At 51.6% G+C, this 57,671-nt stretch carries 53 protein-coding genes (2 of these 53 only partly in view); 2 read left to right on the top strand and 51 right to left on the bottom strand.

Translation table 11 applies throughout. From position 1 onward, the window contains the following. From DW896_RS09585 to DW896_RS09480, 23 genes are all read right to left on the bottom strand, one after another. Positions 1 to 933, bottom strand: partial view of a hypothetical protein gene (locus DW896_RS09585; RefSeq protein WP_004293525.1) — the 5' portion only. 309 nt of this gene lie to the left of the window's left edge; 933 of the gene's 1,242 nt are visible here — the first part of the coding sequence; its start codon is at positions 931 to 933; the stop codon falls past the left edge of the window. Further along, positions 917 to 2,173 carry an oligosaccharide flippase family protein gene (locus DW896_RS09580; RefSeq protein ID WP_004303994.1) on the bottom strand — a complete coding sequence of 419 codons (1,257 nt, stop codon included), beginning with the start codon at positions 2,171 to 2,173 and terminating at the stop codon, positions 917 to 919. Before DW896_RS09580 ends, DW896_RS09585 begins: the two co-directional genes overlap by 17 nt. 96 nt (positions 2,174 to 2,269) lie before the next feature. After that, positions 2,270 to 3,475 carry a UDP-N-acetyl-D-mannosamine dehydrogenase gene (wecC, locus tag DW896_RS09575; RefSeq protein WP_119993155.1) on the bottom strand — a complete coding sequence of 402 codons (1,206 nt, stop codon included), beginning with the start codon at positions 3,473 to 3,475 and terminating at the stop codon, positions 2,270 to 2,272. Next, the gene (locus DW896_RS21470) at positions 3,472 to 3,633 is read right to left on the bottom strand and encodes a hypothetical protein (RefSeq protein WP_004293528.1); all 162 of its coding nucleotides are present in this window, start codon (positions 3,631 to 3,633) and stop codon (positions 3,472 to 3,474) included. Before DW896_RS21470 ends, wecC begins: the two co-directional genes overlap by 4 nt. A 63-nt stretch (positions 3,634 to 3,696) precedes the next feature. Beyond that, complete coding sequence (locus tag DW896_RS09570) at positions 3,697 to 4,392, bottom strand: tyrosine-protein phosphatase (RefSeq protein ID WP_004293529.1); 696 nt, start codon at positions 4,390 to 4,392, stop codon at positions 3,697 to 3,699. Positions 4,393 to 4,481: 89 nt separating this feature from the next. Continuing rightward, a complete protein-coding gene (locus DW896_RS09565; protein ID WP_004293530.1) occupies positions 4,482 to 4,715 on the bottom strand; it encodes a hypothetical protein in 234 nt (77 codons plus the stop codon). Positions 4,716 to 4,794: 79 nt separating this feature from the next. Beyond that, on the bottom strand, positions 4,795 to 7,212 hold the full coding sequence (locus DW896_RS09560) for a polysaccharide biosynthesis tyrosine autokinase (protein ID WP_004293531.1): 2,418 nt from the start codon (positions 7,210 to 7,212) through the stop codon (positions 4,795 to 4,797). 14 nt (positions 7,213 to 7,226) lie between these two features. Beyond that, positions 7,227 to 8,018 (bottom strand): polysaccharide biosynthesis/export family protein, encoded by a 792-nt coding sequence (locus tag DW896_RS09555; RefSeq protein WP_004293532.1) that lies wholly within the window; start codon positions 8,016 to 8,018, stop codon positions 7,227 to 7,229. Positions 8,019 to 8,031: 13 nt separating this feature from the next. Then, a complete protein-coding gene (locus DW896_RS09550; protein ID WP_004293533.1) occupies positions 8,032 to 9,153 on the bottom strand; it encodes an MraY family glycosyltransferase in 1,122 nt (373 codons plus the stop codon). Between the two features lie 34 nt (positions 9,154 to 9,187). Next, positions 9,188 to 9,583, bottom strand: coding sequence for a hypothetical protein (locus DW896_RS09545; protein WP_004293534.1), 396 nt, complete (start codon positions 9,581 to 9,583; stop codon positions 9,188 to 9,190). A gap of 272 nt (positions 9,584 to 9,855) precedes the next feature. Beyond that, positions 9,856 to 10,404 (bottom strand): UpxY family transcription antiterminator, encoded by a 549-nt coding sequence (locus tag DW896_RS09540; RefSeq protein ID WP_004293535.1) that lies wholly within the window; start codon positions 10,402 to 10,404, stop codon positions 9,856 to 9,858. An 864-nt stretch (positions 10,405 to 11,268) separates the two neighbouring features. After that, positions 11,269 to 12,369, bottom strand: a complete 1,101-nt coding sequence (locus DW896_RS09535) for an IS4 family transposase (protein WP_278966791.1) — start codon at positions 12,367 to 12,369, stop codon at positions 11,269 to 11,271. Positions 12,370 to 12,869: 500 nt separating this feature from the next. Beyond that, positions 12,870 to 13,622: a hypothetical protein gene (locus DW896_RS09530; RefSeq protein WP_004303991.1), complete on the bottom strand. Its 753-nt coding sequence runs from the start codon at positions 13,620 to 13,622 to the stop codon at positions 12,870 to 12,872. Between the two features lie 128 nt (positions 13,623 to 13,750). Beyond that, positions 13,751 to 14,152 carry a hypothetical protein gene (locus DW896_RS09525; protein WP_004293537.1) on the bottom strand — a complete coding sequence of 134 codons (402 nt, stop codon included), beginning with the start codon at positions 14,150 to 14,152 and terminating at the stop codon, positions 13,751 to 13,753. 20 nt (positions 14,153 to 14,172) lie between these two features. Then, a complete protein-coding gene (locus tag DW896_RS09520; RefSeq protein ID WP_117589671.1) occupies positions 14,173 to 15,063 on the bottom strand; it encodes a DUF5106 domain-containing protein in 891 nt (296 codons plus the stop codon). Between the two features lie 71 nt (positions 15,064 to 15,134). Continuing rightward, positions 15,135 to 18,323: a hypothetical protein gene (locus tag DW896_RS09515; protein ID WP_004293539.1), complete on the bottom strand. Its 3,189-nt coding sequence runs from the start codon at positions 18,321 to 18,323 to the stop codon at positions 15,135 to 15,137. A gap of 30 nt (positions 18,324 to 18,353) precedes the next feature. Beyond that, complete coding sequence (locus DW896_RS09510) at positions 18,354 to 20,636, bottom strand: fimbrial protein (protein WP_004303990.1); 2,283 nt, start codon at positions 20,634 to 20,636, stop codon at positions 18,354 to 18,356. A 6-nt stretch (positions 20,637 to 20,642) separates the two neighbouring features. Next, positions 20,643 to 22,196, bottom strand: coding sequence for a fimbrial protein (locus tag DW896_RS09505; RefSeq protein ID WP_004303989.1), 1,554 nt, complete (start codon positions 22,194 to 22,196; stop codon positions 20,643 to 20,645). A gap of 17 nt (positions 22,197 to 22,213) precedes the next feature. Next, positions 22,214 to 23,119, bottom strand: coding sequence for a FimB/Mfa2 family fimbrial subunit (locus tag DW896_RS09500; protein ID WP_004293542.1), 906 nt, complete (start codon positions 23,117 to 23,119; stop codon positions 22,214 to 22,216). A 67-nt stretch (positions 23,120 to 23,186) separates the two neighbouring features. Next, a complete protein-coding gene (locus tag DW896_RS09495) occupies positions 23,187 to 24,314 on the bottom strand; it encodes a hypothetical protein (protein ID WP_004293543.1) in 1,128 nt (375 codons plus the stop codon). A 60-nt stretch (positions 24,315 to 24,374) separates the two neighbouring features. Beyond that, a complete protein-coding gene (locus DW896_RS09490; protein WP_004293544.1) occupies positions 24,375 to 25,856 on the bottom strand; it encodes a DUF3868 domain-containing protein in 1,482 nt (493 codons plus the stop codon). A gap of 13 nt (positions 25,857 to 25,869) precedes the next feature. Beyond that, entirely contained in the window at positions 25,870 to 26,445 is a 576-nt protein-coding gene (locus DW896_RS09485; RefSeq protein ID WP_004293545.1) for a DUF3575 domain-containing protein, read from the bottom strand. 743 nt (positions 26,446 to 27,188) lie between these two features. Next, positions 27,189 to 28,397: a site-specific integrase gene (locus tag DW896_RS09480; RefSeq protein ID WP_087393857.1), complete on the bottom strand. Its 1,209-nt coding sequence runs from the start codon at positions 28,395 to 28,397 to the stop codon at positions 27,189 to 27,191. A gap of 171 nt (positions 28,398 to 28,568) precedes the next feature. Here DW896_RS09480 and DW896_RS09475 point away from each other — a divergent pair, with 171 nt between their 5' ends. Then, complete coding sequence (locus DW896_RS09475; protein ID WP_008672759.1) at positions 28,569 to 28,895, top strand: hypothetical protein; 327 nt, start codon at positions 28,569 to 28,571, stop codon at positions 28,893 to 28,895. A gap of 132 nt (positions 28,896 to 29,027) precedes the next feature. Here the strand turns inward: DW896_RS09475 and DW896_RS09470 are convergent, their stop codons facing one another. The 19 genes from DW896_RS09470 to DW896_RS09380 all read right to left on the bottom strand — a co-directional run bounded on the left by DW896_RS09470 (position 29,028) and on the right by DW896_RS09380 (position 46,649). Beyond that, a complete protein-coding gene (locus DW896_RS09470) occupies positions 29,028 to 29,627 on the bottom strand; it encodes a DUF6549 family protein (RefSeq protein WP_004293548.1) in 600 nt (199 codons plus the stop codon). After that, positions 29,620 to 29,826, bottom strand: coding sequence for a hypothetical protein (locus DW896_RS09465; protein ID WP_004293549.1), 207 nt, complete (start codon positions 29,824 to 29,826; stop codon positions 29,620 to 29,622). Before DW896_RS09465 ends, DW896_RS09470 begins: the two co-directional genes overlap by 8 nt. 22 nt (positions 29,827 to 29,848) lie before the next feature. After that, the gene (locus tag DW896_RS09460) at positions 29,849 to 30,148 is read right to left on the bottom strand and encodes a hypothetical protein (protein WP_117589673.1); all 300 of its coding nucleotides are present in this window, start codon (positions 30,146 to 30,148) and stop codon (positions 29,849 to 29,851) included. 3 nt (positions 30,149 to 30,151) lie between these two features. Continuing rightward, positions 30,152 to 30,310, bottom strand: a complete 159-nt coding sequence (locus DW896_RS21465; protein ID WP_008860769.1) for a hypothetical protein — start codon at positions 30,308 to 30,310, stop codon at positions 30,152 to 30,154. After that, complete coding sequence (locus tag DW896_RS09455; RefSeq protein WP_009316566.1) at positions 30,291 to 30,812, bottom strand: hypothetical protein; 522 nt, start codon at positions 30,810 to 30,812, stop codon at positions 30,291 to 30,293. The genes DW896_RS21465 and DW896_RS09455 overlap by 20 nt, the downstream gene beginning before the upstream one ends. Further along, positions 30,781 to 31,140, bottom strand: coding sequence for a hypothetical protein (locus tag DW896_RS09450; RefSeq protein WP_009316565.1), 360 nt, complete (start codon positions 31,138 to 31,140; stop codon positions 30,781 to 30,783). Before DW896_RS09450 ends, DW896_RS09455 begins: the two co-directional genes overlap by 32 nt. Next, the gene (locus tag DW896_RS09445) at positions 31,137 to 31,904 is read right to left on the bottom strand and encodes a PolC-type DNA polymerase III (protein ID WP_008860772.1); all 768 of its coding nucleotides are present in this window, start codon (positions 31,902 to 31,904) and stop codon (positions 31,137 to 31,139) included. Before DW896_RS09445 ends, DW896_RS09450 begins: the two co-directional genes overlap by 4 nt. 6 nt (positions 31,905 to 31,910) lie before the next feature. Continuing rightward, entirely contained in the window at positions 31,911 to 34,088 is a 2,178-nt protein-coding gene (locus tag DW896_RS09440) for a DNA polymerase III subunit alpha (RefSeq protein WP_117965151.1), read from the bottom strand. Then, a complete protein-coding gene (locus tag DW896_RS09435; RefSeq protein ID WP_004322855.1) occupies positions 34,085 to 34,627 on the bottom strand; it encodes an HNH endonuclease in 543 nt (180 codons plus the stop codon). Before DW896_RS09435 ends, DW896_RS09440 begins: the two co-directional genes overlap by 4 nt. After that, positions 34,620 to 35,387, bottom strand: a complete 768-nt coding sequence (locus DW896_RS09430; protein ID WP_009316563.1) for a site-specific DNA-methyltransferase — start codon at positions 35,385 to 35,387, stop codon at positions 34,620 to 34,622. Before DW896_RS09430 ends, DW896_RS09435 begins: the two co-directional genes overlap by 8 nt. Further along, positions 35,353 to 37,110 carry a PHP domain-containing protein gene (locus DW896_RS09425; protein WP_004293558.1) on the bottom strand — a complete coding sequence of 586 codons (1,758 nt, stop codon included), beginning with the start codon at positions 37,108 to 37,110 and terminating at the stop codon, positions 35,353 to 35,355. Before DW896_RS09425 ends, DW896_RS09430 begins: the two co-directional genes overlap by 35 nt. Further along, a complete protein-coding gene (locus tag DW896_RS09420) occupies positions 37,107 to 38,147 on the bottom strand; it encodes a toprim domain-containing protein (protein WP_004293559.1) in 1,041 nt (346 codons plus the stop codon). Before DW896_RS09420 ends, DW896_RS09425 begins: the two co-directional genes overlap by 4 nt. 634 nt (positions 38,148 to 38,781) lie before the next feature. Beyond that, entirely contained in the window at positions 38,782 to 40,137 is a 1,356-nt protein-coding gene (locus tag DW896_RS09410; RefSeq protein WP_117589674.1) for a DnaB-like helicase C-terminal domain-containing protein, read from the bottom strand. Beyond that, positions 40,134 to 40,751: a hypothetical protein gene (locus tag DW896_RS09405; RefSeq protein WP_008672745.1), complete on the bottom strand. Its 618-nt coding sequence runs from the start codon at positions 40,749 to 40,751 to the stop codon at positions 40,134 to 40,136. The genes DW896_RS09410 and DW896_RS09405 overlap by 4 nt, the downstream gene beginning before the upstream one ends. Further along, positions 40,729 to 41,346, bottom strand: a complete 618-nt coding sequence (locus DW896_RS09400) for an RNA polymerase sigma factor (RefSeq protein ID WP_008672743.1) — start codon at positions 41,344 to 41,346, stop codon at positions 40,729 to 40,731. The genes DW896_RS09405 and DW896_RS09400 overlap by 23 nt, the downstream gene beginning before the upstream one ends. Before the next feature lie 129 nt (positions 41,347 to 41,475). After that, positions 41,476 to 41,961 carry a crossover junction endodeoxyribonuclease RuvC gene (locus DW896_RS09395; protein ID WP_004293563.1) on the bottom strand — a complete coding sequence of 162 codons (486 nt, stop codon included), beginning with the start codon at positions 41,959 to 41,961 and terminating at the stop codon, positions 41,476 to 41,478. Beyond that, entirely contained in the window at positions 41,936 to 44,260 is a 2,325-nt protein-coding gene (locus DW896_RS09390; RefSeq protein WP_004293564.1) for a hypothetical protein, read from the bottom strand. The genes DW896_RS09395 and DW896_RS09390 overlap by 26 nt, the downstream gene beginning before the upstream one ends. After that, complete coding sequence (locus DW896_RS09385) at positions 44,248 to 45,315, bottom strand: phosphoesterase (RefSeq protein WP_004293565.1); 1,068 nt, start codon at positions 45,313 to 45,315, stop codon at positions 44,248 to 44,250. Before DW896_RS09385 ends, DW896_RS09390 begins: the two co-directional genes overlap by 13 nt. A gap of 74 nt (positions 45,316 to 45,389) precedes the next feature. After that, complete coding sequence (locus tag DW896_RS09380) at positions 45,390 to 46,649, bottom strand: hypothetical protein (RefSeq protein ID WP_004293566.1); 1,260 nt, start codon at positions 46,647 to 46,649, stop codon at positions 45,390 to 45,392. Between the two features lie 14 nt (positions 46,650 to 46,663). On the opposite strand from DW896_RS09380, the gene DW896_RS21460 reads away from it, so the two are divergent. Further along, a complete protein-coding gene (locus tag DW896_RS21460) occupies positions 46,664 to 46,822 on the top strand; it encodes a hypothetical protein (RefSeq protein ID WP_008672739.1) in 159 nt (52 codons plus the stop codon). A gap of 108 nt (positions 46,823 to 46,930) precedes the next feature. Here DW896_RS21460 and DW896_RS09375 read toward each other — a convergent pair whose 3' ends face one another. From DW896_RS09375 to DW896_RS09335, 9 genes are all read right to left on the bottom strand, one after another. Continuing rightward, complete coding sequence (locus DW896_RS09375) at positions 46,931 to 47,425, bottom strand: hypothetical protein (RefSeq protein ID WP_017140885.1); 495 nt, start codon at positions 47,423 to 47,425, stop codon at positions 46,931 to 46,933. Between the two features lie 114 nt (positions 47,426 to 47,539). Next, a complete protein-coding gene (locus DW896_RS09370) occupies positions 47,540 to 50,122 on the bottom strand; it encodes a hypothetical protein (protein WP_004293569.1) in 2,583 nt (860 codons plus the stop codon). Further along, the gene (locus DW896_RS09365) at positions 50,119 to 50,685 is read right to left on the bottom strand and encodes a hypothetical protein (RefSeq protein ID WP_004293571.1); all 567 of its coding nucleotides are present in this window, start codon (positions 50,683 to 50,685) and stop codon (positions 50,119 to 50,121) included. Before DW896_RS09365 ends, DW896_RS09370 begins: the two co-directional genes overlap by 4 nt. Next, positions 50,675 to 51,568, bottom strand: a complete 894-nt coding sequence (locus DW896_RS09360; protein ID WP_004293574.1) for a hypothetical protein — start codon at positions 51,566 to 51,568, stop codon at positions 50,675 to 50,677. The genes DW896_RS09365 and DW896_RS09360 overlap by 11 nt, the downstream gene beginning before the upstream one ends. Next, positions 51,565 to 52,497 (bottom strand): hypothetical protein, encoded by a 933-nt coding sequence (locus DW896_RS09355; RefSeq protein WP_004293575.1) that lies wholly within the window; start codon positions 52,495 to 52,497, stop codon positions 51,565 to 51,567. The genes DW896_RS09360 and DW896_RS09355 overlap by 4 nt, the downstream gene beginning before the upstream one ends. Further along, positions 52,490 to 53,167, bottom strand: coding sequence for a hypothetical protein (locus DW896_RS09350; protein WP_004293576.1), 678 nt, complete (start codon positions 53,165 to 53,167; stop codon positions 52,490 to 52,492). Before DW896_RS09350 ends, DW896_RS09355 begins: the two co-directional genes overlap by 8 nt. Positions 53,168 to 53,277: 110 nt before the next feature. Continuing rightward, entirely contained in the window at positions 53,278 to 53,601 is a 324-nt protein-coding gene (locus tag DW896_RS09345; protein ID WP_004293577.1) for a hypothetical protein, read from the bottom strand. 5 nt (positions 53,602 to 53,606) lie between these two features. After that, entirely contained in the window at positions 53,607 to 53,894 is a 288-nt protein-coding gene (locus tag DW896_RS09340; protein WP_004293578.1) for a hypothetical protein, read from the bottom strand. 51 nt (positions 53,895 to 53,945) lie between these two features. Then, a protein-coding gene (locus tag DW896_RS09335) for a hypothetical protein (RefSeq protein ID WP_004293579.1) crosses the window boundary here: on the bottom strand, positions 53,946 to 57,671 show its 3' portion. 1,044 nt of this gene lie beyond the right edge of the window; the window shows 3,726 of its 4,770 coding nt (coding positions 1,045-4,770); its start codon lies off the right edge, out of view — the gene reads right to left on this strand; the stop codon is at positions 53,946 to 53,948.

Here is a 57,671-nt window from a genome sequence, read left to right as displayed (position 1 = left end):
TTTTTTATATAGTATATAGATCACAGCCAAGACACCGAAAACGGCAATTGTTTCACGAAGCAAATAGAACTGATTACCATACTCGCGTATTTCCTCTGCATACTTTCCAACAGACTGTATGATATTTTGATTCCTAACGCTCTCTTTGACGTAGTTTTCAAATATGCCAAATTGTGCGATATTAGTGACAAACGCGATTTTCGCAAAGCGAACGATGAATGATACGATAAGAATTAAATAGTACACTTTAAACCTATATCGCAAGAGTAGGTTTAATACAGCCGCGACACATAAGGCGAGTAGTGAATAGTGAAAACAAATACATAACGCAGATAACCAAAGGTACTTAACGGCTCCTGAATTAAGGTATCTCAAATAGAAGCCAGTAAAAACAAATGCTCCGCTCCAAAAGCGAAAACCGAGAAACCAATAGTATTCTACAGTAAAAATCACTCCCAGGAAGAGTAGCCATGCAGGAATTGACATTTTCTGCATATATAATGGCTGGAGTGGTTTTACGACTCCAAATATAAATAGAGAAGTATATACCACACACGCACAAGCAGAGAAAAAATTCCGGTTATCAGCAATTAAACCAATGAAATATTTAAATAATACAGGATATATTTCTTTGCCATATTTTGATGTTCCAGAGTCCATCCATTGCTCAACCAATGATTTGTCGGCAATACGATGAAAATGCTCATAATGAACCAACAAATCCATTTGTGGCTCATAAAACCAACCAAAATAGAAAGAAAAGATAATAAATAGAATGGGGGCAAACCTTTGTCTGAAAAACATTAATGACAAACACAGTCCTACAAAAGGAATAAATGTCATTATTACAGACAAGATTACAATTAAGGCTAAAGAAATAGCCCAATGTCGAGAATTAGTATCTATATTGTATATCCTATTGTTTATCAACATTACCAACTCTTACTTTATTGGCTAAATATAGGCGCAAAACCAAACATCCCACGTTCGCTATAATCAAAGCCCAAATAACACTTCCTATGCTAATACTGTGAGTAAGAATCAAGACAAGGACAACAATGATGTATATGATTGCAGAATAAATGGTTGTCATATTTACCTCATTGATTTTTCCAAGTACGCCCAAATAAGGGAAACCGAACATGTCAGCTGGCACACTAATCGCCAATAAAAGCAAGAATAGGTTGAAATACGTGGTTATACTTGCTGTTTCAGTCTTAATAAAAATCGGTATAAGATACGGTGATAAGAAATATATACAAGCTAAAGCGATTGTATTGGCAATACATAAAAGCAATACCATCTTAGTCGCTCTACCCATATTTTTTATCCTTGTGAAATATGGGTAAAATATCTGAGATAAAAGCGGAGAAACAAATGATGAATACGCATTATGAAGTTTTTCCGCAGCTGTATATAATCCGACTGCAAAATCTCCAAGAATAAAGCCAAGCACTAAGGTATTCATTGTTTTATAGGCTCTCATCAAAAAAGTTGATGAGAAAAACGGAATACTATCCTTAAGATAAAATTTCACTTCTTGTGCCGAGACTATTTGAAGTTTGATCCCGTATCTTTTTTGGGCAATGAATAAAGCGACAATACCTGAAACAAATGTTTCAAGAGCATAGCACAACATCACCAATGCATAATCATCAGTAGACTTAACGATTAAAAAAATAGGCAATATACATAATAGCTTTATTGGCACGCTGATACGTGTTATATATTTAATGTCCTCCATTGAACGGAAAAGCCAATAGGGAGCAATGACAACCCCTATCAAACGAATAAAGGCTAATATATAAAGCGTGAGTTCATTCCTTAGTGAAGGAATCAACCCTACAACTAAAATATAAACAAATAGAGAACAGAGTATGAGAAAAAACTTACATTGCAGAATAGAAGAAACTATCCTTCCCAATTTTTCTTGATTGTCTCTATTATTGACGACATGCCTGACATTAGATAAATCGAAACCGAACTCATTGAATATCTGAAAGTAAAAGCTAAATATAATGGCAAAATTTACAAGACCGTATTTTTCTACTCCTATAACGTTCAACAAATATGGAATTAGTAGAATTGGTATAATGCTACTGAAACCATAAAGGAGAAACTGATTCCAAATATTTGACAACAATCTTGATTTGAAAACTTGGCTTAATGTCATCTTCTTAAAGCAATAGATTTTCTGTAAATCTGCAATCAGTATATGTGTACGTTTATTGGGAGGGTAAGTCTTGGTAAACTTAATGATTGTCTACCTCTATTGCTTAAATATTCCACAGAAATCAAGTATCACTTTATCATCTTTCCACGGTAGTTCTTTGAAAGGTGTATGGGCTGTAAGGAACACAACAATATCGGCTTTGTCATAAGCCTCTTTATAGTCTGTCAACTTGAACACGTTATGTTCTTTCACATTTGGCTCTACCACTAAAATGTTGGCATTATTACATCCTTGCATTACTTTAGTTGTGATATATTTTGCTGGAGATTCACGCAAATCGTCAATGTCCGGTTTGAATGCCAACCCCATCATTGCTACCACAGGCTTACAGTGATTTTTCAGTTCAAATTCAAACATGGCGTTCTTTACTTTTTCAGCACAATAGAACGATTTATAATTGTTGATTTCGCGTGCTGTAGAAATTATGCGACTTTCAACCGGAAAATCCGCTGTAATGAAATATGGATCGATAGCAATACAATGACCTCCGACTCCACAGCCAGGTTGCAGGATATTTACGCGCGGATGTTTGTTGGCAAGCCTGATAAGTTCCCAAACATTAATCCCTGCCTTGTCGCAAATCAATGAAAGTTCATTGGCAAAAGCTATCTGCACGTCACGACTGCTGTTCTCAGTCAGTTTGCACATTTCAGCGGTCTTGCAATTAGTCCGATGCAGCGTCCCCTGTACGAACTGCGAGTAGAACTCGATTGCTTTTGTTGTACTTTCTTCGTTCATACCGCCAATGACACGGTCGTTATGTACCAACTCATAAATCACATTGCCCGGAAGTACACGCTCGGGGCAATAGGCGATATAAATTTTACCTTCCAATTCAGGACGCTCAGCGAAAATTAAGTCACGCATTTTATCAGTCGTACCAACGGGTGATGTGCTTTCAATTACATATAAGTCACCTTCCTTGAGAAAAGGAAGTACAGCACGAGTTGCCACCTCTACATACGAAATATCAGGCTCATGATTACCTTTGAACGGGGTGGGAACAACCATAAAGTAAGCGTCACTTGTCTCCGGCTTCGTGCTTGCGTGCAATGTCCCGTTTTTCACAACTTCTTGCAGCATTTCTTCCATCCCCGGTTCAATGATGTGGAGCTTACCTTGATTGGTCAGCTCTACAACTTTGGGGTTGATGTCAACACCCGTTACCTGTACTCCGTGCTTTGCTGCGATAATGGCTGTAGGCAATCCGATATAGCCCAAGCCCATAAAACATGCTTTCATAAAATTGAGTTTAATTGAAATTCTTTTGATTGGTCATTCATACTTTTGAACAGTTCATCCAGCTTTTTCACAAAATTGTCTTTTTGGCTATCGGAAAGTTCCTTATCTTTTAACTGCTCTATAATGGAATGATAAAGAGCCTTTTCTCCGCTTGTCATCTTGTTGTTTATTAATAGGAATTTTTGTTATAGCTTGGCTATCCATAGCCGCAATAATCTTGACTATAAATCAAGCAGTTTTTGTACGTTTCTTGTAACGCTTGTACAAATGAACTTTTGAAATATACTGTAACTGTGAATATCTGTCCCTATATAAGCAATAGCCTGTTCTCTCATAAGAAACATGGCCTTTTTCTTAATCCGGTTGCCATACATACCCGCTATTGATGGAAGATTAATCTGGAATTTCACACCCATGTCTTTTAGCTGTCGGTAATCCGATTCATCCATATAAGCATAACGCTCCGGATGGGCGAGAACAGGGTGGTATCCTTTAGATTTGATGCGAAGCAGGATATTTTTCAAGCCCATCGGAGGACTGAAATAAGAGGTTTCCACCAGCAGGTGGTCGCCATTCTCGCCTAAAGGTAGCAGGTCATTCTTTCCCAGCCGTTCCTCAAAGAGATTGTCAAGCATGTTTTCCGCTGCAAGGTGCAGTTGTACGCCACCTGTGTAAGCAGCCTGCAATTCTGCAAAACGGTCGCGAAGATGGGCAGTCGTATTGGGAATGTCTTCCATGATGTGCGGTGTGAGCCATACGGATTTGATCCCTTGCTCCTCATACAAACGTAGAATTTCCAAAGATTCGTCCATCGTTTGTACACCGTCATCCACGCCCGGAAGAATATGCGAATGATAGTCTGTAAAACCGATTAGCTTTATTATATTTTGTTTTTCCCTTTTTTTAAAAAACCACATATAATGACATAAAACTTTTTAATCATTCCCGATTCCACATGACATATATGCGGAATCCGGGAATGAATTGATTGTCCCGGTGATAAACTTCACCACCAGTTTCGCTTGCCGAAATGATTTATCAACCCGGCCCCAACACAAGCTAAACCGATACAGATAGCCGCAGGAGGACAGATAAATCCACCAGCCAATACTCCGGCTTTTGTTGCGGCAACCACTCCGACTCCTTTGGTAATCAATGCTGTTTTACCAAATACACCTACAGTAACCATACCCGCACCGAATAAGGTCGCTTTGTCTTCTGTAAAATCGTTCTGTGCCATAGTTGTGATTTTTAGTGAAACAATAGGGAAATCAAATTTACATTCTTACTCCGTATTTAATTGCTTGATAATCAACGATTTACTCTATATATTTTTCATCGGAACCATAGTGATATTCCGAACCGTAACCATAGTGATAACCATACCGATAGCCATAACGGTATCCGTAGCGACCACCGCTTCCCTCGGTTCCATTCAGGATCAGGGACATGTTCTTGTATTTTTTCTCCCCGTAGATTTTCTCCAGTTCAGCAAGCATACTCAGTTCAAGCAATCCTGCACGAACCACGAAAATAGTACGGTCAGCCAGCTTCTCGATTATCTGCGTGTCGGCCACCAGTTCGATGGGCGGACAGTCAATCAGCACATATTCGTATTGTTCCCTTACGGTATCTATTACCTGTTTCAGCCGGTCGTCGAACAACAGTTCGGTGGGGTTGGGAGGTATGGTGCCGACAGGAAGGATGTCCAGATATTTCTGTTTCGGATTGGTGACAATTATTTCATTGAGATTGTCAATCCTGCCGCCAAGATAGTCGCTCAACCCCTTGGTAGGAGAGTCGATATAGGATGACGCAGAGCCGTGACGCAGGTCACCGTCGATTACCAACACTTTCTTCCCTTTAATGGCAAAGCTCACGGCGATATTCATGGTCAGGAACGACTTGCCGCTGCCCGGATTGAACGAGGTCACGATGATGACATTCGATGCCTTATCCTTGCCAGTCATGAACTCCAAGTTGGTACGCAATACACGGAATGCCTCGTTGATGATGTCACGGCTGCCCTCCTTGACAACAATGGCCCTGACTTCCTGTGGTTTCTTTCTGAATATTCCTTTCTTCTTTCTTGTGAACAGCGGAATTTCACCGATGAACGGTACGGTTACGCTTTCCAGATCTTTTCTTCCCCGTACACGGGTATTCATGTTCTCACATATAAAGATAATGACTACCGGAATAAGCAGTCCCAAAGCACACGCGACCATTAAGATGTTTTTGCGCACGGGTGACATCGGCAACATGCTACCGTGGGGCGGGGCAACAATACGGGTATTGTAGGCCGTAAATGCCTGTGAGAGTTCGTTCTCCTCACGCTTTTGCAGTAAGAACAAATAAAGAGCCTCCTTTACCTTCTGCTGGCGTTCCACCGAGAGCAGGTATTTGGCTTGTGTAGGGTTAGCTGCTATACGTGATGTTGTCTGTTGCTCCGTCTGCCGCAAACTTTTTATCTGCGAATTCAAGGTTACTATCTGATTGTCGATAGACCTGATTATCGCCCCACGCATGGATGCCAGGGCCTGATCCATATCAACGACCAGCGGATTTTCCGTACTACTGTTCGCAACCAGGCTGTTGCGCTGCAACAGTTGTTTGTTGTATTCGGCAATCTGCGATTCAATATTGGCGCTTTCAATGCCGGAATTGGCCGGAAGCAGTTGGGTACGGTTGGCGTCATTGGACAAATAGTTCCGGATGTAGCGGGTCATGTAGAGCTGGTTGTTCAAAGCCAGAATCTGCGCATTCGTCTGGCTGCTCTGCGCCATATACATGCTCGAAGCCGCCTGCACGTCGGGTAACAGATGTTCGGACTTGTAGGATGAAATGTCCTCGTCCACGTTGCCCAGTTCCTGTTCGATTACGCCCAAACGCTCGTTGATGAACATCGAGGTGCTGATAGCGATCTGGTTCTTGTCCTTCACCCAGTTCTCATTATAAACGGAAATCAACATGCTCAATACATCCTCCGCCCGTTGTACAGAATTATCCCTGAATGACAGGTCGATAACTGACGCTTTCTCATTATTCAATGAAACGGACAGATTGGACGAGCAGGAGTTTACAGCATCATACAAACTGGATTTACCTACATACAATGTGTATGTCTCGCCTTTCACATAATTGGGGGTTGCATGGATAATGATTTTCCCTAATGGCGTAGTGATGGAGTCGAGCAAGCGGCCCTTTATATCCTTTCCGTCGAGCTCCGTCCCGTTACGTGTAAAGTCGGATAAGAGTAATGTGCTGTCTGGCTGTACTTCCAATGTAAACCCAGCCGATTCGTTTTCAGGAAAGTCACTTATCGTTACATCCACTGGTAATGTCAGTCCATAGGCCACCTGACGGTGGAATTTCCCCGGAACGAAGTAATTCATATCCAAACGAAATCGTTTAACTACCTCGGTCATTAAAGCCGGCGACTGAAAGGTGATGAGTTCGTTATTTACATTGGTGCTGGACTGGAACAACCCAAACTCCGAAAAGGATTCCAGATCCGGGGAAACCGACTTGCCTTTGGAATCCTCCTTGATCAACACCGAAGCAGTGCGTGTATATACGGCAGGGGTACACAGCAGATAGACAGCAGCAACACCTGTCGTTATCGCCAAAGACAGGACGAACCACTTCCACCTCGCGAGGCACAGGTACAACAGATCCTGTATCCGCAGGAAATCATCCGGCTGTCCCGGTTTTGTATTCTTTTGATTTACGGCCATATCAGATTCTATATTTATTTCACGATCAACACGGTAATGGTGGTCAGCAGCGAGGCCAACGATAACCAAAAAGAGGTAGACCGCACGTTGTTCCCATTGACTGTCGATTGTCTTGCCCTGACCGAGTTAGGTTCGACATAAACAATATCGTTCTGTTGCAGGTAGTACACGGGAGAAGCATAAAGGTCATATCCCGAATTCAGATTGACCCGGTACAGGGTCTTTTTGCCGTTTTCCTCCCGCTGTACCAGCACGTTCTCCCGTTTCCCGTAGACGGTAAGGTCCCCGGCCATGCTTAAAGCGTCCAGGAGCGTCAGCCTGTCCTTGTCGATATTGAAACGTCCGGGGTTGGCGACCTCACCCAACACGGAAACGGTCAGGTTCATGAATTCCACTGTTACTACCGGATCTTTTACGAGGTTTTTCGAGATCAACTCTTCTTTTATGCACAAGGCAATCTCCTCGCGTGTCATTCCCGCCACATGGATATGCCCCAGCACGGGAAAATCGATATTTCCATCCTTGTTTATCGTGTATCCTGACATTCCTTGATTGTTGGATGCTTCTGATCTTATACCGATTTGTCGGGATATAATCGGAAGGTTGAAAAGGTCCATCAACAAAGGGTCTTTGCTGTTGACCAATATGGAAATCTTGTCTTCGGGACGTACCCTGATTTCCAATGGATTAAGAACCTGCTCTGCCATACCCGGTTTCAGGTCCGTAAAATAAGCGACTTTCGGCGCGGCACATGATCCTAGCAGGGAAGCCACGGTCAATAAGAGTAAAATGTATCTGATTTTCATATTTCATTGATTTTTATTTGTTGGTTGCCTGTCTCGACTGAAGCTGTCCGATACGTTTCGTCAGTCGGATATTGGTGAAAGTCCATATCAGGATATCGACTAGTACGATCCAGTTTACATTCAGATAAAGGGAGAGAAGAATATTAAACAGTATGAATACGGTCGATACGGATATGACGATAATCATGACACTTCGCTGCTGCATTCCGACAGCAAGTAGTTTATGGTGGATATGGTTCTTATCCGGCAAGAACGGGTTCTTTCCGTTGCGTACCCGATGCAGATAAACCCGGACCACATCACAGCAAGGAATCAGCAGCGGGGAGAATGCCAGCACCATCGGATTTATATGTACCGTATTATCATCTGTCCCACACATAGTCAACTTGAGACTGAGAAGACAGAGCATCATGCCAACGGTCAGGCTGCCTGTGTCACCCATGAAAATCTTTTTTCCGTGCTCGGCATTCCCGAAAACATTGTAATAAAAGAACGGCACTAACACCCCTAATGTGGCGAACGCCAGCATGGCATATATATACTGGTGAAACATAAGAAAAGTCAACCCATAAAGCAAACAGGCAATACTGCATAGCCCGGAAGCCAGTCCGTCAATGCCATCGATCAGGTTGATGGCATTGATGATGAAGACCACGAACAGAATGGTCAGAGGATACCCCAGCCATAATGGAACCGAATGAATGCCTAGAATGCCGTACAGGTTATCGATATATATACCACCGGCGATAAGCATCATGCCGCACAGAATCTGGATAACGAACTTGGCTCGATAACGGATGCCGATCAAGTCATCGGCCATGCCAACCAGATACAGAACCATGATGGAGCAGAAGGCGAAAGCCAAGGGCCGAACATCGTTCTCGATTTCGGACAACATCTCCGAATGCCCCATAACCATATTGATCCCCAGCAACAAGGCTACGGTGAAAAACACTACCGGCTTGAATGCGATGCCGCCCAACCGGGGCACGGCACAATGATGAATCTTCCGTTCGTCGGGAAGGTCGAATAACCGCTTGCGGAAAGCGATCAACAAAATCTGGGGAATGATGATACCCGCACAGAACACACAGATCAGGAATGCAATACTGCAATTAACTATCCAAAAAATCATATTATGTCAGAATTTGTTCTTTACTTGTGCAAAGTCATGGAAGAGAAGAGAATTTCATCACCTCTTTTTTGTGCCATTCCTTGTACCGCTTCATCGAGATTCCTATCCCAACAAGTTCCCTGTACCCTGATACTTTCTTTCTGAAGATGTGATTTTTGCCGTAAGCCTGGAGTTCGTCATCCGAGATGCTGACCATTAAAACGGGAAATGGGTAAACTTTATGCCTGAGTACAGTTACATCGTGTGTCACGAACAGCTGACTCAATTGGTAGGCGGATTCTTCGAATGCGTGCCAATAGTCACCTGCTCCATACAGACGAATGAATCGTCCGGTTGTATCTTCTGTGTGAATGATGTCGAACAGGCATGTTTCGATGAGTTCCATCAATGGCATCCAGCAAGGCTCAGTTCCGGAATTGTAACCATTCATTACTTTCAAAAATGTTTCATCCGTTGTCGGGAATTAGCGTATATTCAATTTTACAAAGCCAGAAATGCAGGTTTTATCCTCATTGTAACATGCGCCGGGCTGTTCTGTACAGATGCATTTGTCAAAACAGATAACAGAAACCAGTACTCATCTTGTTCCGGAGCATAACCTTTAATATCCGCAGCTCGTCCGGCAGGTCATAATCAATGCACACCGCTTTAACTTTGGACCATATATCATCCAAAATAGAGTCGGGCTTACATATCATTATTTTATAATAGCCTGATATATTCGGGATTGACTTCCACCCCTACGGAAAAGAACTCGGGCAGCTCCACTAACAGACGTTTCGTTTTCGACCCGCGTACAGTCAGCAATTTTCCTTCATAACCGTCCAAAGGACCGCCTACAATACGGATGTGCCGTCCGCACATAGAGGGTGTCAATTCGCCAGGAAGATAATATTTCGGATTTTTCGACACACTTACAGCATGTATGAACCGCTCCATGTCCGCATCAGCGACAGTCATCGGATTTTTGTAACCACCTCCCTTCTGGAAACGATACTGTATCGTGGGATACTTTTCCACAAACGGATCAATAGCTTCCTGGGTATCATGAACAAAAAGCAAATCCTGGATAAAGGGAACTTCTTCCCGAGTCCGTTTGCCGCCATGAACACTCAACTGCTCTTTCATGGGAGTGAACACCTCGAAATGCTCGTTCAACAGTTGCTTGTATGCGGGCAACTTGGCATTGGCCCGTTTAAGGTCGCGCATCACGTACCAGCATGTCTGTTTTTCACCTTCCGAAGTAGCCATATTTTGGATTTAGGACAATTCTTCTAATCCTGCAAGATTGTAAATTATACTACATATCAAGCAGTTACAAACATTCTTTTCAAAAGCTGGAGAATAACTTCCCATGTCAGTATATCTGTTCATGTTTACACCATAAAAGATTCCGTTATCTCACACATGCACAAAATCTCTGAAGCCGTTTCCGGCTCCATCTTCTGCTACTTCTCTCCATAAGAGAAGTATTTGAATATAAAATTGGTTGTAATCAGCTAGTAAACAATATTTGTTTTATTTGCTTGGAAGACGATTCACTTAACAACTGTTGAGTAAAACCTATAACATCTGTTTGAAATGAGGCACTCGGTTGAAAATTATATCATTTTTATATTGTTATTTTCAGTGAATTGTATAATTTTGTATCCCAAATACTTCTCTTATGGAGAGAACGGAATTTTTGTCGAACAATCTCTCTATATAACTTACACTCAGACTTATTTGTAACAAAACCTTTTTTGCTTCATTATTGTTAGTCTGAACTTATCGGTCATACACTTCCCAATAATTAGACGTTTTCATACTATATATTATGTACCACTTTACAGCGCATGACGAGGATACTTGTTTTCATGCCAAATTTTTGTCACTTCATGCTAAGTAAGTCTAAACGGGTTTCAAATGGGCTACGTTCTGTAGATAAGGAGCAAGTTTTCTTTTACCCGCATTTAATTGCTTATTTCCTCTATAAACAGAGAAAAAATTTTTGTTTTCCCCAACAGATAGTAAGTAACTTAACTCTATCTGTTTATAGAGAAAGTATGGCGAAGTTGGAAGAAAGTTGGTTGACAGTAAATTGGTATATAGATTCCTTGTTTTTATAAATCAAGGCTAAGTACATGACAAAAAATCAAACACATTGATTTTACTTGGTCTGAAAGGATTGAGGAGAGCGTCAGCGATGAAGTTCAGACCGTACTTGACAAGGCTGATTGCACGCCTCCCGTTGTTGAGAACCCTGACAGCCTTGACTTTGATGTTGGCGGCAATGCCAACACAGTAGGCCCAGGTATAGGCAATAATAACAACCCCGAAGAGTTGCTCGATACGATTGATATGAACCATATGCGTGTCCTCGATATTGAATCCGCTGGATTTCAGGCCCTTAAACATGGTCTCGATAGTCCATCTTTCCTTATATGCCGGGAGGGCTTCCTCCGGGCGGCAGAAGGAAACGAGGATCTGCGGTTCGGGCTTTCCGGTCTTGTCCTTGATAACGGCACCGGACAGATAGCAGAGTTCTCCACAGATACGATAGATACGATACAGGACGCGTTCCTCTCCATGTTTGAGATTGGCGAAGATGTGCTGGGCCCGTATATTTCTGTTGGTTCTTGGGTCTTCCACCCAGAAGTTGTCGCGGATGCGGATATGGTACTGGATAGCGTTGTCGTTGAGCCATTTGAACCACTCATTACCGACAAACTCACGGTCCGCTACCAGGCATTTGATACTGTCACGACCGAACAGGCGGATGAACCGCTGCATGATATTGATTCGTTCCTTGCAATTGGAGTTTCCCCGCTTGGGCAGCAGTCTGAACAGGATGGGGAACGACATATGATCGTAAGCTATGCCCAGAACTAACGCATTGATATTCACCTCTCCGAACTTCCAGTTCGTGCGGTCCATCGTGAGCGTGTATGGGCCATCGGACGGGATGCGCGACTTGAGATACCCCGCAACGGCATCCAGGTCCAGGACCATCTGCGACATGAAGCGTTGGATGCGGCGGAAGCAGGATTCCCGTGAAGCCTTGCTGTCAAATGCCCCTGCCAGTTTGGAAAGGCATACCGTCTGCACGGCGCAGAGTGCTCCGAGCAGCATGGACAGGCATTTGATGTGGGCAAGATTCATGGATACTTTGAATATCGGTAGGATTACCGAGAAAATTTCACTACTTTTGTGCGGGACCTTGAGGTTTCGTAACATGGTAATAATGTGGAAGTTATATACCTTAAAGTTACGAGATTTTGAGGTCTTTTGCAAATATAATTAATTGATAATCAATAATTCACGACAGGATTTTTCAATTTTTGTCATGTACTAAAAAATCAAGGTATAATGCTGGGTCCCCAATAACAGTATTTTGAGAGAAGATGTAGTATTTATCTGTATTTATCGCAACCGGATATTAAAAAATGTCCATGATGCTTGGGGGTTCCCCAAAAGTTGATAGTCGATTGAATAAGATTGTCAGCTGCGTTGAACCTAAATCGTTATCCGATATTATGCAACACTTAGGATTAAAAGACAGAAAAAAAATGCGATGAATGTCCATCTAACCTTGATGATTATTAGAGAGAGTGTATTGAAAAATGACAGAATCGGATAATCCTGCAAATCATTTTGATAGTAGGTATCCTAATTGAATTTTGTCAGACTGTCTATGACAGCTTATCTTCCGCAACGGAGCGGCATACGAAAGCCGGTTATTTATTTTGTTTTCCTTTTTTCTGGACGATTTCGTTGTGCTTTTCGACCAGTTCGGGGAAATTCCTTCTGATGAACTGCCCGAACGAGCAGTCGTTGAACCCGAACCGCCTGGCCAACGACTTCACGCTTTCGGTTGTCGTGCCGTACAGGTGCATGGCCTCGCTGTATTTCTCCATGCTGCGGCGGGACACCGCGCCGCCCGTATCCGTCCTGACCATTCCCTTCCGGGCATACAGTTCCGGCTCGTGTTCCTTCAGGTAGCTGCGGAACGCTTCGGGTTGCAGCCCGAACTCGGCGGCGACCTGTGCCGTCGGCAGCCCGCTTTCTTTCAGCCGGCGGATGGCTTCGGCATATTTGGCCTTTGTCGCGGGGTTGTATTTCCGGACTTTAGACCAGTCCACTAGCCGCCCTTCCTCGTAGGGGATATTCTTCCGCCTGCATACCAGGTCCAGATGCCACCTTTGCAGGTGCTCGTAGAATCCCTTCTTCGACACTCCCGTCTTCCCGGCTATCCGTGCGGCCGACATGGGTGTCGTGGCATACAGATGCACCGCTTCGGCATACTTCTCCACCAACTCCGGAGAGGGGGCGTGCACGGTACCCCGACCGGTGATTTCCCCTTTCCGCTGCCGTCGGAGAGCCTTCTTGCGTATCCTGATGCGCCGCTTCACCAGATCCTTATGGTAGAACAACAGGTGCTGTTCCAGTCCGGTATAGGAAAGCCCGCAGGAGTCGGCAACCTCCGGCACCGTGACATACGAGTTACCCTGCAAGAGCCTGACGGCCTCAGCATACTATTCCTTGCAGGAGCGGCGCGTGCCGCGCGGCAGCCCGTCACCGATACCCAGCCAATCGCGCACCTTCTCGCGCCATTCGATTATCTCGGGGTAGTGCGTACACGGCTGCCTGCCCAGATTCGTGCCTTCCAACCCGAATTTACGTGCAATCCGATATGCTCCATGCTCCCGCACGCCTCGATGGTATCCTTGTATTTGACACGGGTAGCGGGCAACTGTCCCCGGAGCTGTCCCAACTTAATCTGCCCGGCCTCTTCTTTGCTGCACAGTATAGCGTAACGGGCCAGCACGAGTTCACGGTGGTACTTGGTCAGGTAACACCGGAAACCCGATTCTGTCACTTCGCAGATACGGCATATCTCACAGCCGGAAAGCTCCGTGGAAGCGTACATCTCGATCGCTCGGCGGTATTTCTCCTCCGTCTCCGGCCTGATGCCCCTGAAACGGTTGCTCTCCTTACTGTCTTTTCCGGATGTCTTCATAGGCTTTCATGAGGCATCTTTCAGGACAACCGTTCTTCCACCTGCTCGAACGAAGCGTCCTTGAGTATCACCCGTTTTTCCGCATCGAGCAGGTAAAGGGCCGGTATCGCCTTGAGGTCGTACACCTGTTCACGGGTAAGCCGCTGGCCCTCGTCATAGCCGTCAATCCAGCTCTTGAGAAAATCCGCCTTTTCCCATGCGGGGGTCTTTCCCTCCACGCATACGGAAAGCAGTTTCAGGCGACCGGACTCCAACAGCCCGTTCACAACCGGGGACAAGGAAAGCAATTCCTTCACCCGGCGGCAGTCCTCGCAATCGGGGTCGTTGAAGTAAACCAGCACGTAGTCGGCCTTTATGCCGGAGAGCTGCCTGCGCCTGCCGTCCCGGCAAGTGACGGTGAAATCCGCCGCCACGTCTCCCGGACGGTTCTTCATGGCTATTTCCAACAGGTAGCGGGGACGTATCTTGTCCGTATCGGACAGGCAGGGGTTGTCCAGCAGTGCCCGCAATACGAGGATATGCAGTTCCTCGTCATGCATGGGCGAATTGGGCTCGTAGAGGTACTTGTCACTCAGCCCGATGAAGTGATACAGCATCTCCTGTCCGGTTGCGGCGCGGCGGAAAAGAGTATCGATGGCAGCCTGTGCCCGGTCGGTATAGGGCAGGATGCCGAGGAAATCGACAAAGGCCTGCTCGGTGATTTCAGGACGGGAGATGAGCGACGTATCGGCAAAATCGAAGTGGTCCCAGTAATGCAGGGACAAGTACGCCGCCCTGTCTTCAGGCGCCGTCAGCGTGACAGGCACGTCGGGCAGACGGAATTCCTTGGTTTTCTGCTGTTGGGCATGTGAACAGGAAACGAGACTCATGCCCAAAAGACAGGCGAAAAAAGTATGATTCAGCATCTTCATATCTTATGTTGTTAAAAAGGCGCCGGATGTGGAAACGTCCGGTGCCGTTGCATATACCGGTTCGGAAAATCTCATTCGCCGGCAGACGGTTCAAGTACGATGTGCGGACTGGCAAACAGGCTGGACAGGCTCGGGTATGTCGCATGATAAACCATGCCTCCGTCACCTGTGTAATGCAGTTCCACCTCGTCCGTGTACCAGTTAAACTCATATTCCTTGCGAAGCCGAAGTTCGTACTGGCCGTCGGCTGTTACGCTTACCGACCCGATACGGCTTCCGTTGCGGGTACGCTCGAAGGATACGAAAGCATCCTTCGGTATGTTTTGCACCACGCCGGCGGTATTTTTATATTGAAGCGTCCCGGCAATCGATTGGTTCGACACACGGAAAGTCTTGGAATAATACACTACCCGGCTTTCATCGGACGAAATCACGATGTCCCCGGCACTTACGACGCTATTCACAAGGAACGGCAGGGTCTTGCGTTCCCCACGCTGACTGGAGGCAATATTGTCCGTGTTAGCAATATCATCCGTACCATATCGCCGTTCCGTCTCCCGCTTGGCATCCACGGTATAGACAAAACGCCCGGGAATCGTGGGATGCGCTTTCAGTTTGGTTCCGTCCAGTCTGTTTTCCGCAAGACGGCCGGCATCGATTTTCAGCATAGGCGCGTCGATATAGATTTCGAACGCTTGGCCGAAAGGATCCACCGACTTGTTGTCAAAACCGGCAAAGCTCGTCACATCGATGCCGATATCCACCCGCTGGTCGGGTTGATATGTCCATTCCAACGGGGTGACTTTTTCCGGTATGTCTGCCGGTATGGCACCGGATGCTACCGTGCGGTCAGGCTCGTCGGCCTCTCCCTGCCAGTCGTTGTTGCCGTACTTCACGCGGGCTCCGAACCGGAACGGGGTGTAGTTGGCCAGCTCGAAAGTCGTACTGCGGTATGATCGGCCGCCATATATACCGGGATTATCCTCGTTTGCATCTTCCGGCAATACCGGTCCGAGCCGGTTGTCGTTGGAGGCGATGTGGATCACCTCGGCGCTCCGGGCACGGTTGGTCTTCATGTAGATGGAATATCTTCCGGTACCTTGCGACGGGCTGCTCAAAACTTCAGTTCTCGGTTTGAACATCAGCATACGGCCGCCTTGGGGATTGTTGGTCTGCCACCAATTGTTCGATTCATCGGGATAGAATTTGCAATCGAATGCAGTCACTCCGGCATCGGGTTCCTCACCGTCCTCGTAATAATCCAGGTATTGCGAGTAGAGCAGGAATTCGTCTTTGCCTTGCGCATTGGCAGGATTGTCGTTCCCTGTCCCTTGATCATTGTCGGACCTCTCTGCCAGCAGCATGTCAAACTGCACGTTGGCTCCTTTTTTCTGTGGAACCAGACGATAGTATATCACTTCATCTTGTACGCCCGAGCCTACGGCATCGTATTTGTTCAGTCCCTGCACCGTGATGGATACGAGATTGGTGGAGTATTTGAACTTGCGCCGCATCGTTTCGAAATATTCGGCTTCGATATAGAGCGTGCCCTCGTAGCCGTTTTCCTGATTCAATATGTTCTCGAAATAGACACGCTGGACGCCGGGACCATCGGCCGTGTAGACAAATTTGTAATCCGGCTCTTTGCCTTGATAGACGGAAGAGATTTCACCGCTGCTGTACCAGTCATTGTCCGCCTCGCGCACCACGGGCAGTTCCATGCCCGAAGCGTTGCGGATATCCAGATCGCCAACGGAAAGGTACACATTCATCGGGAACAGCTCCTTGGGACAGCTTTCGGGTATGGTGAACATGGCCGTAACATGGGCACGGTTGTTCTTGTTGGCACCGTTCCCTAAATTACCGTATATTTCCGTCCCGACCCATGCAGGCACGAAAGACTGCTTCCTGATCGTGATGACCTTGATTTTGCGTTGCAGCCGTCCCTTCTTGACAAGCAGCGTACCTTCCAGTTTCTCGTTATTTTCCAAACGAAGCAGGTGTATCTGGATATGTCCCTGTCCGACACCGTTCACGACCTCGAATTTCGTCTCGAATGTCTGCGTCGCCACCCCGTTGTCTATCCAGGAGACCGTTGCGGCATCGGCTTCGGTGATGGCTTTGTCATTTTTTCCTTTAATGGTATAATTGAGCGTGTAGCTGCCTCCGTTTTCCGTAAAGCTCTCGTCCAGTACGACAAAAGTCTTCTCTACTGTCAGGATATAGTCCGTATCTTCCACCTCGTTCACTTCATCGGAAATGGAAATCCATACGTTGTTCGTGGCTGCCGCTTCCAACGCCTCGGCAAAGGAGGCCTGACCGAAAGATAGCGCGCCCTCGATGTGAAGCTTGTAATGGTGGTTCCGGCGCACGAGGAGCTGCTCGCCCTTGTCGTCAACCAGCAGGACACGGTAGTATTTCTCTTCGTCCTGATCCGGAAGATGTCCCCGAAGAATTACGCTGACAGGGGCATCGGCACTGTTCTCGCACTCGAAGACATACTGGTTCATGCTGGATGTCACGTCCGTAATATCGCTCATCTTGGCATCGTTCACGGGAAGCGTGACGAAGGGGTCGTCGCTGGAAGGCCACGTGAAATCAAAGCCTTTCTTCGGGTGGTGCGGGGCCACCGTTCCGAAAGCGTTGGTGTTGCAGACCGCAAAGCCCGTAATCACGATATGCCCGTTATTGTCCGGGTTGTCGACGGAGATTCTCGCGTGGTTGCGGATCAGTTTGACGGAATTGCCCGAGGTGGCCATCTGTTCGGCTATATTGCTGTCGTTTCCTGCATCGCAGGCGAAACGGCCCCAATAGATCATGCGTCCGGACGAGCCCTCCAACACTGCCATGACCTCGGACTCCGACTTGTTGCGGAAACTGTCCTCCTTGAATTCATCCATATTCTGGTTGGCCAGGAAATGGATGGTCCGGGTATTTTCGGGCACCTCAGCCTTGAATGTGCCCTCCATCTCCCCCGGGCCGGGCTTCTGCACCGTGACACCGGCCTTGACGGTAGAGATGAAAAGCCCGTAACTGTCAAAGCAGAAAAGTGTCATATCTTGCACTCCGCCACCGTCAGGGTCTACCGCACGGGTGACGACTTCCTGCATCGCAGGAATTTCCGTCTTGAAATTCAGCATGATGTAGCCGTCGCGTGCCTCGGTCTGCGGATTCTGCCACAACTCGCTTTCGCTGCACGAAGCGAGCAGGGCCGATACCGCAAGCAGGGCGACAAGCTTGTCTATTATTTCCTTTATCATATTTCGTTTCTTTTTGACAGGTTTCTACGTTTATTCCTTTTTACCGTAGGCATCGCGTACACAGGCCACTCCGGTACCGCTAACGGTGTATTTCTCATTATAAAATCTTCCGCTTGCGCTGTAATAGTACTGTCCGTTCAAGCGGTAGTCTATGGCGTCTGCATCCTGGTCTTTCGAGCCCTGGAATTTAAAAATGATTTTAAGTTCGGCTTCTGTGGGCAGGCGCCAGTCATCCAAGGTAACCGTCCTATCGGTTTTCGGGTCTTTATACGTTTCTACATAATGCGCGCAGTGCTCGCGTGCAACGCGGACACTGTTGTCACTCCCGTCCAGCTTCAGGTTTCCTCCTCCAACTTGGAATTCGCCTACACAGGAACCTATCATGAATGACGGCGAGACCAATTGGGCATTGTCCTGTCCCGGATCCGTAACCATAAGTTCCGGATGGTATGTATCCTGGACCATACGTGGACGGCCAAGAGTATATTCACTGGATGTCCCTGTCAATACAATGGTGTACATTCTGCCGTTAATTTCGCTATAGCGGGATTCCCGAAGTCTGTTTGAGTTTGATGTGTAATAGTATTCATATAAATCAGACTGTCCGCTTCCATCATTCCTCAATTTTGCTACTTTTGAAACGAAGAATCCGTCCGGAGGACCTCCAAATAAACCATCTGTCCCCGTTAGGTATCTATATTCTCCGTTCCAACTGGAGATATTTCTGGTGGCAAGGGCGATTCCGGTAATTTTATCACCTACATATTCATAGGTAGTCGGGTTAGGATCTGAATTCTTGAAATCATCGCGGTACGAGTACCACCCCTGGATATTCGTGATATATTCCAACGGATACTGCTCAATGGTTACGGTACGTTCGTTGCCGTCCTCATTTGTTACCCGGACTTCGATATAACGTATCGTATTGTTCCTGGGGAGGTCGCTGTGTACATCCAGCTTGCCGTTGAGCCCCTTGTCGGGAGTAATGAGGATGTTGCCATGGCTGCGCCATCTGTATCCGGTACTCACTCCCCATTCGTTATCGTTTGGATTATCGGGGTATCTTTTCTCCAAGTTCTGTTCCCTTCCGAACTTGTCTATATAGTAAACCCGGGTAATCTGTGCCGTCACTTCCGACGAGGAGGTGAAGATCAGGCTGGTGCGGTCGTCCTCCTTGTTGTGCATTTCCAGGTCGTACCGGTTGAGCACAAGGAAAGTCGGGCGGTCCCCGCCTCCGACATTTACCGTCTCGTCTATCCAATTCTCCACGGTATATTTCAAATCCGTCAACTGCACCGGTGTGGAGGGATTTTCCGCTCCGGGGGCATTGACCGTTGCCGTTACCCTGTAGCAGGTGTTGCGGTTCAGGGCCTTGCCGTTACAGACAGGAATCTGGTAGTAGTTATCGGGACGCAGTTGCGGGTCGGTATCCTTCTGGTAAGTCAGGGGGATGTTCATCACCAGGCGCACTTCCTGCTCCATGGAACTTCCATTGTCCCAGGCATGGGCATACATGTAAGCCGTTACGGTAATTTTGTTCGCCGTCCACTCAAGATAGCCGCCGGAGGTCTGGGCGGTATTCCTCAGCTTTGCCGCACCGTCCGCACCCGCCACTACCGATGTGGTATAGGGCATATTGCGCAGGTAGTAACCTATGCCTTTGGAATCAAAAGTCACGTCTTGGCCTTTGTTGATGGTCACCACGACTTTTGCCGCTGCCCTGCGCAGCGTGACCGCCAGCCGCGTGTCATTCCCTTGCGAGCCGTCGTAGAGGACGACCGGAGCAGCAACCGCCGGTTCATCGTTCCCTTCGGGATAGGCTATGCCGTCCATGAGGAATGTTCCCGGGACACCTTCAATGTCTTTCCCTGTCAGGTGAATGTTCTCGTCCTCCTGCGTCATCGCCTTCAAGGCGTTCAGGTTCGCGAGGTTTTCAAAATCCTTTTCCGGGTGGGTGCTGTTGGCGATCAGATACACCCAATACCTCTCATTTTCCGTAAAAGACGACCGTTTTACGGGCAGTGTAATCCGTCCCGTTTCATTGGCTGACGCGTTCACCCGGTCGCTCCACACCTTCGTTTTCTCGTCGGTATCGTTGAAAATCAGCACGTCGATATGGCTCACTGCGACCTCCGCCCCTTCGGCCGGTACGGTAGCACGACTCACCGGCAACGCTCCCGACGAGATGTCGAGGATAATGCTGTTGCCGTTACCTCCTGTCTGCCCGCCGGGGAGATCGTCATCTTTGCTGCAAGCGGCAAGAAGCCATGCCGCCGCACAACAAATCATCATATTGTATATAATCCGTCTCATCGCTTGTTAGTTTGTAGGTATGTCAACCTGTTTGATTACAATCTTCTCGGTGCTCTCGCTTCCTGTCCAGTTCGTGGCTCCGCTCTGCATGTTGATCAGCAGGAGCGAGCTTCCCGAAGGATCCCACTTCGGGGTATAGGCGATGCCCAACGAGAACTGCTTGTCCACGTTCTCGCCTTTCAGTGCCCTTACCCGGATTTCGTACGCTGTATCGGAAGCCACATAAGGCGGTGTCACGAGTGTGTTGACACCATCCACGTTTTGATATACCGTCAGTTCATAGTCTGCGGCTGTGGCATCAAACAGCGTGGGCTGCCATTCCTGTCTCACAGGACCTGTGATGGTGAACCTAAAAGAGTAGGTTCCCGCTGTCGATGATGCGCCGCCATTGTAGTAAACCGTCGGCTGCGCGTAGGGGGCGGTCCCTCCACCGAAAGGTTGCAGCAGTTCATAGGAAGGGTAATCGAACTCCAACTGATAATCTCCACCGTCCTCCCAGTCGGCCACATCGTATGCGACAGTTATCTTGCCGCTGTTGTGCATCAGGCAGCATACCGCATAATACTTGTTCCTTTCAATGCGTGGCATATAGACCAGACCTTCGCGCGGCTCGCTGTCGAACGTGTAGCCGATTTTGAGGATGTTTCCATGCTCATCACCCGGTGTGTTCCACGAATCGCTGCCCCAAGGGTTCTCGAAAGGATAAAAAGGAGCCCCCAGTACAGGCGTGTAGTTTTCGGGGTTCTGCCTCTCTTCGGGCGTGATATTCGTGGCCAGCGTCTTCGTTACCGGTGCTGAAGAGGGGACGAGTGAAAACTCGCCGGTACCAGTGGCGCCTGCCAGTTTCAGCGTTTCGTCGGTCTGTGGCATCAGGTAATTATACGCACGCGTTCCGGCTTCCAGCAAGGTCAGGTCCGTTACACACAGCTCTCCTGCCTCACCTGCTTCTTTGGCCGCGAACACGCCCAACTTGCCTATGGGACGCTTCAGTTGGAACGTCAAGACATCTTCCAGCGGTGTATGCCCCGAATGGCCGGGGTCGATCGGCTGACGGTTAGAAAGTTTCGAGAAGTCGATTGTTTTGGATTCCTTGCCGAACATTGGAAGTCCGTAGGCTTGGACATCTCGTGTCAGCGTGGTAAACGTGAAATCATTTAGTTCCGCTTCCGTAGTATTTTCCGTAAAGGTTTTCTCGGCACCTGGGGTACTCATGGCCTTCTCGTTCGCGATGATGTAGAAGTCTACCGTTTCGGTAGTCAGGGAAGTCATCGTCAGATCCATCCAGAATGTAGCCGGAGTCTCCATGTCTCCGCTCCGGAACTCGTGGCCCGCCAGTTGTCCTTTTACAAAGGCATAGACACGAAGCGAGTGAATGGCCGATTCTTCGCCGGTCGGTGTGCCGTCGGTTTCGCCGACAGCGCATGTCCCTACGTTGAGCCGCACTGCCACATCGTGCCGTTCCCCGAGCGATGCGGCATCTTCCTTGACGCACCCGCACGGCAACAGGCCACAGCACACTGCTGTAACTGCCCAGTATAATATTTTTCTTGTATTCAGCATATTCTTTTCGGTTCGGTCTAAAACTCAGGTTTCACTTGTTCGATGTACCATTCGGGTACGCTTACCGTGATTTCTCCCGACTTGAACTCGATGCGTATCGGGATGAGCACTTCATGTTTGGAACAGTCTATAATAGGATTGTCGGCAAGGAACCTGGCGAGGTTGACTTCGGCCAGCGGTTCCCCGTTCGGGGCGGCGCTCAGGCGGATGTTCACGTTCTCGTGGTTCTTGTGACGCATTATGTTGGTACGGGCCGTGAGCAACGCTTTTCCGGCTTCGTATTCGGTTTCAAGCAAATAGTCGGTTGCCTCCCCACAGGCCCGATTCTCAAAATCGGTACAGGGCGAGACTCCGCATATCTCAAGCACAGGCAGCGAGCCTGCGCGGGTTCCCGGGGCGGGAACTCCGGCCACTTCCACCGACAGATCGTAGTGAGAGCTGGCGAACTCTATGGTTTTGGTCTGGTTTGCCTCTTCATCACCGCTGTAAGGCAGTACGGTATAAGAGGTCGTAGCATAGTAAAGTGAATCGTTGCCGGCAACCTGTTTCTCGTCGAAATAATCCCCGGCGGCAAAGAGCATCCGGCCGAAATCGCCCGTGGCGATGCCATCGACCTTCGTGTGGTGGGTGTTCCCCAGGCAGACAATCCGGTAGTCTCCGGCAGCGAGCGGGGGAAGCGTAGCCGTGCGGTCCTTGACCTGTTCCTCTGGTAAGATACTCGAATTGACGCATCGATTTTCTGCATCGAATACGAACATCTCCACCCGGCAGATCTTGTCGGGGAATATCTCCGTGGTGCCGTCGCCCTTGTAGCTGAGCAACAGCGTGTTCGTGCTCAGACAGTCGTCCAGATCCTCACGGATGCAGGATGTGGCGGCTCCGGCGAGCAACGTCAGGCAGAAAACAATATTCGTCAATTTCATATATATGTGATTGAAGTGTTAAAGGATAGACAGGGCGGAACTTTCGCCCTGCCTATCGGGTTATCAATTAAAATTCAGGTGTGACAGGAACTACATCCCAGCTCATGACGTCAACAGTTACCTCCACACATTTTTGAGGATTATCCAAATCCTCATCGCTAAATGCAAAGTTCATGACGTAAATCTTGGCGAAATCTGCTGTAACAGCAGGAGTGAATGTACTGGTAGCCAAGTAAAGAGGAACCTTAGTTCCTTCATTTGTTGTACCAATCAATTTTACAAGAACTTGAGGATGGTTAGTATTTCCAATATTATTATCTTTAGGAAAGAAGTGGTATGCAGGACGGACATTGCCTTTCTCGTAGGAATGCTTATACTGTGTATTTTCATCCAATGTAACCAAAGGCAAGGTGGTTGCAGGACTCTCTGTTGAGGTAAATTCATCGTTATACCACGCATCAGCAGCTGTCTCGAAAAGGCCGAATATAGAACCGGGGTTAATATCGGAGTTCTGTATGTCACTGGCTGTTCCTCCCTGACGGTCTGCTTTCCCGAAATAGTTGTTCAACATGACCTGCTGAACTTCAATACTCTTGTACTTACGCTGACCTTGAGTAGGAGCTGTATACTCAAATTTACCGATTTCAATTCTGGATACACGCGGTTCAAGCACTACCTTCGCTTTGTAAAGCGGGTGTCCTGCCTCGTCTTGACCGGACACAGAAGTCAACTCGACTTCTTTATAAAGGTCTAGATCAGTCGGATTTTGCTGTTCGGCGATTATCAGGTCTTTTTTCAAATCTACATAAGTAGATGCATTTATTTGACTACCGTTGTTACCTACAACGATTACCTTGTTCACCTCAGCAGGTAAAAAATGGAATACCTTATCTGCGCGGTCGTCAAAATTACTTTTATTGCTGAAGTAGTGGGTTGCCTCAGTTCCTTCGATTGTTTTTCCTTTATACAGGGTAGTTCCGTCTGTAAAGAATACCTGTAAATCTGTCAAAGAAACCTTTGAGTTGTCTTCTACCTCTTGACCGGCGCCTCTGGTTACTGGAATCACATTAGACAGGTCAATGCTTACACTCTTTGGGGTGTTGTCCAACTGTCCCATTTCATCGTCTTTGTTGTCACATGCAACAAACGTCATTGAAGCAGCTAAAGCTGTCAATAAAAAACTCTTGACTTTCATCTTTTTGTTATTTAAAAATTAGTAAAAAGGTTTTTATAACTTCTCGCTTATGGATTTTGTCTACAACTGGTCGATGACCTGCCGCACCTCTTCGAGGTTATGCCGGGCAGTCGCGGAGCCTGCCTCCGAAGCACGGCGGAACACATCCTCCGCCTTGTCGTATTGTCCGGCCCCGGCGTATGCCACACCGAGGGTGGAGAGCAGTTCTGCCGACCGCGCGGTGACTTCCGATTTCTCGAGCAGCTCCACCGCCTTGGCATACTCCTCACGGGAGATGGCGTTCACGGCATTCTCATTGAGTGCGGAGGGCGAAGCGGGGAAATAGCGTAAGGCGGTGGCCATCACCTTGTCGTACCCGGGCGTGCCTTTCCCGTAGGAATCGGCCACCTTGTACATTTCCGACAGGCTCAGGAGGTCGGGACGCTCATCGACCATGCGGCGAGCCTCTTCGAGGTTAAAGTTGCGCACGTTGTACTCGATGCGGTACTCGTTGCGGCGCAACGCGGGGTATATCTCGGTGAGCAGCCTGTGGTAAATGGTCGGCGGCACGAGTTTCTGGAGTTGCAGCTCGCAGAAATCCCGTTCGTCGGGGTAACGTTCGATGATTTCATATACCTCGTCGCGTTTCAGCAGGTTCGGGAAGTCGCCGAGCACACGGACGAAACCTTCCCAGTCCTCACCCTTCCAGTCCACGTGGAGCATCTCGGGAGCGATAGCGTCGTAACGGCGGATATAGTCGGCCAGCGCCTTGGCGCGGTTCTCGGACAAGGCCATATTGTGCGCCATGCTGCCTTCGGGAGAAGCGTAACCGGTGATGTAGATACCGATAATCCTGACGTCGGTATTTTTCTTTACCAGCTCGATGGAGTTGGAAACGGTGTCCAGTTCGGCACGGTTGTTCTTGAATCCGGGCAATATATTATAACTGTCCTGCCGGAACTGCAGCCGGGCGGTGCGGGTTTCGGCACGCACTTTCACGGGTTCAGGTTCAGGGGCTATGCTGTCGAGCTTGTAATCGGGGACATAGGCAGGAAGTATGCCCGCCCACAAGGACTGCTCCGCCTTGCCCTTGTCGCAGTTCACGCAGCCGTGTACCTCTTCGCGGATTTTGATCCGCCCGTCGAGCATCCAACGCTCGTAGGGCACGGTGGCCGCATAATCGTAATGCTGCCCCTTGCTGCTGTGGCGTATGATTACCTGTGCGGAATCATTGTGGAAAGGGGGAAGCTCCACGCTTTCGAGCCGCTGCGCCCGCAAGTAAACCTTGTGGCGGGTCTTGCCATCGATGACTATCGGGGGAAAGGTCACCTCGCGGCTACTGTCCGCCGACATGAGTACGGGTGTCAGTGCTACGGTGTGCTGCGTACGGATTTTCGCCTTGCTCAAATCGACGGACATCGTCAGCTCTACCGTGCGGCCCTGCTTGACGACCCCTCCCTGACGAATCCCGATCAGAGGCAAGTAACTGGTTTCGTTCTCGGCATGCAACATCATGGGACAACATGCCAATATCAGCAATAATAGGATGTATATGCGTCTCATAGTCATTTTCTTGTTATTTGATTATATATATCAGGGAGATGCCCGCCTTGGTCGGGCCGAAATAATGCTTGTCCTTGTTGCCCTTGAACTTGCCGCAAGTGGCACACTCGTACTTATCGTATTGCGTGTAGATGTAACCCAGACCGATCGTGGCTTCGAGGTTCCAGCGTTTGCCTAAAATCCATGAGTAGCCATACGACAATCCGAGACCCGTAGCCCAGCCCTGATAACGGTGATCCTTCGTGGACTTGCTTTGGAACGGGATTCTCACGCCACTGATGTTGTAGAACGCGTAACCGCTGTGCAGGCCGAAGAAATGGCCGTTATAGCGTTCGCAGAGCCAGTAACGGAACTCCGGCATTACCATCCAGTGTTTGATTTTCTTGTTCTTGTCCTTATTCAGCGTCCACGGGTTGTAGGCGCCCGTGAGGTCGAGGGTCGTGCGTTTGCCCAGCCCAAATTCCAGACTCAAGTTGGGCGTGGTACTTGACCAATACAATAGATTGGTCTTTACTGCGATATCCTGCGCTTTGACAGTGCCCGTGCACCAACAAACCGCAAGAAAAACACCGAAGATCAATTTTTTCATATTTTCCTTATTCTTGTTATCTCATTCGGGCCGGAAAACCGGCACGTCAACTCCCAAACCAATACTTCTCTCCGAAAGAGAAGTGGTAGCGTATAACATTGATGATAAGTGGCTGAAAAACAGATTATGTTCGGTTCGAGCGACTGGGAATGCTTAACATTCATTGAAGTAGAACCGGTTTAGAACTCGGATTGAGACTTAAAAAACAAGCTGTTTATGCCGTTATAATCAATAAAATACGTATATTTGCACCGTCAAATACTTCTCTTTCGGAGAGAAACGGGCAAATACTCAACAGTTTATCGCCTTGGCGGGATTTTCCCGCACTATTTCAACGACTTGTTTTTTAAACTCCAATGGTTGCTCTCTGAAGTTTGGCAAAACATTTTTTCGGTTGCATGATTCCTGTCAAATCATTCCGTCTCCTGTCTGTCTCTTTTTAAGAAAAATACCGTTCAGGAAAAGACCTGGTTTTCTACTGTTTATTTTTTGAACGGTAATTTTTACTAAACAAATCGCAAATGCCCGCTTAACGGCTCATCTGTTTTTTCATTCTGACGGACAATAAATTTCGTTAATCGTGAAGCGCTTATTTGATTTTTGCGTATCTTTGCACTTGCAAAATACTTCTCTTAAAAAGAGATGTTTTAAATTGCACAACTTTTCAGTTTCTATAGCCATTTTCCGAATGGCTTTTTTGCTGTCCGTACGGTGTGCGGGTATTATGCAAATCTTTCTCCCGATTACAGTGATTTTAGAATAAGGCTGTTGGCCTTGTCCACGACCGATGTGTCTAATGAGGCAAGGTAGATACGCGTGGTATTCTCCGAATCGTGTCCCATCGCTTCGCTGATGGTGGAAATCGGAATGTTCTTGCTCTTTGCGATGGAAGCCCAGGCGTGGCGCGCGACATAGCTTGTCAGCGGTATGGCAAGCCCTAACTGCCGGCCTATTTTTTTCAGTTTGTCATTGACAAGATGGGCGGCGTTCTTGTATTGCTTTCGGGCATCCGTATCCATATCCCGGATGATCGGCAGCAGATAAGGAGTCGCGGACGTATCGTACTTGCCGACAATCTCCTGCATGGGTTTCTCCCACTTGATAAAAAGCTGCTGTCCCGTCTTCTGGCGGCGATAGACCAGAACTCCGTTCTGCAAATCCTTCTTTTTCAGGTAAGCCATATCCACAAATGCCATTCCCCGGGTGTAGAATGAAAACATGAACAGATCTCTCGCATAATCCAGCACAGGACTGAGCGTCAGGTCCAGATCCCGTATCCGGCGGATTACTTTCAGCGGGACGGCACGTTTCACTGTTTTGTCCACGCCCGTATAGACATGTTTGAAGGGATAGCGCTGCACGGTCAGTTCCCTTTCCACCGCACGGTTATAGATGGCGCGCAGGTTGCGCATGTAAAAAGAGGAGGAGTTCGGGCAGACATTGATGCCTTTCAGAAAGGTCTCGTATTCCACCATCAGGTTGGAGTCCACTTCCTCGAACAGCAGGTCCCGTTCGCCCCGGAAACGCAAAAAACTGTTCAAGGCGGTCGTATATGTTTCGGCCGTGCGCCTTTTGCCTATCTTTTTCAGTTCCTGTATGAGTTGTCGTGCAAAGGAAAGGAAACCGCCACAGTCGGCCGGAGAGGAGAACACTTCCACCACCTTGTCGGCGGTATATCCCGTGTCGGAACGTTCGAGCCGTGCGATGACGCTCCGGAGCCGGGACAGGTCGTCTGCTATGGCGGTCTTCATGGAGAGCAGGTAATTCCTGCGTCCCTCTTCTGTGCCGGAAGCCACCACGACCTCGGAAATGCCGGCATCCCATTCCGAAGGAAAAAGCCTGTAGCCGGTATGCACTTGTCTTACCAGACGGTTGTGAATCACTTGATAGTAGAGCGAGCCTTCCTTCATCTCGACGGAAGAGGCCCGGAATTTAACTTTTACTGTTGCCATATTACTTAATTTTCAATGATTGATATTCTGTCATTAAAGAATATGGCAAACAGTCTGGCAAGGATGTAGTCCGGAAAAATATTACTATAATAATGTTTCTCAATCGTAAAATGAGAGAAAATCCACCTTGCTTAACATTTCTTTACTTCGATATGGCGGAGACATGAAAGAATGTCATTATTGCACGGAACGGAAGAGGTGCGCGCACTGCATGCCTCTACCTGTTATGGAATGGAAAGATATAGAAATGGTGCGCTTGATGAAACGGAAAGCCGGTCCCGCCAATCTTCATTTAATATCCGGACATGGCCGGATAAGTCATCGGTAATGCAGAATTGTTGCAATGTTTCCTGTTCGGCGCAGGCTGCCGGAAACAACCGTATAGCTGTACAGATGGCAGGATTTACCGGCACAATGGGTCTGGCGGATGTCAAATCTGTGGATTGGATGGTTTTCCAAACTACTGTTCTGGACCAGGCCCACTCGTGCCCGTTATAAATGGCCATATCAGGCAACGGGCTAAAATATTCCGGACCGGGATGTATCTGAAACCATCATTTGAGATACATCCCGGTCCGGAGTAAATGTCGCTTCAATCAACACACCCTATCCAACGCTTGCAGTCCACCATCATTTTTTGTCTATCTTTATATATTCCGAATACCTGATTTCCACATACGGGTTGTTGCTGGATATGGTCTGACGGATAGCTTTGACCCTCTTCCAGAACCACCATCCCTTGTATTCCACCCATACAGCCTGGTTAAGCGTCACGGGTATCTTTATGTCACCTTTGAGACGGTTCTCTTCAATCAGTCCGCTAAAATGTATATGCGGCGTGACCATCTCCACTTTCTGCCGCAGTAGCGGGACGGTATCACGGACAATGAGCGTGTCGCGGACGGCGGCGTCTATCGGTGCTTTCACCTCGACCTCATGCCGGGCCGCCGCTTCGAGATTCCTGATTTTCACGCCGAGCCGCCTGATGGTTTCGGCATCCTCGGCACGGAACTCCTCATACTCGTCTATGGTCAGCCGCAGTGCCTTGGCATCGAGGGCCATCGTCGCTGAATCGGTCCGCATCCGCTTCACATCGGAAAGCAGGGCTGTGCTGTTCATGCGGAAACGGTCGCGTTCTTCCGTGAGGCGTATTGTCCACCGGTGCTGCAACCAGAGGATGCCGCCGAGCAGCAGCACGGTTATCAGAAGTGTTTTGTCCAGCCTATTCATATGTCACGGATTTTTCGGGAATGAACCAGACAAACTCATCCATGTAGGCCTCTTCCAACAGAACCAGCCCGCCCTTGTTTTTCCTGTCTTCACCGGACAGGTCCTCCACGACCAGCCCTCTCCGGCCGGCCAGTCCGCCAAGCTTCATGCGGGAAAGTTCCGGAGAAGCGATGATTTTCACATAAGTATTCTTTGTCATAACCGGCAGTTTAAAAATCGGGTTATTTATGCAGGTTCTGGCATTTCAGCAGCTCCCGGATGTCGGCCCGGATCTCGTGCAGGTCATTCTGCACCGTGTTGAGCTGCATCATGGTCGCCTCGAACACGGACTTGTCCAGCTTCATGGCGTTGATGCGGTCATACTGGTTCTTGATTTCCACTTCCAAACCGATACATTTGGTCTCCAGTTCTGCAATTTGGGCGGTGTTGTTGACATGCTGTATGTACAGTGTCAGCGAGAACGAGAGTACCACGACAATGATCTTGAAGTACTTCATTACAAATTCTTTGAGTTGTTCCATATCTTATTCCATTAAAAGTGAGAATGCGTCCCTGATAGCCCTCAGCAGAGTCTCGGCTGCCGCACTATCCCGGAACCCATAGATGACAAGCGCGATCATCATCGCCAGATAGACCCACCAGGCGATTTCTTCCTTAGTGATTTTACGTTTCCGCTTCGCCATCTTTTACAGGATTTTGGGGTACGATTACATTGAAGATAACATTGCCGTCGCTGCCTTCGATACGCAGGCGGTTCTCCTCCTTGTGCCTGATGGGGAAGATATCCATCAGCGCCTTGGCGGCATTGACCGACACGGCCCTGAGCGGTGCCGGAGAGAGCGGCACACCGAAACGGTCTGTATAGTCCGAAGTGGCCGTCTCGTCCATGATTGCCTTGAGAGTCTCGGTCACCTGCAGCTTTACAGCCATCGTCTCCATCTCGAACCGTTCCGAGGAGAGCAATGCCTTGATATGTGCCAGCACATGCGGTTTGTTCATCAGGTAATTGGCCGAAGCATACGGGTTCTTCACCGTATCCTCACCGAATACCTCCACAAAGCATTTTTTCGGCCGTCCGGCATATTCCAGCCCGCCGTTCACATAGAGGTTGCAGAATTGCAGCTCCTGCTCCGTGAGCGGTTTCTCTTCCGGCCTATCCTGCGTGTTCGTTATCTTGTCTGACATCGGTTCTTCCTTCCTTTTCTGAAAGAGTAGCGGGTTTGTATCCCGGAGGTTTTACAAAATCCGCCTTTTCATTGAGCAACTGCTCCATTAATGCGTCATAGAATACCTGGGCCAACGCATCGGCACACGCCTCCGCATCCGCTAGCGAGTTGATGAGCCGCAGGTTGAACTTGATTTCCAGGTCGTAGCCCGATATGAACGCCATCAGTTCGTTCCCGTCATAGCCCAGCGCCCCGTAGGTCATCCGGTCCGCCGTACGGAATGTAATGGTCTCGGGAATCTGTTCCCGGTCAATGCCTTGGGCTTCCTTATTCGTGTCCATACTCATATCTTGAAATATTTACGGGTTTTCTCTTTCTTCTGCGTAGCGATTGCCGCCCCTTCCGTCTGGCGCAGACGGGAGGTATAGACCCCCAGGATGTCAAGCGTGGCCGTCACATCCGCAGCCGCATCGTGGGCATCGTCCAGTTCCACCCCCAATTTTGAGGCTACCAGTTCCAGTTTATACGAAGTAACCTCCGGATCAGCGGCAAAAGCCAACCGTCCCATGACAAGCGTGTCGATGTAGTGCGGCTGGAAGTTGCCGTAATAGTCCTTGGTACCGGAAAAGGTCTTTTCAAACTCGGCGGCCAGTCCGGCATAGTTCATCAGCTGTTGCAGGAATCCGATATCGAAAGCGATGTTCTGTCCGACCAGCACGGGCTTGCACTGATAGCCCTTCGAGAGGGTGCTGCGTTTGGCGAAGGCGATGACTTCTCCGGCGACTTTCTTCATGTCCACACCCTGTGTGCGCAGCATCTCCATGGTAATGGCGGAATAGTCCAATGCCGTCTGTTCGTACTTCATCGGGACATATTCCGGTTCTTTCGCCTGTTCATGGCGGGTACGCAACACCTTGCGTCGGGGAAGCCCCGCGTCCTGTTTCCCGTAGGGGGCGATATACGCCTGATAGCGGTCGAATACCTGCCATGTGTCGAAACGGACGGCTTGCAGGGCGATCTGTGTACAGGCGCATTCACGGCAGTCCAGCCCTCCGGTCTCGAAGTCCAGCCCGATGCCTACATATATCTTCTGTTCTGTCTTGGGTGCCATATCTTTTCAGGATTGAATGAATAACAATGAGTTCCTATAGGTCTGTAATGTATTGCATCCGTTGTAGTCGCTGTAACGGATGACGGCAGTGAGGATGACCACCCGGTCTTTGAGCGACTGGATCTCGGTGTGGTGTTCCATGTAATAGTCGTTCCAGCATACACATTCCGCCAGACGGTTGTTCTGGGAGAGTGTCAGCTTGGCGAAACGCTTCCGGCTTCCCGTCTCCCTGTCCTTGTAGGTATGTTCGGTTACATCCACCACCGTGGCGCAGACAGTCGCACGCCTGCCGTCGTTCTCGTCCCGTGCCACCTCGTCCAGGGTCAGGTAAGAGGCTTTTCCCTTGACCTGCCTGCGGGCTTCCGAATTGTTGAAGATGCGGCGATAATCGATGCTGCCTATGCCCGACACGGCAATCTGCTGCTGCGACCAGAAGAAATGCCGCCCGCGCATGTCCTGCGGGAAGTCTTTTTCAGAAAGGGAGAATCCCAGTTCCCGTGCTGCGCGTTCGAGCAGCGCGCAGCGTTCGGTAACCGCCCCGACTTTTTCGATACGGTCGAAGCATCCGGCAAGGATCATGTGCTTGACATGCCGGGCGTTCACGGGGACTTTCACGGCCTCTTCCGCGTTGTCGGGGTCGTCCCAGTAACTGTATTTCTTGAGTTTGTAACGGAATATGCGGTGGATGAAGTTCTCGATACCGGTATATGCCCCGCCCCGGTCGCGTTCCGTGACGATGTATTCCACTGTCTTGACACCGACCTGTTTGATACGGGTAAGCGACCAGAAGATTTCATCGGTGGCATAGTCGGTGAAGAACTCCGTCCCGGAGCGGTTGATGTCCGGCGGCACGATCTTGGCCGACGAGCAGCGTTCCATCTCCGCCATCAACGAAGGAATCTCCTTGTCGTCCGCCCATTGCAATGCCACCGTGTAGAATGCCGAGGGGTAATTGGCCTTGAGCCATGCCCCGCAATAGGCTGTAAGGGCGTATGCCGCGGCATGGGAACGGTTGAACGAATATTTCCCGGCTACCTCTATCTTGTGCCAGATTTCCTCCGCCTCATAGTCCGGGCATCCGTTCCCGACGGCTCCGGCAATGAAATCCGCCTTCAGCGTGGCCATCAGGTCGGCTTTCTTCTTTCCTATGGCCTTGCGCAGATAGTCGGTCTTCCCGAGGTCGAATCCCCCGAGCGTATGAGCAACGGACATGAACTGCTCCTGGTAGACCATGATTCCGAAAGTGTTCTTCGTTGCTTCATAACAGCCGTAGTTATAGACCGGGGCCACTTCGCCACGCCTGAAACGGACATAATCATCGGTGGCACCGATGTCGAGTGTGGCGGGACGGTACAGGGCATTGATGGCGATCAGGTCCTCGATACACTCCGGCTGTACATCCTGGATAAACCGGGTAATGCCCGGCGAAGAGAACTGGAACACATTCTGCGTGTTGCCGTCCGAGAGCAGTCGGTAGGTCTTCCCGTCTTCCAGCATATCCTGCGTAATACGCCCGATAGTAAGTTCCTGCCCGAAATTCCGGTTGACCAACGCGATGACGGCACTCAGTTTGGCAAGTTCCTTTGTCGCCAGCACATCCTCCTTCAACAATCCGATCTCATCGACCGAATAGCCGTCGAACTCCGATACCAGTGCCCCGTCCATCTTACGGACCGGCAGGAAATCGAAGCATTCGGCGGGCCTGCCGTCCCGCGTGTCCGGTGTGACAACGATGGCCGAGGCGTGTATGGAGGCCGCTTTGGGCTGTCCGAGCAATCCTTGCACGTCCTCGATGACCAGCGGATAGGTCTGGATAAAGTCCCGAAGTTTTCTGTTGAAGGCAGCCTGTCTGAACAGTCCTGTCCAGTCCGTGCCGTCATCTATCATGGCGGTAATATAGTTCACGATGGAGTGAGGCACGCGGTGTACGCGTGCCACGTCCTTCAAGGCGGCTTTCAGTTTCATCGTGGTAAAGGTGCCGGCGGAAAAGACACGCTGGCGGCCGTCCGCGTTGTACCGTTCTTCCAGGTAATCCTTGATCTCCTGCCGCCGGTCGGAGGCATAGTCGACATCTATGTCCGGCAGCGAAGCGTGGCCGCCTTCTGTCAGTCCTTTGTCCACAAAGGCATCCATGACCGTCAGCGGTCCGTCTGCTTTCCTGATTCTTATATGTGTTACTTTCATCTGATATATTTCTTGTATCGTATTATCGCGCTTACCGTCTGGCGGCTGACACCGTACTGTTTTGCCAGGCTGTTCTGGGAAGCCTGGCCGGAGGAATACCTCACCCGTATCTCTTCCGCCTGCCCGTTGGTCAGTTTGGCGTTCACGCTTTTCTCGCCGTAATCCCGTTTGAGGCCACCCGCTATGGCATGTTCCATATTCCGCTGGTGCGTACACATTTCCAGGTTATCCGCACGGTTGTTGTCGCGGTTCCCGTCGATATGGTTCACCTCCAGTCCCGGATTCCAGTCGGGCAGGAAGTGCTGTGCCACCAGACGGTGCACGGAGAACTTCTTTCCGACACCGCCCTTGTAGAGTCGGACACAGTCATAGAGCGAAGTCGTCCCACACCAATGACACATGATACGTTCGGGTTGTGTCCAGGTGATACCGTCATGCGAAACTTGCCGTTCCAGACTCTTGACACGCCCGAGGTTGCTGATCTTGTACTTTCCTTCATAGTTCTTGATATCCACCCAGATTTCCCGGGTGTCAGCCATGGGTTATACGGTTTAGTGCTGTCTGAAAAATTCCCAGGTCTATCTCCACGCCGATGAACCGGCGTCCCGTATTCCGGCAGGCCACGGCTGTACTGCCGCTGCCCATCGCAAAGTCGAGGACGATGTCTCCTTCGTCGGTGTAGGTGCGTATCAGGTATTCCAGCAGGGCGACAGGTTTCTGTGTCGCGTGCAGGCAGGAGAGCTGCTTGTCCGTCTTGAATTTCAGCACACTGCGCGGATAGCGTTCCGTGGATATGTAATCCCGGAAATTATCGTGCTTCCGGTATATCTCGCCGGCATCGCATTTCCGCTGATGTTCGGCCATCACGACCTTGCGCTTGTGCCCGTCCGTCTTGATCGGATGATACTTCGGCAACCTGTCGTAAAAGACCAGAATGTCCTCGTGCGCCTTCATCGGCATACGCCTGGCGTTTAGGAAGCCTGTCGCCTGCGTCTTCTCCCATACCCAGGCATACCGCAGCCTGCGGAGATTGGAGCTGCCCAGCAGGCTCGTAAAAGGATGCTGGCAGAACAGCAGTACGGGAGTGTCAGGTCTGGATATGCCCTGTACAGCATTCCACATCCCGGGGATGTCTATCACGGCGTCCCATCGACAATGTGTCGTACCGTATGGAGGGTCTGACAATACCATGTCGGCAGTGATGCCTTCTTCAGCCAGCAGGGGCAGCACATCGAGTGCATCGCCCCGGTAAAGGTCGCAACCGTCATAGGGACGGTGGTGTTCGTAGGTCGGATTCATGGGTTTCGAGTTCCTTTAGGTTCCACAAGCAATCTCGGCGGTCAAAAAGGATTTCGTCGCCACACATCAATTCATCTGCGTATATCGTCCGCTCTTCTCCGTTACGGATTACCCGCATCCGGGCATCCGTGCACAGACGGTAAGTCTTGCCTTCAGATTCCATCTCCACATAGCGTTCGCCCTTGCCGAGTGTGATGTCCGGGGCAAGCACCGTCAGTTCGTCTTTCCAGCTGAGCCCGCAGCGTTCCGGCACGAGGAAGCGCGAGAAGATAAGGTCGTATTTCAGCGGGTCGATGGAGGTTATGCCAAGCAAGTAGGAAACCAGCGAGCCCCCGGCGGAACCGCGACCTATACCAGTTGCGATGCCTCTCCGGTGCGCCTCCCGCACCATATCCCACTGCACCAGGAAATAGTCCACATTGTCGGTCGATTCAATGATATAGACTTCCTCGTCCAGCCGTTCCCGATAGCGTTCCCGCTCCGGTTCCGGCACTTTCCGGTCCAGCCCGTCGTCAAGCAGTCGGAGGAACATCGTACGGCGGTCACCATACCGTTCCCGCTCTTCCGGTCGCATACGGTATTCCGGCATGAACATTCGCCCGGTCTCGAATGAGGCGTCCGCACGTCCGGCAATCTCCACCGTGGGACGGCACATGCGCCTAAACAGGGAATCGAAGTCCCATTGCCCGGAGAACAGAGGACGGAGCGTGTCATACAATTCATCCGCTGTCTTGAAATACTGGTCATCGCTCTGTTCATGGGCGGCTCCCGTGGCAATCTTGTTCACCACGATTCTGTACCCTGCATCGTCCTTGTCCATGTAGTAGCAGTCCGGAATCAGGACTGGTTCTACTGTAAATGAATCCGTGTCGGCATCATAACAGTTGCCGAAATAATATTTCAGGGCTTCTAGTTGCTCCCTGTCGATGCGGTCCGCCTTGTATTCGTTGGCGTCGACCTGGTAATAGACCGCTTCGGCACCTTTCCGGATACGCTTCACCTGTTTGGGGTGTCCGGCCATCCAGTAGACGGAACGGATGGCGAAAACCACCACACAACCTGCGGCATACATCAGCAGCTGTTCATAGCGGAGGGTGTTGTCTTCCGAATCGACCATGACGGCCCGTTGGATGCGCAGCAGATTATGCAGCCCCTCGTTATCCAAGGCATAAATCTTCAGCCCGACACGTTCTTCTTCGTGCATCATTGTCAGCGAGTAGCCGAATATATGTTTCAGCCCGGTATTGGCGCACTCCTTCTGAAGGTTCAGCGTGGCGGCCATTGTATTGCGGTCGCAGATGCCGACAGCCGTATGCCCGAGCCATTTCGCCTTGCGGCACAAATCTTCCGGCGAGCAGCAGGCGTTCAGCAGCTCGTAGGAGGTATGGATGCCGAGGTTCACGAAAGGTACATCATGTACCGGAGGCTTGGGCCGGCCGATATATTTCAGCAGGTTGAAACGGAATTCTTCCCGCAGGTCATAGTAGTACCAGTTCCTGCCGAACGGGAAGGCCACATGGAAGATTCCTTCTTCCATCAGCACATCCGGACTTTCCATCAGGTTGAACACGAGCTTGTCCCCGTCGCCGCGGAAGATGGATTCCACTCCCGACAGGTCGGCCGTGAAAAGCCGCCCGAAGCCGGGAATATCCACCACTTCCGTATCGACCGGGATATAGGTTATCCGTTGTGCATCGAGCCATGAGAAAAGTTCCTGTATCATCTTTCCTGTACTTTTTTGAGTTTGTATTCAAGGACGGACAGCAGGCGGCAGGCGAAAATCCCGTAGATTTCCGCTTCCGTGAGTTCGTCCCAGTCTTTGGCGGCATCAGCAATGTCCGCGATGAAAACCTCGAAATAGGGTTTCAGCCGTTCAGCCGTCCGCTTTACCGACTCGACGGCATCACCATCGTAACCGATGACTACGGTTCTGACGCCTTTCGATTGCAGCTTGTAGATCTGTACATCGGATATTTTCTTTCCGAAAGTGGCCACGGCTGCGACATGGGAATTGTCATAGAGTTCGAGTCTGCGGGTCAGGGCGATGACATCGAAAATACCTTCCGCGAGGATGACCGTATCGGTTTCATCCATACGGACGGCATCGTAGTTATAAAGGAGTCTGGAAAAGTCGTTTTCCGTGGAGTTCCGGTAACGCAGGATCTTGTACCCGCCGCTATGTCTGGTCTTGCGGTTGTGGGCGTCTATATCCTCTTTCGGCCAGGTATGGCGGGAGACATAGCCGACAACCGTACAGTCATCGATGACCGGAAAAACGACATAGTCCGCGTAGCGCGGATTGAGCCTGCCGGTTATCCCGACCGGGAAATACTCGTAATCGTCGAAACAGAAGCCGCGCCGCTGCAAATACGGATGCCGGAAAGTGCGCTTGTAAAAGTCCGGCAATTCGACCGGCACCAGTTCGTCGTCTATTTCTTCCGCCTCGTCCTTCTCCAGCAGGTGCAGGTTCAACGGTGCGGCAATGTCAGCTGTCTGCAAAACCATCAGGTCCATGCGACCGATAGCCGCCAGAAGTTGCTCCAATGTACGGGTGGATGCCCCGCAGGAGAAGCAGTGGGCCATGAAAGGCCGGCGGTGGGCAGTCGCCTTGCCGATGTAGATACCGAACTTACCGCCCGACTTTCCGCAGAACGGGCAGCGCGGAACGATAAGGTTCTTACCGCTCCCGTCCCGTTTGGCACCCGTCTCGCGGGTTATCTCCGAAACCAGATATTGATATTCCTGTACCGACAGTTCCATATTAAGGTATAGTCGTGACCGCTACAGGTTGGTTTGAAATGTTTGGAAAAAGAATCCGGATTAGCCCAATAAAAATAGACCGGCAGAATCATGGAAGGTCTTTCCACCCAAAGGAAAAGAGAAATTGTCTTCCCGGCTGGACAAAAAATGACTGCTTTTGTCTAATCGATAAAACAATATATAAATAAGGAGATTGATAATCAGCATTGGCTGATTATCAGGTGTAGAGATGTACTTTTCTAAAATGATCACTCTCTACATAAAAAAAGCGTATTTTTTGTGCAGTACAATAAACATACTGAATGAAAAGTATCGTTTTCCAATTACTACAAATAACGGATTTGTATTTGCGAGGTCATTCGAACTTTCCTCGAACAAAGGTCGTATGATATCTCGAACGCCAAGACCCGTGAGCGGAAACTGAAAGTCTTGGAGGCGGCAGAGGAATTGAAATGTGAAAACCTGCTGTTGATAACATGGGGAACGGACGATATGGCGGAATACAAAGGGCATACAATAAAAATCGTATCTGTCCGGAATTGGTTTTACGCATGTAAGCTGCCATATATTCTCAACATTCCAGTCGTTACAAGTCAAAAAGCCACCGACACGCCGCATCCGGATCGATGGCTTTTTATTCCCTGTTCAGATTCAGTGTCCTCTGCCCGTCATAGAACACCTCATTGTCGTAGTCGGTGGCAATCCTGATAGTGTCTCCTTTCTGGAAGAACCGGCTTTTGGCCACGTGCAGGCGCATAACGTTCTCCTTTCTTTCAGCCGATGACTGGTTGAGCGAAACAAGGTGCGTGCACGGGCGGGCCAGACCTTTGGCCTCCGAACAGTTGTACTCGGTCAGCACGTTCCGCTCGTCATTCAGCCACTCCCGGTCTTCGATGGTAGACTGGTAAGTCACCACCATCCATACCTTTTCGTCCGCCGCCAGGTCCTTCAGGTCATTAGCCACCGCGATACGCTTCGCCCGTTCATGGTCGGCTCCCCATGAACGGCGGTTGGCATCCGTCAGCAAGTCCATCGAATCCACAATCACGATGTCCGGATTATATCCTTTGAGCTTCCTGTATTCCGAAATGCCGTTCTTGATGTCGAGTGTCGAGACCTGGGCATTGAAACGCGGGTAACTGCGCACCGTGATGCTTCCGGCATACGAGGCGACCAGTTTTTCCAGATGTCTCATCTCCGTATCCGAAATCTTTCCCCGCTCGTAATAGTAGGCGTTCCTGGAAATCAGTCCGCCGGAATAGGCGTTCAACGCCTCTTCTTCCGAACCTTCCAGCTGGAAATGCAGCACATGCAGCCCGTCATCGATGTCCGCCCTGACACCGATCCATTTGGCGATGTGCGACTTTCCCACGCCTGTGCTGGCCAGGAAACAGGTCAGCTGACCTCGCAGGTTACGTCCGGCATTGAGCGCATCCAGATACGGGATGTAGAAGCGGGACACACGAGGGGTGGCCGAGCGTTCCTCTTCCTCCTCGCGCCGGCGGTTCCTCTCGAAACGCTCCTTGAAAGTCGCGGCCACATCGACGAACGAGGAACTCTTCAGCGTGAACCCTGCCAGCCACTCGGCATATTCCCGAAGAGTCTTCTCCGCCTTGTCCTGTTTGTTCTCGTTATACAGTTTCCCGACCTCCGCATAGACCGACTGCAACCGGACCCCCTTGATGTAGGACTCCAGCATGTCGGTCATCACCTCGGCACTCTGTCCCTCGTCATACTCCCGGAAAGTGTCTATCAGCTCGATGGCGTCGTAATCCTCATGGAAGGTCTGTGCCAGCACGGCATACGACGGCGGTGTCTTGTATGTCTTGAAGTGTACGGCTATCGCCTCCTGTACCTGCTGGAACGAACGGTCCGGCAGGTATTCCTTACGCATATGCCGGGCTAGGACAGCACACAACGGTTCCTGTCTGAGCGCCGTGGCATAGAGTTCATACAGGAACTCGGCACTGAGCGGATTGACGGCACTCATGGCTTCGCCTCCTTTTTCCGCCACGCCTCACAGCGGATACGGTACAGTTCCGGATAGCGCGCCTGTGTCCTTCTGCGGCATGGCTCCGCTTTCGCACATTTTGAGCATGACGGGGAGAAAGGCGTCCACATCAGCGTGGAGAGCGCACAGACGAGATATCCCGCTTCGGTGGAGAGCAGTCGCCGCTTGGTCGTCTCCTCGTATTCCGGATAAATAAAACGCCCGAACGGATGGCTGCGGCGGTCTTCCACTGCCCGCGCCAAATCATGCCGTGACAGCCCGAAACTCTTCAGCCACCGGTCCTCCCGGTAGCGGCGTTCCTTTCCCGAGCGGAGATAGCGGCCGATGGCTTTCTTTCCGAATGAATGGGAGACGTTCCATTTCCTGCGATACGCGGTATCATATCCGGAAATGGCATATGTCTGGCAGATACAGAAGTCGGACAGGCGTTCCGCACTGACGGAGACGACCTCCCGGCACAAGCCGTCGAAACACATCCCGAGCTGCCTGTCCGACTTGCCGCCGGTAGGGAACACAAAATCCGCCCACACCGTGGTGCGGACCAGCCGTGTAAAGAGCCTCCGGCATCCGTCAATCCATTCTTTTCTCTCCATCGCGTGTCAATAGTTTGCGCAGCTGCGTCTTGGCTAGGAAGATGCGGCTTTTTACCGTTTCTACGTTCCTGGTCTGCAAAGTACCGTTGTTATAGGTGATTTCCATGATTTCCCCGAGTTTGTAACCAGCCTGCTGCAAGAGCAGGGCTTCCCGGTAAATCGGTTTGAGCCGGTCCAGTGCCCAGAGGATGTCATCGTTATAGAACTCGCGGTAGTTGTCCATCCCCATGCTGTTTCCCGACGGTTCGTCCTCATCCGACAGCGAAGAGGATATTTCCGAAATGTCGATATTGTCGTCCGGGGGCATGCGGTTCCTGTTGCGGTTGTTCAGGTCCGCCACAAGCCGTTTGGTCACGGCATAGATCCAGGTCTTTACCGGACGGGCCGGGTCATAACTGTCCATATACTTGAAGAAGTTGGCCAACGCCTCGAGGTAGTTGTCCTCGATGTCCTCCTGGTTATAGGTATATTTGATACAAATGCTGTATATCAGATTCTTGTGCGGCATCACATATTTTCTGAGAAGTTCCGCCCTCTGTCTCGCGGATTCGTCTTCAGGCTGGAGAACCGCAATAAACACATCTTTCTTTTCCACGTTTCCACTGACTGAAAAGGTTGATAATGAATCTCATGTCCTAATCTGTCAGCTACCGTGAGCGTCAATTGAAAAAACGGGCGGCAGCATTACCGCCGCCCGGAAAAAATCCAAACCGTTGTCGGCTTGTCACAGCCTGTGCCTGCGGATGTAATAGTAGAAGAGGTGGCAGGCATCCGCCGCATTGTCATCCACCGGGACAATACCGTATCTGTCCTTGCAGGCCGCGACCATCTGCGTCTTGGTGGCGTGTCCGTCTCCCGTCGCCCATTTCTTGAGGACAGCCGGGTTGACGAACTCCGGTTCCGGGATATCCAGTTCATCGCACACTTCGAGCAGGATACCCCTGAGTTCCGAGAGCCGCCGCATGTCGTAGAAATGGCGGTTCACGCTCACATCCTCGGCCACGACGCGGCGGATGCCGTAACGACGGAGCAGCGAGAGCAGCGTAGTCCTGAAAGCGCCGTGCATCTTGTTGCCGTTGCGCCGTTTGCTTTCGGTGAAGTTCCATGTCCCGGCCTCATGCAGGGAGAAGTATCCGGTATGCGTGGCGATGTCCAGCGCCAGTACCTGCTCCCGGGTCAGTACGCTATTCTCCGAGTCTCGATTCGCCATTCTCTTTCACGATTACCAGTTTATGCGGATAGCCTTCAGCCACATTCCCGTGCGAGACTACCAGCACGGTACCGCCGAGCGAGTTCAGCGCCTCGAACATGGAGGCCAGCCCCGCTTCATCGACCGCCTCGAGTATCTCGTCCAGCACGAGCAGATCCAGTCCCTTGTCCCCGTCGCAGTTGCTGTTCACGAGTTTCTGCATGGCAAGGATGGTCGCCAAATTCACACGGGCGGCTTCGCCTGCCGAAAACTTGCCGAACGAGCCGCAGTCCATGCCGTCGCGCAGCAGTGAGATGGAGATTTTCTCCCTTACCTTACCACTCTTGAGGACGGTATACCCGTCGAAGCGGATACGGATGTCGCTGCCGATGTCTTGCAGGAACTCGTTGGTGATACGGCTGAGCGCCTCGATTTTCGTGTTGGCCAGATAGGTCTTGAACTGCACGAACCGTTCCCGCTGTATCTCCAGGGCACGGACCCGGGCATCGACGGCCGTCTTGCGCCCTGCCGCCTCGTTGGACTTCCCGCGCGTTTCACGGAGAGTGTCCTTGAGCGATTGTATGAGGTCGGGTGAAGCCGCCTCATCCAGCTCCCGGATCGTGGCCTGCAAAGTGTCGATGGCGCAGGCCGCAGCCTGTATATCTTCCTTGCCTACCCGTATGCCGCGGTTCAGTGCGGCATTGCGCTCGTCTATGAATCCGAACACCTCGTCGAATACCTTGCGGCGGACACCTTCGATTTCACTTTGCAGGGCGGTAATTTCGGAAGCGATGCGTTTATGCCCGCTTTCCACCTCTTCCACGTGGCGGGTGGCATTCCTGATGGCCCGTTCGTGCCCGGCCAGCTGCTCCTCCCATCCGGTGCGTCTGCCTTCCAATATCCGGCGCTCATGGTTCAGCCGGTTCTGCTGCAACTCCACGGCATCCGTCTCCTCCTGCTTCTCATCGATACGGCCGTTGATTTCCGTGAGCTGCCGTTGACGGAGCTTCAGTTCCTTCATGCCGGCCTCGATGTCGAACTGTGGTTCTGCCACCAGAAACTCATGCCCGCAGAAAGGACAGGTGATGGAGCCGGCCAGTTTGTTCGAGAGGCCGTCAATACCGGCAGAAACGATACGCCGTTTATGACGCAGTTCCTCGATGCTGCCGGACAGGTCGCGCAGACGGATGTCGATTTCCCGCAGTCTCTCCGCAGTCGTATCGGACTGATCCCTGTATGCCTCACAGAATGCGGCATACTCCTTCTTGAACTGTTCCCAGCCGTCAGTCCTGTTTTTCAGTTCCTGTTCCGCCTGCTTCAAGACGGCATCGCAATCCTTCAGCCGCTCTGTGGCGGTCTGTAACCGTCCTTTCTTTTCGGCAATGACCTTGTCCCAGTCCGTCTGCCGGGCATCGGGAAAGAGGGACATCATTTCCGCTATCTTTTCCAGACATGCTTCCAATGCGGTATCTCCGGCTTCCAGTTCCTGCAAAGCCTCGTCCGCCCGCTGCACTCCGGCAAGCTGTTCCTCAAGCCTGTCCACGTTCTCGTGCCCGGTACGGATCTGCTCCCTCTTGGCCGCTATGGCCGTTTCCAGTCCCATGATACGTTCCACACGGGTACGCCCCCGCTCGGCTCCGGCTTCCTCCTCCTTGCGTATCTGCTCCTGTAACATCCCGATACGCCCGTCCAACCCGGCCAGTTCCAGTTCCACCTGCCGTTTCTTTTCAGAGAGCGGCACGATGTCTTCCTCCACTTTGGCGATGGCTTCATCCACCAGGATACCGTTGGAAAAGCGGTTGATGACCTCTTTCTTCTCCTTGTCCGATGACGAGAGGAAATCCTCATACCGGTATTTGGAAAGGATGAAATTGTTGAGCAGCTCGTCGCGTGTGATACCCAGTTTGTCAAGAATATACCGGTTATAGGCATCCACCGAAGGCTGTACCGCTTCATCGGTTACCACCTGCTTGCCGCCACGGTAAAGCGTACAGCTGACAGAGGAAGCCCCCTTGCGCGGGATACGGCGGTTGACGAGCAGTTCCTCGGCGGCGGAATCGTTGATGAAACGCAAAGCGATACGGCATTCTTCCGCTGCATCGTTGATAATCTCCTCCGAGCGTATCTTTCTAAGCGGGCTGCCCGTGATACCCACGGCAATGCATTCCAACAGGGCAGACTTGCCGGCCCCGTTCGACTGCTGGGACTCATTGTCCCGGTTATCGCCGAAAATCAATGTCGTCACGCCTTGCCGCAGCATGTAGGACAGCGAACGGAAGGCGCAGAGATTTTCGGCTTCTATCGTCTTTAATTTCCACATGATCTGTTTTCTATTCTAGATAAATACTCCAATCCCATCGACACATCCTCGATCTGTTTCTCCCGGCAGAAGTCCTCGTAGGTTTCCCGGATGCGGCGGCTGTCGAATTTCTCGAAGAGCGAAGAGGATACCGCCTCCGGCAGCTGCTCGTCATCGGCAACCAGTTCTACCTTCGCCGCTCCGGCTTCCAGCAAGGCGGCTTTGTCCACCGATTTCATCGCGGCGGCAGGTGCATGGACACGCACCTTGACCTTGTAGCGACCATCGGCCTCCATTTCACGCAGCTCGTCCATCAGGTGCAACCCGGCACGTTCCGCCGGCATATCCATGACACGGTACCGCATGTTCACGCGGTTCTTGACAAACTCGTACGTGCCGTCCGTATACAGCACCGTGTATCCTTTCTCCTCGTCCTCCCCGAAGTTATGCTGGCGCGAGGAACCGATATATTCGATTCCCGTCCCCGGAATGACGGTACGGTTGTGGTAATGGCCGACAAAGACCTTGTCGAAAGGAGAGAATATCCTGGCAGGCAGTTCCTTTTCCGAAGGCTGTGCCAATGCCCCGTTGATACCCTCATGGATGTAGAGGAAGTGCTCCGGTTCTCCGGAAAGCGCTTCCGCAGCCAATCGTCCGAGCCTTTCGGCAAAAGAGCCGTCTTCCGGAAAATAGCTCATTACATGGAGCGCGAACTTCCATTCCGGGCGGCACAGGGTCAGGTACTCATCCACGACAGTCACATTCGGATGCCGGTCGAAGACATGACAATATCCGCGCAGGGATTCCTGGTTCACCTTGTCGTGGTTCCCTTCCGCCAGCGTGACATGAATGTCATGGTCCGCGGCGGATACAAGCATATCCCTGACGGCCAGCAGGACATCGAGTGTCTGGGCGGCACGGGAAAAGAACAGGTCTCCTCCGACAACCACTTCCCGGATATCCCGTTCCCTGCAAATTCCCATGGCCTCCTGCCAGTTGGCCTGGAATGCAGGGATGTTGTCTTTCGAGATGTGGATGTCATTCAATAACAAAAGGCAGGGTTTGTTCTCTTTCATACTAAGTGATTGTGATTAGGACGGGAGGCCCGGATGCCTCCCGTCGGATTAGAATTCAAGAACTTGTGAAAGGCTTATCTGCGGTGGCGGGGACGCCCGGCACGCTCTTCCGTTTCCTCCGGCTGCTCTTCTTCCTCCCCGGGGACATCCTCCGGTTCGTCACTGGGCTTCGGACCCTCCATCTCGCTTTCGATCAGGTCGAGTAGTTCCCGGTTGCTCGTGGAGCGTGTGACACGCACGGAGAGCCCTTCCTGCTCGATGTAGCCGCGGATCATCGCACGCAGCTCCTGGCCTTCCTCGGTCTTCTCACCGAGTTCCTGCCGCTGAAGCTCGTCATAACGTTCGAAAAGGTCGTCCAGCGAGATGCCTCCGCCTTCACGCCCGTTTTCTCTGTTATCTTTCGTACGGCGGTCGAACGAGAACGCGGATATATCCTCCTTGGGCAGTTCACCGTCCAGCGTGTCGATGACCGTCTTCATTTCATCCGTCTCCATGAGCGACATGCCGTAGATACCGTCGCACTGTTTGAGGAACTCGACGGTGGCTCCCAGATGATAACGGGTGTAGCGGTAGATGATTTCCGGGATACGCGGCGCACCCATCAGGGCGGTCAGCTCCTCCTTGGTCAACGGTACAGGTTCCGATTCGTTGTCAATGGAAATGACATACTCGGTCTTGGCTCCGTTCTTGCGCTTTTCAATCTCCACCGGATAGGCGTCATACACCGAGGAAATCGGGCACGGGTAAGACGGATTCTTGGCCAGTTTCTTGCTCCACAGCTTGAACTTCCTCTCATCCAGATCCTTGAACTGGGCATGGGAAAGGGTCATCATCTGCACGCCTTTGGCTCGTTCACCCAGGTCGAATACATAGAGACAGTGGCCGTAACTGTATTTCAGACCGCCTCCGAACGAGCCCCCGGCAATCTTTTCCGCCAGTTTGTCGTCCCCGTCCTCTTTTGCGGCTTCGACGGCCATGCGGCGGTAAGTCTCGATGGGATCAACGCTATATCCGGCATCGGTAGCGCGGGTGACAGTGACATACATCTTCTGGGGCTTGTTCCCCGTAGCGGGTTTCTCCAGCTCCAGAAGCAGCTGGTGGACGGGATACTCATAGCCCGGACGTGTCGGCGAGCCGTCCGGATTGGGAGCGATGGGCAGGATACGGAGACGGTAAGTCCCGAACTTGTCCATGCGGAAGAACTCCGTACGGGCGAACGCCCTGTTCTCCTCCTGGGCACGCAACTGTGCCTCCTGATAAGATTCCTGAACGCCGAGGAACATTTCCTCGACAGACATGCCTTCCATGCCGTTGTTCTTTTCTTCTTCTTGCATAAACGCTTTGTTTTATGGATTTAAAAATGCCCGAAGAATGCGACACGGTATACCCGCATCGCAAAGAAACTGGTAACAGGACGGACGGGTTCGGTTGCACCGTCCGCGTTCAACTGATAAAATTGGGAGAGGATGTCTCGCTGACCGTATCCCGAAAGAGGATACTCATTTGACAATATGGAAAGGTCTTGCAGCGACCGTGGAATACAAAATTAGGCAAATTACCCGGAACAGCCATACATGTACATGAATGTTTCTCACCGGCATTGTCCTTCAGCGCATTACCGTTTCATTTTAAGAATGCTTTTAATCTCTCCGAGCAGTCTGTCGCCGCCCGGCGCGTTCCGCGCTTCGGCAAGCAGCCTCCTGCGGTTCCGGCGGATATACTCTTCTCTCTTGCGGCGGCATATGCCTTCATAGTAGGCTTTGCGCTCCGGCGTGAGCCGTTTCCCGCGCCGGCAATAGACCCCGTCCCGGCGGTACTCGTCCAGGTAGCGGCGGAACTTCGCCTTGCCGCAGGAAGGGTCTTTCGATGCCTCCGCCACCGACCGTATGACCTGCCAGTCCGGCTCGAAGGGCTGCTGCGTGGCGCATAACCTGCGGAGCAGATGATAGACTACCGGCATCTCATACCGGAGCATGAAGCCTATCCGTGTCTCGTCGAAAGGAAAGCGCTTAAGCGTCCCCTGCGGTCTTCCGTCTTCTCGCTTTCGGGGCTTCTGCTGCCGGGGAGACGGTTTCTTCTGCGGCTGCCGCCTGATTTTCTTCTGTTTCATGATGTTGCGGTTGAATGGTTTGCTGTACGGTTTCACGGACGGGAACGTTCCTGCGCTCCGCAATCCTCCGGCGGCTTTCAATATCGCCGTTTACATTGAGTTTATGTTTCATGACTATACAAAATAGGTGAAGTTGAGTTCTACATTGACATTGTACATACCGCGCTCGTAAAGCTGTATCCTGCGCGAACCGCCGTAGATGGTGAACGAGGAGCCCCGGTTGTACTTGTGGTCATCGTTCCAGTCAGCGGCGCTGCAGCGCACGCTGTATCTCGGGGGCTGTATCTTGTTCGGGATGACGGCAACGATGCCGCCCCAGTTGCTGCCGTCCCTGCGTGCGGTATTGATATACCCCTGTATGGACACGATATTCCCGATCTGGCGGATAAACAGCCCCTGGGTATCTGTTCCCGAGCCGCTGTTCTCCATGTGCATCCATCCCGTATCCGCCAGCAGGGGCTGGTATTCTTCCGCATAGGCGGCTCCGATAGCGCGGCAGGCCTGCCGTTTCGCCTCCGCTGTCGGCAAGGACAGGTCGGAAAGTTTGCCGTCCTTGCGCAGGTAGTCCTTGACGATTTCGTCTTTGGACAGCACGTCCAACTTGTTCCGCAGGAGCTGCCGGGCTTCCATGGGGGATTTTCCTTGCCCGGTCAAAAAGTCGATGTAATCCTGGAACAGGTTTTCAAGCGCGGCGAAGCGGGCGTCCGCCCCGGCCTTGGTATACAGGTTCAGGTTGGTGGCGATGGTATCCTTTTCGGAAGCGTTGTAGCCGCCCATCAGCCGCTCCGCCTTTTTCTTGAGTTCCCTGACAACCTGCGAGGTCATCACGTATCCCTCGACCTGCGCGTGCGAAATGCCGCCTTCATCTATGTAGGCGAACGAACCGGTCTTGATTTCCAGCAGTTTGTCCCTGAGTTCGGGTGTGAAGACAATGCCCTCGTAAGCGGAGTCAGTCCCGAGCTTGCCGTCCATCATCCGGTCTATCTCGGCCGTGGAATAGACTTCGAGGTTCTTGCGTGCCTTGCCCTTGTCCGGAAGGTCGGACAGGTTCGAGGTCTTGGCCAGTTTCAGCTCCCCGGTACCTTTCTTTTCGGCATCGAGGGTATCCCTGACGGCCGCCTGCCGCTTTGCTTTCAGTTCGGCGGCTTCCTCTGCCGTCAGCCCGCTGATCTCGTCCGCCGTCAGGCGCACCAGCTCCTTCAATCCTTCGGAGATTTCCAGAAATACCTCCCCGGCTTCCGCTTTGGAATAGACATCGATATTCTTCCGGGCGGCAGCCTTGTCCATGACATCGGAAAGGTTCCCGTCGGCGGAGAGTTTCATTTTCAAAGCCGCCGCGACGGTTCCCGATGTGACATAACCTTCGCCGCCCTCCGTCAGTTCTCCGGTAGTGATAGCCGCCAGTTTCTTCCTGTATTCGGTCGTGAAGTCTTCGGTAGAGAGCTGTTTGCCTTCTACCACATCCACTTTCTTTCCCATCGCCTCCGTAAAGGCCCTGACGGTCACATAGGTGTCGGACACGGATTTTCCGTTGATTTTAAGCGTACCGAGCACATCCACCGCTCCCAAAGGGGCAAGCACGATGTCGCCCAGAGCGTTCCTCAGCGCAAAACGGAAACTGTCAGCGGTGTCGAAGCCGACGGTGGCGAGCAGCGCGGCGGCACTGTCGCGCCAGGTAATCAGGTTTGTCAGCCTGGCATTGTCTTTCGTATAGGCGGTATTCTGAATATCGATACCCCGTCCGGTGCTTTGCAGGGAGAGCAGTCCGCCGACCTGCAGGGTGGCGGTACGCCCGATGACTTTCAAAACAGGTGTGGTGCAGGCTTTTCCGTCATGCACGGCAAAGTCACGGTATTTTGTTCCGCCGCCCTCCGTGCCGTGGTAATTGATACGGATACAACCCTCATCCGTCACATCCGAGGTGTTATAGATGTCGTATCCCTTGATGCGGACAGCCCCGATCCGGGCGTTTTCATTCAGCGAAGTACCGCAGGATATGCCGTCTTCCGTAACCCTGGCCAGTTCCTTGCCTTGTTTCATGAAACTGAACGTGCCGTCCGTCCGGATGACAATCTCGTTGACAAGCAGACCGTGCAGGTAGGCACCGATGGCGGCATGGCCGTCCGCCTTGACGATGCCTTTGAGCATGTAGCCGTTCCCGCCGCTGACGGAGACGGCGGTCTTGGAGCTGATTTCTTTCTGCCCGGTGAACGTTCCGGCCAGCACCAGATCCTTCTTGACGGTCTGCCGGGCAAAAGGTGTATCGAGCAGGACAGCATAGCGGCCGAAGAACTTGTCGATGAACCGGGGTGCATAGCTCTCCGTCACCTCGATGGCCGCCGGCAGTTTGTCAGTAACCGGATCGACCGTATCCGGGACAGCCTTGGCTCCGGCACAGAGATAACAGGTACGCCCGCGCTTGTTGACCTCATTGGCGTAGACCACCGATTCATGCCGGTTGATTTCGTATATATAATAGGGATAGACAGCATCGGCGCAGCCGTCGAAACGGCGTACCTTTCCGCCGAGCCAGACATAACCCGGGGAGACGCGGGGACCCTCGATCTCGCATCCGGAGATGATGAAGTCCGAGCAGCCGTCAAAAACGGCACTCATGCTGAGAGCCAGTTCCTGCAAGTTCAGGATATCGTCCGAGTAGGTATACCGTCCGCCGGTTTCCGCAATATATTCTTTCATTGTCCTGTATTCTTATTGGGGGTGTATTCGTCTTCGTCGATCTTGATCAGGTAGGTCTTGCCTGCTGTCTTATAGGTGTTCACCACATAGGAAAGCATATAGACCAGTTCCCGCGGAGGTATGGTGACGGGCGGGACGCAGACCATGAAGCTGACCTTGTTGATCAGCTTCTCTTCCGCCAGCAGGTAGAACGGACGGGGGCGTTCCGCCTCATTGTCCGTTGTAACCTGTTCCCCGTTGTACCATACGGTGAAAGGACGCTGGTATTCCGCCCCTTCGTGGTACAGGTCCACACCGACACTCGTGCTGTCCTTGATGAAGATGCGGTCCTTGCCGTCCTTGATGTATTTACCGAACCGGTAGTTCAGGAACCACTCGAAATAGATGACCTGTGAGGTCATGCGCGCCTCGATATGCCGTTCCCGTGCAAACGTACGGAACCGTTCGTTCAGGCTTTGCAAGGGATAGAGGCAGCTCTGCACGAAGAGGATGAACCGCCGTCCCGACAGGTAGTGCGGCACGAGCCGGTTCACCGAACGGTCTATGGGCAGCTTATATCTCATGGTTTTCGACTTTGAGCGTGATGGCTTCCCGGAAGGTCGGCAGTTCCGACTCCTCGTCCTTGCGCGAGGACTCTTTCAGGTAGCCCGAGGCGGTGTATGTCATGCGGCCGACACGTTGCAGGGGCTGGATTTGCCCGTCCGTATCGTGGCAAGCAATAAACACGCCCTGCTCGGGGATTGCCGTCTCGTCGATATAGACGTCTGTAACGTGTTCGGCACGGCGTATGGCATCCGTCAGGCGGGAGACATAGACCGCAGCGTCGAAGTCGATGCCCATAATGTAGTCCCGGATACGGGTCTCGATGCTGTCGTACATCTCCGCCTCGGGAACGGCACCATCGTAGAAGACCGTAAGACGCGGCACCAGCACGTCGCCTTTGGTCGAGATGACCTCGATGCGTGTGCCGGCGAATTTCAGCTTGCCGATATAGGCATTGATGGGCACCAGCTCCTCGGCGGGAATAGCTTCCAGATGTCCTTTCGTGCCGGTAGCGATTTTCAGTACCAGCTTGCTGTCGAGGTTGCTGTCGTCCGTGCTCTCCACATAGGAGACCTGCGTAATGATGCGTTTGGTCTCATCGACCTGGGCATACCCGAAAGCCAGTCCGTCCTCGCGGACGGTCAGCTCGTCGCCCTGCTGGTATTGCAGCAGCGCATTGGCGTAGTAGTCCGGCGTGCCGTTGATCCGGTTGTTGATGGCTTCCGAGATATCCACCGCGAAGACATCAAGCAGCGTCTCGAAACTGTAGATGACAGCGGCTACGGTCCATAGGATACCGTTCATGACAGACAGCTTCGAGTCGCTGGCGAACTCCGTCAGTTCCAGCCGCCGGTTGCGTTCCTGCACGGCTTCATTGTATATCTCCTTAATCGTCCGGCTCATTCCACTGTATAGGTTATATCGTCGATAATGAATTTCCACGCGCCACCCTCATTCCAGGCCTCCTCGTGCAGGATGACCCATACGGCTTCCATGCCCGAGGCGATACGGTAGCGCCCCGTTTCGGTATCCCGGTCCGGCTCCCGATAGGTTCCCGTCGGGGCTGTAGGTAAAATGACCGTGCAATTCCGTCGGTCGCCGTAATGTTCCACAAGGGTTGTCAGGTAATGATCTATGACTGTCGGTTTCAGTCGGGCGGCGGAGAGGTCGAGTGTCATCAGTTCCCGGCATTCGGCAAGCGGTGCAAGATCGGCCAACGCGCAATTCGACAGGTTCAGGCTGTAGGTTCCGGAAAGCAGCCGCAGGCTCTCCAAGGAGAGTGTGGCGTGCGTGAGCGTCAGCTCCTCCACCGGCAGTGTCTGCACCAGTACCAACGACCGCGGTTTGAGCCCGCTCCAGTCGATACTCCGGAAGCAGGCATCGGTAAACCAACGGATACGACGCCTGTCCCTGACTTTGTTGTCGAAGGTATGGGTGAGCAGCTGCGGCGTGTCCGCGAGGAGGACGGTCTCGGTGTCGCTGTTGTCGCCCCAGTCGATTTCCAGCTGTCCCGCACCGGAAACGGCACACTGCACGGTGATGATCCCGGCAGCGAGCGTGAGGACGACAGCAAGCGGCAAGGTGAACGTTTTGGGATAGACATGCCGTTCACCGTTAGCGGGGACGATGCCGTGCAACCCGTTATAGGCGACTACATCGGCGCGGATAACGAAATCGTCCGTGTAGACAAGTTCCCGGCCGGCAGTCAATGTCGTGGCGAAGGAGAGATCGGGGTTGTTGATGAGCAAATCCACGACTCCCTCGATGCTGCCGTACAGGTACAGGGCCACATCGTAGATATTCTGTCCGGCTACGACCCTGTACTTACCCATCGTTCTCCTCCTTTTCCTCGGTTTCTAAAAGCAGCTCTCCCGTGGCAGAATCCATATAGGCATTCTTGATGACGACCTTGTCCGACAGGAATTCCGACTGCAGTTTGGCGGCAAGACCGTTGTTTTCCAGACTCGAATGCAGGTAGTCGACGAGGCCGACACCTGTCGTAGAATGTTGGTAGAGATTTCCGGCTGAAGCTTTCAGCAGAAACGTCTCGTTCTGGGCTTTGGCGGCTCCTATTTCGAAGTCGGTCTCTGAGCCGCTGTACACGGCAAGGTAACCGTCCCGTGACAGCAGGTTGTAGACTCCCTTCTCATTGAGGGAGAAAAATGCGGCCAGGGCGATATCGGCCGTGCCGGCTTCCGTCTCCGCCACGACGGGAAACCAATGTTTGCCCGTCGCAGGATTTCTCAGGTACTCCGTGCCGCCCGAACCGCTTTCCATAACCAGACGGACCGTCAGGCGGCGCATGTCGGGCGTATAGGGAATCCTGACATGGAACCCTTTGCCGTCGTTATACGTGTACACGAAGCCGACGGGGACGGTAATCTCTCCGTAGCGGAAGGTGTCGTTGTCCGCACCCGCGACGGCATCGAGCAGGCGGAAGTCGTAGAAACTCTTGCCGGCGATATTGCCGGAAGTCTCCACCTCACCGTATTCGGCGTCCATTGTTATGTCCTGTCTTGCCATGAACGATACTTCAACAAAAAGCCCGACCATACATCAGAGTACGACCGGGCACTCTTTTCAAAAGAGTAGCGGCAGAAAGAAAGGATGGTTTACTTCTCCTGAATGAAATCGTAGATGCGCGACACGGTAGCCCACATATCGTCCGGAAGCTCCTCGTCCGAGATGCGTTCGCAGGCTTTCCGGAGATACTCCATCTCGTCCCCCGAGAACTCCACGGCAAGCGGTTTCTCCTTCTCCACATCCCATTCGATGCGCTTGTCCTCGGCATTCTCGTGAAGACCGATGGCTTTGCGCTCCTCGTCCGGAATGGCGATCTTGCGCAGAATCTCTTTTTTGAGGTTGAAGTCCTTGAAGTTGCCCCGTGCCGGCAAAAAGGACGGCAGGTAAAGGCGGTCTTTGACTGACAGTTCCATATTATTTATGCATTTTGTACGTTACTCTTTTTTATTTCGTCGATCATGGTATCGAAATCATGAAACAGGGGTGCAAGCGGCTCTCCCATAGGAATGTTGCATGAAATAACGCCTTGTTCCATGTAGATGATACCTATCTGCGGAGCGTTCCCCGAGCCATCCGTATCCTTCTTGCGGATGGAGGCGTGGACGCGGGTCAGCGCGTCATTGACGATGGAATATTCCAACTGGTAGTCGGCATTCTCCGTGCTCTCTTCGGCAACCTTGGTTACCGTTACGTTGGTGATGTTCATAATTCGCTTCTGTTTTTATTAAGTGTAGGGATATTCCCAGCAGAAAAGTTTTTAATAAGAGTGATTTAATATCTGGTAATGGAACGAGGGGTAATTGGCGCACAATACCGTAATGGAGTCTCCCTTGGCTAACGTGTAACTGGCAAGATCCCCGTTGTGGTTACGGATATTGGTGAATACAAGGCTATTCCCCCAGTTGTAGTTGTAAATTAGGGTAAATATGCAGGCGAAGTCCGACGGCAGAGTCGAGTAACCGAACATGGTGGCCACGGACGATGCCGACGGCAGGGTCACGCTGTACTTCTGGTTGGCATAAACGAAAAAGATGTTGAACTGCGAGAAATCGATCGTGTAACCGCTGCCTGTGAAATAGACATTCTTGATCTTGTTGCCGATGCAGGCAGGGGCTATAACAGAGGCATTGGACCATATTCCGTAGTTACGGTTACCGTTTTTGACATCGATATAAAGCCCGTAGTTGTTATTAAAGATGCTGTTCACCTTGTTGTTCACAATACGTCCGGTGGCACATGATCCGCCGGCGGATGCCGGTATGGTGTTGCTGCCGAACAGGACATACGAAATGGTGTCCCCCACGCGGAACAGGTCGTCGTAGATGGCAAGGCCGCCGCCTGAGCCGGTTCCTGTCGCCGTCGAGCCGATGCGCCCCTGACCGATGACGAATCCCCCGATGGTGCCGGCATTGGCGTTGATGGTGCCCGTCATCGTGACATTTCCCGAGGCGTCCCATTTGATATTCTGGTTGGCCAGATAACCCGATCCGTCATTGGCAAAGGAGATTTTCCCGCACCCGAACGTGGCGGAACCGTCCGTGTTCAGCGCCCAATAGTTTACTCCGGTGGAAGGGTTGTCGTGGTAAATATATCCTGAAGCCCCCATAACGATGCGGTGCCCCGAGGCCGGAGCCGAAGCGGTCAGGGCGCTTGTTCCGAGAATCCAGCCGCCGATCTTGCCGCTCACGGCCGTGATACCGTTCCTGTCCAGCGTGACCTTTACGCTATTGTTCGCATCCTTGACGGAGATGCTGCCGTTATAGCTGCTCCCTCCGACAGTCAGGGCGGAATCCACGATAATCTGGTTGGCGCGTACGGTTCCCGTGTAAATGCCGTTGGCATCGATGGTGGTCGTGTATTTCTCCGTGGAGGTAAGGTCGAAGACCGTGGCATAGGCCACATACCAGATGACAGGCGTATCGGAAGTCCCCTGCGTGCCGTCCACGTAGAAGAAATGGGTGCTGGAAAAATCGGCGGTGCCGCACACGACCTTGTAGACGTATTCTTTCCAGTCGCCCGTGCCGGCGTTCGACGTAAGCCACCGGTGCGAACCTCCCGTGCCGACGCTGTTCGTCGCCCAACAGAGATTTCTGCCGGCGGGGATCTTGGCGATAATGCGGGCGACGAGCACCTTGCGGTAACCGCATTTCGCCCCGAAATAGAAGCCTCCGTTGCGGGGGCTGGCACTGCCGCTGGTCTGGATTTTCAGGACATACTTGCTGTCATTGGGTGCCGTGGCATCCTGCTGCCGGGTAACGGTCACCATACCGTTCTGGGAGTTGTTGTAAACCACGACACCGTTGTTTCCGTTCCAGAAAGTCGGGTCGCGGTAGAGCATCTTCCCGAACGCCATGGCCGAAGCGAGTTCCTGCGCCGTCGTGATGCCCGTAGTCCACTGGGCGGATACGGATGCGGCAAAGGTAACCGTGCCGGCGGCATTCCATGAGATATTACCCGAGGCTATGTGCCCAGACCCGTCGTTGTTCAGACTCCATTTCGTGGAGTTGGCGATAGATCCGTCGCTGCCCAGCGAGATGTTGTTTTTCCAGATATGGTTGTGGTCGAAGGCCCACCCCGCGATACGGTTGTATACCTCCTTGCTGCCGCTTTTGGTATAGTTCACCGAGAGGCAGAAGTATTCCAGATTGTCCCATGACATCATCTGAAGACCTATGAATCCGGTCTTGACACTGTTGCCGGATGCCGCCACCTGCCCGAGGACGATATGCCCTGCATTGCTGCTCTGATACCACGTAAGGCATATACCCAGCGGCTTGTAGGCTCCCGTGTACCAGTAACCGCTGCCCGTGGAGGCGGAACGGATTTGCAACGGGATGGCACCCACAGCTCCGACGTTCCCTATGGTCATGTTGTCACTGCCGATGGAGAAACCGCCGATCTTGCCCTTCGTGAACGTGCAGCTGAGACCGTTGATGTAATCGGTATTGATAATGGACGACTTGATACCCACGGCATCGAGTTTCGAGGCGCTGATGCTGCCCGCGGCGATACGGTCTGCCGAAAGTGTTCCCGTCTTGATACTGCCGGCATCGATCGCCACGGCGTTGACCTGCGCCGCGGTAAGGGTGCCCGTGTAAATCCCTGTCGAGCCGATATAGGTCAGCGGGTGCGCCGCAAGCGTGCTGTCCGTGCTTTGCGCCAGAGCAATGAACCGATGGCGGCGGATCTCCTCCTCGACGGCAGCCGTGAGGGTGCGCGGCGCGGGGGCATAGGCTTGTGTGGAACCGCTCTGGAAGATAAGGTCGTTGCCGTAAGCGATTTGCGGAGCTGCCGGAATCGGCGAAGGACTATAACTGCTGCTCTCTATCGGCTGGTCGGAGTAGAGGTGGTACACGGCACCCGTATCGCCGCCGCCACGCAGGAAGACGGCGAACATGCAGTAGTTGCCGCACAGCTGCGCCCCGGCGAACATCCGGCAGTAGGTCTCGGAAAGGTCATAGATATCCCATGAATAGGCAATGCCACCCCAACCGCCGAAGTTGGTTTTGATAAGTACGATCAGACCTCCTTTGTGCGTGGATGTGTTCCACGAGACCGGAGCCTGCTCGGCATATCCCCGACGGACGAGAATGGTACGTTTGATGTTCTGGTCGCCACCTTTGAAAACGACTGGATAATAGGTCGCTTCGTCGCCGTTGATGATGAGTTTCTTGTAATATCGATAGCCGAAGTTCGTAACCTTGGCCGCTTCGATGTCGTTCTTCCATTGCAGCGATACGGAAGCCCCGAACGTAACGTTCCCGGCAGTGTCCCATGCAATGTTGCCCGAGGCGATCTGCCCCGAACCGTCGTTGTTCAGTTTCCATTTCGTGGAGTTGATGATCGAGCCGTCGCTGCCCAGCGACACGTTGCCCTTGCGAATGGAAGTCGTGTCGATCGTCCAGCCGGCTATGCTGTTGCTCGAACCCAGCTGTGCCACGCAGTACCCTGCACTGTCCGTGGTATAGAGCCCGAAGTCCGTGTCGCTGTTGTAGTAGAGCTGCACCCGCTGCCCGCTAGCGACACCCGAATTGGCCCCGTACACCGCGATGCGTCTGTTGCCGCTGTCTATCGAGATATGCGTGGCAGTGAGGGCCGAAGCCCCGATCATCCAGCCGCCGATTTTTCCTTTGGTGAAGGTACAGCTCAGGCCGTTGATATAGTCCGTGTTGATGATGGAGGACCTGATGCTGGCGGCATCGAGCTTCGAGGCCGCTATACTGCCTGCCGCTATGCGGTCGGCGGAGATGGTTCCTGCGGTAATCTGCGAGGCGGTGATACTGCCGGTATAGATTCCGTCGGCCGTGATCTTCGTCAGCTTGGGATAGCCGCTGCCGCCCAAAGCCGTGGTGAGGGAGCCGATAGGTGCCGTCCACAAGGCACTGACCGTCGAGGCGAACGTGACGTTGCCCGAAGCGTCCCACGCGATGTTGCCGCCCGCGACCGCTCCGGCTCCCGAGGCATCCAGCCGCCATTTATAGCC

The organism is Bacteroides sp. AM41-16, assembly GCF_003603495.1.
GTDB classification, from domain to species: Bacteria; Bacteroidota; Bacteroidia; order Bacteroidales; family Bacteroidaceae; genus Bacteroides; species Bacteroides uniformis.
Note: the sequence above shows the minus strand (reverse complement) of the source record. Positions and strands in the feature narration are given on the sequence as shown.

What these genes read in the sequence shown, in the direction of transcription:
- DW896_RS09580 (WP_004303994.1), bottom strand. Translation starts at nt 2,173, where the DNA reads ATGACATTAAGCCAAGTTTTCAAATCAAGATTGTTGTCAAATATTTGG.
- wecC (WP_119993155.1), bottom strand. Translation starts at nt 3,475, where the DNA reads ATGAAAGCATGTTTTATGGGCTTGGGCTATATCGGATTGCCTACAGCC.
- DW896_RS21470 (WP_004293528.1), bottom strand. Translation starts at nt 3,633, where the DNA reads ATGACAAGCGGAGAAAAGGCTCTTTATCATTCCATTATAGAGCAGTTA.
- DW896_RS09570 (WP_004293529.1), bottom strand. Translation starts at nt 4,392, where the DNA reads ATGTGGTTTTTTAAAAAAAGGGAAAAACAAAATATAATAAAGCTAATC.
- DW896_RS09565 (WP_004293530.1), bottom strand. Translation starts at nt 4,715, where the DNA reads ATGGCACAGAACGATTTTACAGAAGACAAAGCGACCTTATTCGGTGCG.
- DW896_RS09560 (WP_004293531.1), bottom strand. Translation starts at nt 7,212, where the DNA reads ATGGCCGTAAATCAAAAGAATACAAAACCGGGACAGCCGGATGATTTC.
- DW896_RS09555 (WP_004293532.1), bottom strand. Translation starts at nt 8,018, where the DNA reads ATGAAAATCAGATACATTTTACTCTTATTGACCGTGGCTTCCCTGCTA.
- DW896_RS09550 (WP_004293533.1), bottom strand. Translation starts at nt 9,153, where the DNA reads ATGATTTTTTGGATAGTTAATTGCAGTATTGCATTCCTGATCTGTGTG.
- DW896_RS09545 (WP_004293534.1), bottom strand. Translation starts at nt 9,583, where the DNA reads ATGAATGGTTACAATTCCGGAACTGAGCCTTGCTGGATGCCATTGATG.
- DW896_RS09540 (WP_004293535.1), bottom strand. Translation starts at nt 10,404, where the DNA reads ATGGCTACTTCGGAAGGTGAAAAACAGACATGCTGGTACGTGATGCGC.
- DW896_RS09535 (WP_278966791.1), bottom strand. Translation starts at nt 12,369, where the DNA reads ATGTTACGAAACCTCAAGGTCCCGCACAAAAGTAGTGAAATTTTCTCG.
- DW896_RS09525 (WP_004293537.1), bottom strand. Translation starts at nt 14,152, where the DNA reads ATGAAGACATCCGGAAAAGACAGTAAGGAGAGCAACCGTTTCAGGGGC.
- DW896_RS09520 (WP_117589671.1), bottom strand. Translation starts at nt 15,063, where the DNA reads ATGAAGATGCTGAATCATACTTTTTTCGCCTGTCTTTTGGGCATGAGT.
- DW896_RS09515 (WP_004293539.1), bottom strand. Translation starts at nt 18,323, where the DNA reads ATGATAAAGGAAATAATAGACAAGCTTGTCGCCCTGCTTGCGGTATCG.
- DW896_RS09510 (WP_004303990.1), bottom strand. Translation starts at nt 20,636, where the DNA reads ATGAGACGGATTATATACAATATGATGATTTGTTGTGCGGCGGCATGG.
- DW896_RS09505 (WP_004303989.1), bottom strand. Translation starts at nt 22,196, where the DNA reads ATGCTGAATACAAGAAAAATATTATACTGGGCAGTTACAGCAGTGTGC.
- DW896_RS09500 (WP_004293542.1), bottom strand. Translation starts at nt 23,119, where the DNA reads ATGAAATTGACGAATATTGTTTTCTGCCTGACGTTGCTCGCCGGAGCC.
- DW896_RS09495 (WP_004293543.1), bottom strand. Translation starts at nt 24,314, where the DNA reads ATGAAAGTCAAGAGTTTTTTATTGACAGCTTTAGCTGCTTCAATGACG.
- DW896_RS09490 (WP_004293544.1), bottom strand. Translation starts at nt 25,856, where the DNA reads ATGAGACGCATATACATCCTATTATTGCTGATATTGGCATGTTGTCCC.
- DW896_RS09485 (WP_004293545.1), bottom strand. Translation starts at nt 26,445, where the DNA reads ATGAAAAAATTGATCTTCGGTGTTTTTCTTGCGGTTTGTTGGTGCACG.
- DW896_RS09480 (WP_087393857.1), bottom strand. Translation starts at nt 28,397, where the DNA reads ATGGCAACAGTAAAAGTTAAATTCCGGGCCTCTTCCGTCGAGATGAAG.
- DW896_RS09475 (WP_008672759.1), top strand. Translation starts at nt 28,569, where the DNA reads ATGTCATTATTGCACGGAACGGAAGAGGTGCGCGCACTGCATGCCTCT.
- DW896_RS09470 (WP_004293548.1), bottom strand. Translation starts at nt 29,627, where the DNA reads ATGAATAGGCTGGACAAAACACTTCTGATAACCGTGCTGCTGCTCGGC.
- DW896_RS09465 (WP_004293549.1), bottom strand. Translation starts at nt 29,826, where the DNA reads ATGACAAAGAATACTTATGTGAAAATCATCGCTTCTCCGGAACTTTCC.
- DW896_RS09460 (WP_117589673.1), bottom strand. Translation starts at nt 30,148, where the DNA reads ATGGAACAACTCAAAGAATTTGTAATGAAGTACTTCAAGATCATTGTC.
- DW896_RS21465 (WP_008860769.1), bottom strand. Translation starts at nt 30,310, where the DNA reads ATGGCGAAGCGGAAACGTAAAATCACTAAGGAAGAAATCGCCTGGTGG.
- DW896_RS09455 (WP_009316566.1), bottom strand. Translation starts at nt 30,812, where the DNA reads ATGTCAGACAAGATAACGAACACGCAGGATAGGCCGGAAGAGAAACCG.
- DW896_RS09450 (WP_009316565.1), bottom strand. Translation starts at nt 31,140, where the DNA reads ATGAGTATGGACACGAATAAGGAAGCCCAAGGCATTGACCGGGAACAG.
- DW896_RS09445 (WP_008860772.1), bottom strand. Translation starts at nt 31,904, where the DNA reads ATGGCACCCAAGACAGAACAGAAGATATATGTAGGCATCGGGCTGGAC.
- DW896_RS09440 (WP_117965151.1), bottom strand. Translation starts at nt 34,088, where the DNA reads ATGAAAGTAACACATATAAGAATCAGGAAAGCAGACGGACCGCTGACG.
- DW896_RS09435 (WP_004322855.1), bottom strand. Translation starts at nt 34,627, where the DNA reads ATGGCTGACACCCGGGAAATCTGGGTGGATATCAAGAACTATGAAGGA.
- DW896_RS09430 (WP_009316563.1), bottom strand. Translation starts at nt 35,387, where the DNA reads ATGAATCCGACCTACGAACACCACCGTCCCTATGACGGTTGCGACCTT.
- DW896_RS09425 (WP_004293558.1), bottom strand. Translation starts at nt 37,110, where the DNA reads ATGATACAGGAACTTTTCTCATGGCTCGATGCACAACGGATAACCTAT.
- DW896_RS09420 (WP_004293559.1), bottom strand. Translation starts at nt 38,147, where the DNA reads ATGGAACTGTCGGTACAGGAATATCAATATCTGGTTTCGGAGATAACC.
- DW896_RS09410 (WP_117589674.1), bottom strand. Translation starts at nt 40,137, where the DNA reads ATGAGTGCCGTCAATCCGCTCAGTGCCGAGTTCCTGTATGAACTCTAT.
- DW896_RS09405 (WP_008672745.1), bottom strand. Translation starts at nt 40,751, where the DNA reads ATGGAGAGAAAAGAATGGATTGACGGATGCCGGAGGCTCTTTACACGG.
- DW896_RS09395 (WP_004293563.1), bottom strand. Translation starts at nt 41,961, where the DNA reads ATGGCGAATCGAGACTCGGAGAATAGCGTACTGACCCGGGAGCAGGTA.
- DW896_RS09390 (WP_004293564.1), bottom strand. Translation starts at nt 44,260, where the DNA reads ATGTGGAAATTAAAGACGATAGAAGCCGAAAATCTCTGCGCCTTCCGT.
- DW896_RS09385 (WP_004293565.1), bottom strand. Translation starts at nt 45,315, where the DNA reads ATGAAAGAGAACAAACCCTGCCTTTTGTTATTGAATGACATCCACATC.
- DW896_RS09380 (WP_004293566.1), bottom strand. Translation starts at nt 46,649, where the DNA reads ATGCAAGAAGAAGAAAAGAACAACGGCATGGAAGGCATGTCTGTCGAG.
- DW896_RS21460 (WP_008672739.1), top strand. Translation starts at nt 46,664, where the DNA reads ATGGATTTAAAAATGCCCGAAGAATGCGACACGGTATACCCGCATCGC.
- DW896_RS09375 (WP_017140885.1), bottom strand. Translation starts at nt 47,425, where the DNA reads ATGAAACAGAAGAAAATCAGGCGGCAGCCGCAGAAGAAACCGTCTCCC.
- DW896_RS09370 (WP_004293569.1), bottom strand. Translation starts at nt 50,122, where the DNA reads ATGAAAGAATATATTGCGGAAACCGGCGGACGGTATACCTACTCGGAC.
- DW896_RS09365 (WP_004293571.1), bottom strand. Translation starts at nt 50,685, where the DNA reads ATGAGATATAAGCTGCCCATAGACCGTTCGGTGAACCGGCTCGTGCCG.
- DW896_RS09360 (WP_004293574.1), bottom strand. Translation starts at nt 51,568, where the DNA reads ATGAGCCGGACGATTAAGGAGATATACAATGAAGCCGTGCAGGAACGC.
- DW896_RS09355 (WP_004293575.1), bottom strand. Translation starts at nt 52,497, where the DNA reads ATGGGTAAGTACAGGGTCGTAGCCGGACAGAATATCTACGATGTGGCC.
- DW896_RS09350 (WP_004293576.1), bottom strand. Translation starts at nt 53,167, where the DNA reads ATGGACGCCGAATACGGTGAGGTGGAGACTTCCGGCAATATCGCCGGC.
- DW896_RS09345 (WP_004293577.1), bottom strand. Translation starts at nt 53,601, where the DNA reads ATGGAACTGTCAGTCAAAGACCGCCTTTACCTGCCGTCCTTTTTGCCG.
- DW896_RS09340 (WP_004293578.1), bottom strand. Translation starts at nt 53,894, where the DNA reads ATGAACATCACCAACGTAACGGTAACCAAGGTTGCCGAAGAGAGCACG.